Below are 57,671 nucleotides of genomic sequence, written 5' to 3'. Positions count from 1 at the left end.
AGCGCCGCGGGGGAAGGATTGACCGCTTCTTCGGCCGGGCGGTAAGCGAAGGCAAGGGTTTGCCCTGTTTCAGCAGCCACTTGTAAGCGCCGCATGGAGCGATCATCTGCACGCTGCGGCCAGCACAGCACTGCCCCGTTGCATCCTGATCGCAGGCACTGCTCAGCTGCCCAAAGCGCTTCGGCGCCCTGCGCATTGACGAGCATCAGATGGCGAAGATTTATTCCCGCGGCGTGCCATGCCGGCGCAAAAGGCACATGGGGTGGCGCCACAAGCACCACTTTTTCCCCTGCCTGGGTCAATCGCGCCAGGGTGGGCCATATCAGCCTCAACTCACCGCTTCCCTCGGCCTGAAAGAGGATTTCACTTAACGCAGCCAGGGGCCAGCCGCCTGAGGGCAACAGCGCATCCAGCCCGGCATTACCGGTTGGATAGCCGATACGCTGCGTGCTGGTCTGCCGGCCTTTCCATATCCGGCGCTGATCCAGCAACCTGTCCAGAGCTACAACCGCGCCCATCACACTCTCCTGAACACGTGGTCAGGCGGAACGCCAAGAGTGAAAAAAGAAATACTGCGATGCATACAGGCCACCCGTTTACTGTATAGATATACAGCTTATTCAGGCGGCGACAGCGGGTCAATCTGAAAAATCACAACTAGATGAGCGGCCAGGATTACTGATCACTGATAAATGGATGAGGGCTTTGGGACAGTGCGCGGTAGAGCTGCCACGCGTTCACGAGCTTCAACCCGTGGTTAGCTGGATGTGTTCGTACGCCTGAGCAATGTATCTGTCTATCAACGCGCGAGTTGTGACGAACCATTGTCGTCGGGGCCCGGCCCCGAAGCGCTTGAAAACCTGGCTTGATCAATCGGCGCCGGACATGCTTCCGGCAAGCCAATCCAGATCTTCGGGACGAGTAACCTTGATGTTGTCAGCACGCCCTTCGACCAGAAGTGGCGCATGACCTGCCCATTCCATGGCTGATGCCTCATCAGTGATGGCGACGCCAGCCGCGAGCGCGCCAGACAATGCCTTGTGCAAGGTTTCGAGTCGGAACATCTGTGGCGTGTACGCCTGCCAGAACATACTGCGGTCCGGGGTTGCGGTGACTCTGCGATCTGCGCCAGCTTGTTTGAGGGTATCGCGCACCGGGACCGCCAACAGTCCACCGACAGGATCATCGGCAAGCGTTTCCAGTAATCTGTGCAGATCACTCGCGGCCAGATTGGGACGCGCCGCATCATGCACCAGCACCCAGTCTCCGGGTTTCGCACCTTGCCCAAGCAGCGCATCCAGACCATTGAGAACTGAATCCGCCCGTTCACGCCCGCCTGGAGCGGTAGAAATCCGTGCGTTGCGCGCACATGAAAGACCAGCCCAGTAAGGGTCTTTTTCAGCCAGGCAGACGACGAGACCCTGCAGGCTGGGGTGGTTCAGGAAGCAGTCAAGGGTATGTTCAATAAGGCTGCGACCAGCCAGGGGGAGATATTGCTTGGGACGGTCCGCCTGCATGCGCGAGCCGATACCGGCGGCAGGGATGACTACCCAGAAGGGTAAAACATTCATTTATTCCGAACTCAGCTGATATAGCGTCTCGCCATCGCGGATCATGCCAAGCTCCTTCCTGGCGCGTTCTTCGATAGTTTCCAGACCTTGTTTGAGTTCGATTACCTCAGCGGTCAGTACGCGGTTGCGCTCCAGCAGCTGTTCGTTTTCACGCTTCTGCTCGGCGATCTGTTGGCTGAGCTGAGTCACATGCGCCAGACTGCCCTCGCCTACCCACAAGCGATATTGCAGGCCAGCCAGTATTACCAGTGCAATTACCCAGAGCCACTTCACGTGTTTATCGCCTCCAATGGCGTTACCTATCCGCACCGCTTGCCAGCCTATCAACCGGCCAGCACCTGCACCAGTCCCCGCTTCGTGAACCAGAGCCAGAAACGACAAGGCGCTGAACAATGCCAGCGCCTGTCAGGTTTCGTCAATAATCAGCGATCAGCCACGAAACTCGGCACGGCCCTTATACGGAGCAGAACCGTCCAGCTGCTCTTCAATACGCAGCAACTGGTTGTACTTGGAAACGCGGTCCGAACGGCACAGCGAACCGGTCTTGATCTGGCCTGCGGCGGTACCCACTGCCAGGTCGGCAATGGTGTGGTCTTCAGTCTCGCCGCTACGGTGAGAGATGACGGCGGTGTAACCGGCAGCCTTGGCCATCTGAATGGCTTCCAGCGTTTCGGTCAGCGATCCGATCTGATTGAACTTGATGAGGATCGAGTTACCGATGCTCTTGTCGATCCCTTCCTTGAGGATCTTGGTATTGGTAACGAACAGATCGTCACCGACCAGCTGAACCTTGGCGCCGATCTTGTCGGTCAGGACTTGCCAGCCGTCCCAATCGGACTCATCCATACCGTCTTCGATGGAGATGATGGGATAACGCTCGGAGAGGCCTGCCAGATAATCAGCAAAACCAGCGGCATCAAACACCTGGCCTTCACCAGCCAGATCGTATTTGCCGTCCTTGTAGAATTCGCTCGAGGCGCAATCCAGCGCCAGGGTCACGTCATCACCCAGCGTATATCCGGCATTCGCCACCGCCTCGGCGATTGCGCCAAGCGCGTCTTCGTTGGAGCTCAGGTTCGGTGCAAAACCGCCCTCATCACCGACCGACGTGCTCAGGCCGCGCGCCTTCAGAACAGCCTTGAGGTGATGGAAAATCTCGGCACCCATACGCAGGGCATCAGCAAAGGTCTTGGCGCCAACCGGCTGGACCATGAACTCCTGAATGTCCACATTGTTATCAGCGTGCTCGCCACCGTTGATGATGTTCATCATGGGTACCGGCATGCTGTATTGGCCAGGTGTTCCGTTCAGGTCGGCGATATGCGCATACAAGGGCACACCCTTGGACTGCGCGGCCGCCTTGGCTGCAGCGAGGGATACGGCGAGGATCGCGTTAGCGCCCAGATTGGCCTTGTTCTCGGTTCCATCTAGGTCGATCATGGCGCGGTCCAGACCCGCTTGATCTTCTACATCACGACCGACCAGCAATTCACGGATGGGGCCATTGATATTGGCAACTGCCTTGAGCACGCCCTTGCCCAGATAACGGCTCTTATCGCCATCACGCAGTTCCAGTGCTTCACGGGAACCTGTCGAGGCACCAGAGGGTGCACAGGCGCTGCCGATGATGTTTCCGTCAAGGATGACGTCTGCTTCAACGGTCGGATTGCCGCGCGAATCCAGAACTTCACGACCCTTGATATCAATGATTTTCGCCATGTTTGCTACGTGCTCCATTTAATCGTCCGAGAATAGATCAGCTACTACGCGACAAGTTCAAGCGGTCTCCAGTACCGCAAAGCTTTTGACCAGATCATCAAGCTGTTTGAGTTGCGAAAGGAAAGGTTCGAGCTTGTCCAGGCGCAGGGCGCAAGGGCCATCGCACTTGGCATTGTCGGGATCCGGATGCGCTTCCAGAAACAGGCCGGCCAGCCCTTGGCTCATGCCGGCCTTGGCCAGATCGGTAACCTGACCACGCCGGCCGCCGGCTGAATCACTGCGCCCGCCTGGCATCTGCAAGGCGTGGGTCACGTCGAAGAACACCGGATAGCCCATCTGTTTCATGATGCCGAAGCCGAGCATATCCACGACCAGATTGTTGTAACCGAAGCTGGAGCCACGCTCGCACAGAATCAAGCGATCGTTACCGGCTTCCTCACATTTGGTAAGGATGTGCTTCATTTCTGCCGGAGCAAGAAACTGCGCCTTCTTGATGTTGATAACGGCCTTGGTCTCTGCCATCGCCACTACCAAATCAGTTTGTCGGGAGAGGAAAGCCGGCAACTGGATGATGTCGCAGACCTCAGCCACGGGTGCAGCCTGATGTGGCTCATGCACGTCAGTAATGACCGGCACGTTAAAGGTCCGCTTGATCTCCTCGAATATCTTCAGCCCCTCTTCCATGCCCGGACCGCGGAATGAATTGATCGAGGAACGGTTGGCCTTGTCGAAACTGGCCTTGAATACGTAGGGAATGCCCAGCTTGCTGGTGACTTCCACATAGGTCTCGCAGATGCGCATCGCCAGATCGCGGGACTCTAGTACGTTCATACCGCCGAACAGCACAAAGGGCTTGTCGTTGGCGATGTCGATGTTACCGACCTGGACTGTCTTCTGGGTCATCGCTGTTCCTTGTTCGCCTTCTGTGCTAGGGCTGCATTGACGAAGCCACTGAACAAGGGATGGCCGTAACGCGGCGTAGAGGTAAATTCGGGGTGGAACTGACAGGCCACGAACCACGGGTGGTCGCCTACCTCGACAACTTCTACCAGCGCGCCATCCACTGACCGGCCAGTAACCTTCAACCCACCTGCCTGCAAATCAGGCAACAGGTTGTTGTTGACCTCGTAGCGATGACGATGACGCTCGACAATAACGTCCTTGCCATAGCACTCATGCGCACGTGAACCGGGCTCCAGCGCACAATCCTGACCGCCGAGACGCATGGTGCCGCCCAGATCAGAGCCTTCATCACGCAATTGCTTGTCGCCGCTGGCGGTCTGCCATTCGGTGATCAAACCGACCACCGGGTGGGTGCTGGTCTTGTCAAATTCAGTAGAGTTGGCATCCTTCCAGCCGAGGATATGCCGCGCATACTCAATCACGGCAACCTGCATGCCGAGGCAGATACCCAAATAAGGGATCTTGTTCTCGCGGGCGTAGCGTACGGTGGCGATCTTGCCTTCCACGCCGCGCTGACCGAAACCGCCAGGAACCAGAATGGCGTCGACATCCTCGAGCAGCGAAGTGCCCTTCAGCTCGATGTCCTCGGAATCGATATAGCGCAGGTTGACCTTGGTGCGGCTCTGGATGCCCGCGTGGCTGATGGCTTCGATCAGCGACTTGTAGGCTTCCAGCAGATCCATGTATTTTCCGACCATGGCGATGGTTACTTCCTGGTCAGGATACAGTTTGGCATCGACGACGCGTTCCCATTCGGACAGGTCCGCTGGTCCGCATTCGAGACCGAAGCGTTCCACCACGATGTCATCCAACCCTTGCGCATGTAATGCAGAGGGAATCCGGTAAATGCTGTCCAGATCCTCAAGCCCGATGACCGCACGCTCTTCCACGTTGGTGAACAGCGCGATCTTGCGGCGCGAGGACAAATCGATCGGGTGATCGGAGCGGCAGATCAGAATATCAGGCTGCAGACCGATGGAGCGGAGCTCCTTGACCGAATGCTGAGTCGGCTTGGTTTTGGTCTCACCGGCTGTTGCGATATAAGGAACCAGCGTCAGGTGCATGAGCATGGCGCGCTTGGCACCCACTTCAATGCGCAACTGACGGATTGCCTCAAGGAACGGCTGGGATTCGATATCGCCTACGGTACCGCCAATTTCCACCATGGCGACATCGGCATCGCCGGCGCCCTTGATGATACGGTCCTTGATCTCGTCGGTGATATGCGGAATGACCTGAATAGTCGCTCCAAGATAGTCACCGCGACGCTCCTTGCGCAGTACGTGCTCATAGACACGACCAGCGGTGAAATTGTTGGCGCGGGACATGGTCGCGTTGATGAAACGCTCGTAGTGGCCCAGGTCAAGGTCAGTCTCGGCGCCATCATGGGTGACGAAAACTTCACCGTGCTGGAAGGGGCTCATGGTGCCCGGATCCACGTTGATATAGGGATCGAGCTTGAGCATGGTGACCTTGAGTCCCCGCGCTTCAAGGATCGCCGCCAGAGAAGCCGAGGCGATGCCCTTACCCAATGAAGATACAACACCACCCGTGACGAAGATGTAGCGCGTCATGAAAAACCCGTAGATTGAACAGTTTAGGCGGCCGCGACCGCAGGGAATCGAAGGGAGACCAAAGTCTCGTCAAGATGGGAAGTCAGGATACCAGACGCCCCCGGTTTGCTCAATCCGAAAGCGCCTTCCCCGGCCAGCCACAGACCTCCGAAAAGCTGTACTTCAAGGTAGCAAAGATTGCGCACCCGGCTGCCACTCGATCTGCCAGCCAGGCTGGGCATTCCCGACGCTGAACGCCTCGGCATTCCAGCGCCCCGCCACCGATACCAGCTCACCATCACAGAACAAAAGCGGCACCGCCGGGCGCAACCAGCCGGGAATGCCAGCCTCCTGGAACAATTGCTTGAGCGGCCGATGAGGTCGCCCCGCCAGCTTGAGCCGCTCCCCTCCCTGACGGTAACCGATGTGCCAGTTGCCCGGGCGATAGCAGATCCCGCTCTGGGCCTGTTGCATGCACAACACGCCGTTACCCCCGGTTAACAACGTATCGCCGAACTCGACCAGAGGCTCCGGCACGCCCGCAGCGACACCTCCGAGCGGTTGAAGCCACAAACGCCCGGCGGAGCGACTCAGTTGGTAATCATCGATCTGCACGACTGGTTGGCTATCCTCTGCTGCGCTCAGCTGACTCAACACCACCTCAGACTGGCGGTGATCAGGCATGCGCTTGTCATGCTGGTGCAACCAATACCGCAACAAATTGTTTTGCCGTGCGGCGGAGAGTGTCAGCAGACCTTCAAGCTCCAACGCCGGCCAGGGCTGTAACCACGGGTCCTGGCTGATTACCTGTACACGATCAAGATCCTGCTCGGCCCGCTCATCAAGCAGGCTGGTGGCCTCTTCAACATGTCTGACCAAACGCAGCAGACTGCTGTCCACCATCGGCCAATGTTGACGCAGCACGGGCAGTACCTGGTGACGCAAGGTGGTACGGGCAAACCGCGCATCGGCATTGGCGGGGTCTTCTATCCAGCGTAGCCCTTGCTCCCCGCCCCATAACTCAAGCTCACTCCGGCGCCAGCCCAGCAACGGTCTGTAAAGCTGGCCGCTGCCTAACCGACGACTGGCGGGCATACCCGTGAGCCCGCGCAACCCGGTGCCACGCACGAGACGGAACAGAAGGGTTTCCAGCTGGTCGTCGAGATGATGCGCAAGCAGGAGCACATCTTCCGGCCCGATAAGTGAAGCGAAAGCCTCGTAACGTGCATCCCGAGCGGCCGCCTCGATGCTGGCGCCCGCCTCCAGCTGGACCCGTTTGATATGCAGCGGAACCTTGCGCAATGCGCATTGCTGTTCGCAATGCTCGGCCCATGTGTCTGCAAGCGGATGCAAACCGTGGTGAACATGGATGGCGACAACGGGAGGCAGTGGGCAGGTTTTGCCGAGCTGCGTCAGCGCCTCAAGCAACACCATCGAATCCAGACCGCCAGAAAGCCCCAGCCACCAGACCGGAGCTTCCACGCAGTGCGCCAGTTGTTCGTGCAGCGCCTGCGGGGTGAACATGATTATTTGATGCCGAAAGCCATCAGACGATCATAACGGCTATCCAGCAAGGCCTCGGCAGAATAGTTGTCGAGTGCAGCCAACTCGGCGAGCAATTGTGCCTTGATCCGTGCCGCCATTTCTTCCGGCTGACGATGCGCGCCACCCAGCGGCTCGGGGATGAGATTATCAACCAGACCCAGCTCCTTCAGACGCGCAGCGGTGATACCCATGGCTTCTGCGGCTTCAGCCGCCTTCTCGGACTTCTTCCACAGAATCGACGCGCAACCCTCGGGCGAGATCACCGAATAGGTCGAATACTGCAACATCATCAGCCGATCACAGACACCAATTGCCAGCGCTCCGCCCGAGCCGCCTTCGCCGATCACCGTGGAGATGATCGGGGTTTTCAGGCGAGACATGATCTGCAGATTCCAGGCAATCGCTTCACTTTGACCGCGCTCTTCGGCATCGATACCGGGATAGGCACCGGGCGTGTCGATGAAGGTGAGAATCGGCATCTTGAAGCGCTCAGCCAGCTGCATCAGACGGCACGCCTTGCGATAGCCCTCGGGCTTGGGCATGCCGAAGTTGCGTCGAACCTTCTCTTTCACCGCGCGGCCCTTCTGGTGACCGATAACCATGACCGGCCGGCCTTCCAGGCGCGCCATACCACCGACAATCGCTGCATCATCAGCGAAATGGCGGTCGCCATGCATTTCTTCGAAATCGGTGAAGATGTGCTGTATATAGTCCAGCGTATAGGGACGTTGCGGGTGCCGCGCCATCTGCGCGACCTGCCAGCTGGATAGATTGGAGAAGATGCTCTCGGTGAGAGACTTGCTCTTGTCCTGAAGCCGGGTGATTTCATCGGTAATATTCAGCGAATTATCGCTACCCACCAGCCTCAACTCTTCGATCTTGGCCTGCAGATCGGCGATGGGATGTTCAAATTCGAGGTAATTCTGACTTTTGCTCATAGGCGTACATCATCCGCGTGGCCCATGCTGGGCATTCGATTTTTTGCGTTACCTTACGGGAATGCCTGACCTGCGTCGAGCAGGCCGGCGGCCGAGGTCGCGGTTATCTGTAGTGCAAAGAGACGCTGTCTTTCCCTAGCTGGTCACGCAGGCTCTGGACTAACTCATCTGCAGGTTCGACTTTCCACTCGTCCCCGAGCTTGAGCAGCGCCGCAGCGTCGGGACGCTGAAAATCAATCGTGACCGCGCAACCGCCCTTGTGTTTTTGTAACAGCCCGGCCAGTTGCGATAAACAATCAGGGCCGTGCCGCTGCGTGTTCATTCTGATGCGTACGCTATCCAACAGGCTGGTTCGTGCCTCTTCAAGACTCATCACCCGCTTGGCGCGCATGCGCAGGCCACCGGAGAAATCATCCTGGGCAACCTCTCCTTCCACTACCAGCAAGGCGTCCTTTTGCAGAAGCGCTTGGGCCGCCTGGAAAGCGTCCGCAAACAGCGACACCTCGATACGGGCTGACCGGTCGTCCAGTGTCACAAAGCCGACCTTGTCACCGCGCTTGCTCTTCATTACCCGCAGGTCGAATACCAGACCTGCAATGGTCTGACCCTCACGGGAGGGCTTAAGGTCAATAATTCGCTGGCGAGCGAACCGCCGCACTTCCTTCTCGTATTCGTCGATCGGGTGCCCGGTCAGATATAGACCCAGTGTCTCCTTCTCTCCGCGCAGACGCTCCTTGAAGCTCCACTCGCGAACACGGCGATAATTCTCGAACACGTCACGCTCAGCAGAAGGCCCGAGCAATTCGCCAAACAGGTCGTCATGACCACTGTCCGCACTCTTGGCGGTCTGTTCCGCCGCAGCCATCGCCTCTTCCATGGCCGCGGACAGCGCGGCTCGGTTGCGATCCACCTGCTTGAGATAAGCAGCCTGCTCGGTATCGAAGAAAGGACCCATCGAATCCAGCGCGCCACTGCGCACCAGCGCTTCCATCACGCGCTTATTGATCCGCTTCAGATCCACCCGAGCACAGAAGTCGAACAGATCAGTGAACGGGCCACCAGCGCGGCGCGTCTGAACAATAGTTTCCACCGGCCCTTCGCCCACGCCCTTGATAGCGCCCAGCCCGTAGACGACAGCGCCGGACTCGTCGACCGTAAACTTGTAGTCGGACAGGTTCACATCCGGTGCTTTTACCTGAAGCCGCATACTGCGGCACTCTTCGATCAGCGTGACAACCTTGTCGGTGTTGTGCATATCCGCCGACAACACCGCGGCCATGAACGCCGCCGGATGGTGGGCCTTGAGCCAGGCGGTCTGGTAGGACACCAGACCGTACGCCGCCGAGTGCGACTTGTTGAACCCGTAGCCGGCGAACTTTTCCACCAGATCAAAGATATTGCCCGCAAGGTCCGCATCGATACCGTTGTTCTGGCAGCCTTCCAGGAAGATCGCCCGCTGCTTGGCCATCTCTTCAGGCTTTTTCTTACCCATCGCACGCCGCAGCATGTCCGCGCCGCCAAGGGTGTAACCCGCCATCACCTGGGCAATCTGCATCACCTGTTCCTGATACAGGATGATGCCGTAGGTGGGCTTGAGCACTGGTTCCAGGCCCGGGTACTGATAATTCGGGTGTGGGTAGGAGACGATCTCGCGTCCGTGCTTACGGTTGATGAAGTCATCAACCATGCCCGATTGCAGCGGACCGGGGCGGAACAATGCCACCAGTGCGATCAGATCTTCCAGACAGTCCGGCTTGAGCTTTTTGATCAGCTCCTTCATACCACGGGATTCAAGCTGGAAAACCGCCGTTGTCTCGGCCTTCTGCAGCATGTGGTAAGTCGGCGCGTCATCCAGCGGGATGAAGTCGATATTGAGCGGCTCCAGGCCGTTCTTGGCCTGCTCGCGGTTGATCGTCTCCATCGCCCAATCGATGATCGTCAGCGTCCGCAGGCCGAGGAAGTCGAACTTCACCAGACCGGCTGCCTCCACATCGTCCTTATCGAACTGGGTCACCAGGCCCGCACCGGCTTCATCGCAATACAGCGGCGCGAAATCAGTCAGTTTGGTGGGCGCGATTACCACGCCCCCGGCGTGCTTGCCGACGTTACGGGTGATGCCTTCCAGCTTGCGCGCCATGTCCCAGATTTCCTGGGCTTCCTCGTCCGCCGCAAGAAATTCCCGCAGAATTTCTTCCTGCTCGAAGGCCTTGGCCAGCGTCATGCCGACTTCGAAGGGAATCATCTTCGATAGCTTATCGGCCAGTCCGTAGGACTTGCCCTGCACACGCGCTACGTCCCGCACCACGGCTTTGGCGGCCATGGTGCCAAAGGTGATGATCTGCGATACCGCGTTCCTGCCGTAGGTTTCTGCTACGTAGTCGATGACGCGGTCGCGCCCTTCCATGCAGAAGTCGATATCAAAGTCGGGCATGGAAACCCGCTCGGGATTCAGGAAGCGTTCAAACAGAAGATCATAGGCCAGCGGGTCAAGATCGGTAATCAACAGCGCATAGGCCACCAGCGAGCCTGCCCCGGACCCACGGCCAGGCCCAACCGGCACGCCATTGCCCTTGGCCCATTTGATGAAGTCCATCACGATCAGGAAGTAACCGGGAAAGCCCATCTGATTGATGATGTCGAGCTCGAAGTTCAAGCGGTCAACATACACTTGCCGGCGTGCATCATAATCCGGGGTGTCAGGCGGCAGGATGACCTTGAGGCGTTCTTCCAGCCCTTCGAAGGACACCTGGCGGAAGTATTCTTCGATGGTCATGCCTTCGGGAATCGGGAATTCCGGAAGGAAATAGGTGCCCAGTTGCACGTCGATGTTGCAACGCTTGGCGATCTCGACACTGTTTTCCAGGGCTTCCGGAATATCCGAGAACAACTCCGCCATCTCTTCAGGCGACTTCAGATACTGCTCTTCGCTGTACTGACGAACCCGGCGGGGATCATCCAGCGCCCGCCCTTCCCCGATACACACGCGCGTTTCGTGGGCTTCGTAGTCCTCGCGCTTGAGAAAGCGCACGTCGTTGGTGGCAACGACCGGGCAGTCCAGCCGCGTAGCCAGCGCAACGGCTGCATGCACGTGTTCCTCATCATTACGGCGACTGGTGCGCTGCAGCTCAAGATAGAAACGGCCCGGAAATACATCCATCCAGTAGCTGAGCAACTCGTCAGCTTCGTGCGGATTGTTGGATAACAATGCCTGGCCTATCTCGCCTTCCTTCGCTCCGGATAGCGCAATCACACCTTCACTGGCTTCGGCGATCCATTCCCGGCGGATGGTTACCAAACCGTTTTTCTGCCCTTCGGTATAACCACGAGAAATCAGCTCGGTAAGGTTGCGGTAGCCGGGCCGGTCCATCGACAGCAGCGTCATGCGCGTCAGACTGCTTTCGTCATCCCGGCCCACCAGCCAGATATCGACGCCCGAGATGGGCTTGATACCCGCGCCCATGGAGGCCTTGTAGAACTTCACCAGGCTGCACATATTGTTCTGGTCAGTGACCGCCACAGCAGGCATACCACCCTCACCCACCGCCTTAATTAACGGTTTGATCTTGACCAGACCGTCCACGAGGGAATATTCACTGTGGACACGCAGGTGGACGAAGGAGAAGCTCATTGAAGATCCTGTTTCAGATGCGAACGGCAAGGGAGCGATTGTAACGGCGGGGGGCGAATCGAGCCAGCGACCACGGGTCTGGTTTGTCGGTCGAGATTTTACTGAGTGTCTTGTGCAGGTTGGTTTCGGCGAGGCTGCGGTTAATCGCTCCACCTCCGCGCCGGATTCCGCAAGACGCCGTAAACCCTTCCCTGGGGGCTTGGTGAAAACATCCCTGTTTTCAACACTTGCTCCATCCGGCTCGGACGCGGGCTTGATCGGGCAGCGGTACGGGCGGCAGGCTCGCTTCCCAAAAAACTTTCCGGCAATTCAGAGCTCTCCTGCGTAGCGAGGCGACAGGGTTGAGTCGACCGTGCGATGGCAAGGATGCCATCGACGAGCTTACAAGGACGTACTTGCAGCGTGTCGGCGCGGCCCTGTCGCCTCGCGAAAGCTGGCTCCGAACATCCGTTTATCAGTGCTTTGGTTGTAATGCTGGATCCGAGCGAGTCGCCCGTCGGATGGCAGGGATGCCATCGACAAGCTTACAGGGACGTACTTGCAGCGTGTCGGCGCGGCCTATCGCCTCGCGCAAGCTCACTCGGTGAATCAGCGAACCAATTCGACAGCTTCAAATTCCGAGTCTTGCAATGAAGACGGCAATACCAAACCCAGCGCCTCACGCACCGGCGCAAATGAGCGGCGATGTATCACGGTCGCGCCCAGTTCTTTCAACGCTGCCAGATGCTGCACTGTCGGATAGCCCTTGTTCTGAGCGAGGCCGTAGCCGGGATAGAGCAGATCCATTTCAACCAGCTCGCGGTCGCGGGCGACCTTCGCCAGGATGGATGCAGCCGCGATCGCCGGCACACGGCTATCACCTTTGATGACCGGCTCACTGGGCATGGGCAGGATCGGACAACGGTTACCGTCTACCAGCACGCGATCCGGGCGTACCGATAATCCTTCTACAGCGCGCTGCATGGCCAACATGGTCGCGTGGAGAATGTTGAGTTTGTCTATTTCCTCAACATCCGCGCGGGCTATACACCAGGCCAGCGCGCGCTCCTGGATAAGCGGGAAAAGTTCTTCGCGGCGCGCTTCAGTGAGTTTCTTTGAATCGTTCAAGCCTTCGATCGGATTGAGCGGATCGAGAATGACCGCAGCCGTTACGACTGCGCCGCAGAGTGGGCCGCGGCCAACCTCATCGACACCTGCGACGATTTCACCCTCAGGAACAATCCAGTCCATTACGATCTGATTCATACCAACCTGCCCTTTTCCTTCAGCAGCTCGATGACCGCGTCGGCCGCAGAACGGTCTGCGTCACGGCGCAGCATCTGATGCAGCTTCATGAATTCTGCCTGGGTGGCTTCCCGCTCGGGTGTGGGCCCGAGCCGTTCCAACAGTGCAGCGCCCATAGCGTCAGGCGTCGCGTCATCCTGCAGGAATTCGGGGACCACTTCCCTTTTTGCCAACAAGTTGGGAAGCGACACATGCCCGACCCTGACCAGCCGTTTGAGTATACGAAAGGTTAATCCGGCCATGCGGTAAGCCACAACCATCGGCCGCTTGAAGAGCATGGCTTCGAGCGTTGCGGTCCCCGACGCGATCAACACCGCATCGCAGGCGGCAAGTACCTCATGCGCCTGGCCGTCGAGCAGCGTCAACGGCAGGTCCAGGCCGCTCTCGGCGATGATGCTCTGCATCTGGCTTTTACGCTCAGGACTCGCGCACGGCATGATAAAACGTAACTGGGGCTGGCGTTCAAGACACCAGGCTGCCGTCTGCAGAAACAACAGGCCCAGTTTGCGCAATTCGCCGTTACGACTGCCCGGCATCAGCGCAACGACTCGCATGTCTTCGTCCAGACTCAATGTGCCACGCGCAGCCACTCTATCCGGCTGCAACGGAATCTGATCCGCCAGCGTATGACCTACGCAGCAGACCGCTACGCCATGACGTCTGTAAACCTCCTCCTCGAAGGGAAACAGAGTCAGCATCAGATCAGTAGATTTCTGGATACCCAGGACACGTTTTTCACGCCAGGCCCACACAGAAGGACTGACGTAGTGCACCGTGGGAATGCCCGCTTCGCGCAGGCGAAGCTCGACGCCCAACGCAAAATCAGGTGCGTCTATGCCTATAAACACATCGGGTTGCTGCTGCTTGAGCCATTCGACAAGATCCTTGCGGATACGCAGCAACTCCCGAAGCCTGCCCAGCACCTCAACCAGCCCCATGACGGAAAGCCGCTCCATGGGCACCCTGCTATGCATGCCTTCAGCAAGCATGCGCGGCCCGCCGATGCCAATGAACTGCGCGTCAGGGTATTGCTCCTTAAGCGCGCGGATCAACCCTGCGCCCAGCGTATCGCCGGACGCCTCACCGGCGACCAAAGCAATACGTAAAGGTGTCTGTTCAGAAGCGGCTGAGCCAACCATGATCAGCGGGTAATGCCGCGGGTCGACGCCAGAATGGAGTCGCGGTAGAGGGCGACTTCGGGAAAATTGTTTGCGCTTGGTTCGATATTCTTCAACGCTTCCTGCAAGGTCAGCCCCTGGCGGTATACCTGCTTGTAGGCGCGGCGCAACGCCGTAACCACTTCCGGCTGATAGCCGCGCCGACGCATCCCTTCGAAATTCATGCCGTGCGCACTCGCCGGATTGCCACCCACCATTACGAAGGCAGGGATATCCTTGAAAACGGCACTGTTGGCCGCGCTCATCGACCAGGCGCCGATCTGACAGAACTGGTGCACGGTGGTGTAGCCGCCGAGTATCACCCCGTCGCCCACGTGCACATGGCCAGCAATGGTCGCATTGTTGGCCATGATGACGTTATTACCGACCACGCAGTCATGTGCGACGTGTACATAGGCCATCAAAAGATTATGGCTGCCGATGCTGGTGATGCCGCGATCCTGCACGGTACCGCGATGCAGGGTACAACCTTCCCGGATGACGTTATGATCGCCTATCTCCAGGCGGGTTGGTTCGCCGTTGTATTTCTTGTCCTGACAGTCTTCACCCACAGAGGCGAACTGGAATATCCGGTTCCCCTTGCCGATCGTGGTCGGCCCCTTGATAACAACATGCGGACCGATAACGGTCCCGGCGCCAATCTCGACGTCCGGTCCGATATAGGTCCAGGGGCCAACTTCGACGTCGTCGGCCAGCTTCGCAGCCGGGTCAACGATAGCCTGAGGGTGAATACCAGTCATACCTTGTGTTCCGCACAGATGATTTCGCCGGAGCAGGCTTCCTTGCCGTCTACCGTTGCACGGCAGGCAAACTTCCAGATGCCGCGCCGATTACTGAGGTGCTGCGCTTCGAGCACCAACTGATCACCCGGCACCACGGGCTGACGGAAGCGGAGTTTGTCAGAACCGACGAAGTAATAAAGCGTTCCCTCATCGCTTTTTACATCCATCATTTTGAACCCGAGCAGACCTGCTGCCTGAGCCATTGCCTCGATAATCAGCACGCCGGGCATGATCGGATGCTGAGGAAAATGACCATTGAAGAAGGGTTCATTGACCGAGACATTCTTGTACGCACGGATCTTTTTCGCCTCGAGATCCAGCTCCACCACCCGATCTACCAGCAGAAAGGGATAGCGGTGGGGCAGGTATTCTCGTATTTCTTTGATATCCATTGGTTTGCATGCCTTGCAATAAATTGAGCGCGTCCGCGCTGATCAGGATTCAGATGAACCCGAAGCCCCTGAGGTCACCGACGAAAGCTCTTTTTCAAGCTGCTGCATCCGCTTGAACATGGTATCCAGCTGACGGAAGCGTGCGGCGCACTTTCTCCATTCTGCGGCCGGCTGGATTGCTGTACCGGAGGAATAAGCGCCCGGCTCGGTTACGGAACGGGTCACCATCGTCATGCCACTGATGAAAACGTTGTCACATATCTCGATGTGACCAACCATTCCTACCCCTCCAGCGATGGTGCAGTATTTGCCTATGCGCGTACTGCCGGAGATCCCGACACAGGCGGCAATCGCCGTGTGATCGCCGACCTGCACGTTATGCGCTATCTGAATCTGATTATCCAGCTTCACCCCGTTACCGATGGTGGTGCTGGATATCGCGCCACGATCGATGGTGGTGTTGGCACCGACCTCCACATCATCCCCAATGACTACGCCGCCTATCTGGGCGATTTTCTGCCACTGCCCTTTCTCATTGGCAAAGCCGAAGCCCTCAGAGCCAATCACCGCGCCGCCCTGGATCGATACGCGTTCGCCAATCATTACATCGTGATAAAGCGTAACCCGCGGTCCCAGCCAACCGCCCTGCCCGACTGTGCTACGGGCACCGACATAGCACAGCGCCTCAACGGTCACCCCTGCACCAATCACCGCGCCGGACTCAATAACTGCCCCGGGACCGATCGACGCGCCCGGATCGACCTGCGCATCCTCCGCCACAAAGGCAGACGGATGAACGCCGGGCGTCCGTCGCGGCTTGGGATCGAAGTGATGGGATATACGCGCGTAGGCAAGGTACGGGTCGTCAACGATCAGTGCGTTGCCGGAGTAGCCCGCCGCGTCAGCTTCCTTCAATAACACGGCCTCGGCCCCGGTTGTGCCGAGCATCTTGCGGTAACGGCTATTGGCGAGAAAACTCAGCTGCCCGGGACCGGCGTCCTGCAGTGTCGCCAGGCCGTGGATAACCTTTTCGCCATTTCCTACCAGGCGCGCGCCAAGCTTTTCAGCCAGACGCGCGAGGGTTACATCAGTCATGATTGCCTCAGCGGTTCAGGCGTTCAATCACCTGACGGGTGATGTCAAATTCGGGCTTGACGTCTACAACAGCGCTACGGTCGATGACCAGGTCGTAGTTACCGGAGTTCAGAACATTTTCAACGGCCTTGTCCAGCTTGGGCTTGAGCGAATCGAGCATTTCCCGATCAGCCGCGGCCTTGGATTCGTTCAACTCCTTGGACTGGGTCTGGAATTCACGGGCCTTCTGGCGAAACTCCAGCTCAAGCTTTTCCAGCTCGGTCTGGCTGAGCTTTTCACCGTCACGCTGCATCCGTTCCTGCAGACGCTTGGCCTCGGCTTCGAGGTTACGCAAACGCTGAAGCTGCGTACCGAATTTTTTTTCTGCATCCGCTGAATACTTCTTGGCATCATCCGATTCGAGCAACGCCATCTGGTAATCCAGCACAGCTATTTTCATTTCTGCCATGGCCGGAAAACAGGCAAGCGCCATGACTGACATTACTGCAACACTGATTAACTTACGCACTTGACCTACTCCTGATTAAGCTTGGTTCGAGCCGGCTTAGAATGTCTGGCCCAAGGTGAATTGGAAGAACTGGGTGTCATCTTCGGATTCATCGTTAAGCGCCGTACCCAGACTGAATCCGAGCGGACCCAGCGCGGTCAGCCACGAAAGGCCCACGCCGGCGCTGTATCGAATCTCGCCTGCATCGATATCGCCGCAACCCGGGTTTTCAGCCCCACCTTCGTATTGCAGGCTTGTAGTCGAACAGTTGGTATCGAATACGTTACCCGCGTCGAGGAATAGCACAGTGCGCAGTGAGCGTTGATCTTCCACAAAAGGCACCGGGAAGATCAGTTCCGCCCCCCCGGTAATTTTCACGTTACCACCGAAGGGCAAGTGGTCCTTGTCCGGGTCAGCGCTATTGGGCGTACTACGCGGGCCGAGCGAGTTATCGCGGAAGCCCCGCACCGAACCGATGCCCCCTGCATAATAATGCTCGTAGAAAGGCACGAAGGTGGTGGAGCCGTAGCTCTCGGCATAGCCCAGATTGGTGTGCAGGCGCAGCGTCAGACTATCTGACATCGGGAAGAATTTCTGGCCCCGATAGTCAATTTTATAGAACGACAGATCACTCCCCGGAATGGTCGTCTCAAGTCCCAGCGACTGGGACGAACCGCGATCCGGGAAGACACCACGGTTCAGCGTGGACTGCGACCACGAGGCATTGAATTTGAAGTTGGTGAACGAGTTACCTTCGGTATCGAGGAAACGACTTATCTCCTCTACCGTGTAGATGCCTTCCTTGATGTCGTCCTTCTGCGCGCTCAGACCAAAGGACAGACGCGAGGTGTCGCTGATCGGATAACCGATATTGAACCCGCCCCCATAGGAGTCCACCGCATAGCTGGTGAAGTCATAGTTCAGCTCGTCATAGTCGGTGGTCCGGTAGAAGGCGTTGTAGCCAAGGCTCACACCGTCAGCGGTGAAGTACGGGTTCATGAAACCAAACGACAACGCAGACTGGTATTCGGAGCGATTAGCGCTGAAGCTGACGCGGTTACCCGAGCCGAAGAAGTTGTTCTGACTGATCGAGCCACCGAGGATCAGACCAGTACCCTGGGCGAAACCGACACTCGCAGTAATCGAGCCGGAGGGCTGCTCTTCGACCGAGTAATTCACGTCGATCAGATCTTCTGCACCCGGTACCGGAACGGTCTCAACGTCGACTTCCTTGAAGAAGCCCAGACGCTCCAAGCGTACCTTGGATTGGTCAATCAAATGCGTAGAAGCCCAGCCACCTTCCATCTGGCGCATCTCACGACGCAGCACTTCATCGTCGGTCTTGGTGTTGCCGCGGAAGTTGATGCGGTTTACATAGGCGCGATTACCCGGGTCCACGACAAAGGTAACCGATACGGTCTGGTCCTCTTCGTTGATCTCGGGAATGCCGTTGACGTTGGCGAAGGTATAACCCTCGTTACCCAGCCGGCGGCTGATCAGGTCGGAACTGGCGGTCATCACCTGACGGGAGAATACCTGCCCCGGCTCTACCAGCAACAACTTGCGCACTTCCTCTTCATCAACAACCAGATCGCCTGACAACTTGACCTCGTCGACGGTGTAGCGGTCGCCCTCGTCAATATTGACGGTGATGTAAACGTTCTGCTTGTCCGGAGTGATAGATACCTGGGTCGAGGCTACATTCATGTTGATGTAGCCGCGATCCAGATAGTAAGAGCGAAGCCGCTCCAGATCACCGGAGAGTTTTTCCCGGGAATACTTGTCGTCGTTGCGGAAGAACGAAAACCAGCCTGTCGCGCTCAGCTCGAACAGATTTACCAGCTCGTCGGTGGGAAAAACGCTGTTACCGACGATATTGACATGCTTGATCGATGCCACCGAACCTTCATCGACGATGATCTTCAGAGCAACACGGTTGCGCGGCTCGGCTATCACTTCGGTTTCAATATCGGCTGAATAGCGACCCTGGGCGACGTACTGACGCAACAGTTCATTGCGTACCCCCTCAAGCGTTGCCTGCTGGAAAATCTCGCCTTCAGCGAGTCCGGCCATGGTCAAACCATTGAGAAGATCTTCGCTCTTGATCGCCTTGTTACCTTCCAGCTCGATGGATGAGATAGAGGGGCGCTCGACAAGCGTAATAACCAGAACATCACCATCGCGGCCGAGCCGGATGTCTTCGAAGAAGCCAGTACGGAACAGCGAGCGCGAGGCATCGACCAGCTCCGGGTCATCGACCTCATCGCCGATGTTGAGGGGCAGCGCAGCGAAAACGCTGCCAGCAGACACCCGCTGCAACCCATTGACGCGAATATCGGAGATCCGGAAAGCATCGGCAAAAACTTCCGGCGCCAGGAGTGTCATCAGTAGCGCAGGCAATAGGTAACGTTTCATGAAATCCGTTCTGACTAACTGTTTATATAATATCTGCCGCGTACGACAGCTCGGGTAGCTGTACTAAAAACTACGGTGCCAGGCCATCTTGCGCGTCACCCGCCCAGTCGGCTGATGTCGTTATAAATGGCGAACACCATTACACCCACGATCAGCGTCAGGCCGACCTGCAACCCCCAGGCCTGAATTCGCTCGGACAGCGGCTTGCCCCTGATCCATTCGGCTGTGTAATAAACCAGATGCCCACCATCCAACACGGGGATAGGCAGCAAGTTCAACACCCCCAGACTGATGCTCAGATAAGCGATGAAACTCAGAAAGCTTTCCGGACCGGACTTGGCTGAAGCGCCCGCCACTTTAGCAATGGTTATCGGGCCACTCAAGTTTTTTGCCGAGACCAGCCCGGTAACCATTTTCTTCAACGAATCCAGGGTCAGTACGGTCATATCCCAGGTTTTATTGACCGCGACAGGAATGGCCATCAGGGGATTGTATTCAATGGTGCGGATCATATGCTCGGGCCATTCGAAAGCATCCACCCCTGCGCCAATGAACCCGACCTGTCGGTCTTCGGCAGAGCGAACGGCTGGCACCACCTCGATCGACAGCCGCTCAGACTCTCGCTGGACATCAAAAGACAGCGTCTCACCAGCATTGGACTGAATAGCCGGAACGACCTCGCGCACCCAGTCGGTCACGGGCTCGCCATTGATCGCCAGAATCAGATCGCCTTTACGCAGCCCGCCCGCGTAGGCTGCGCCATCTTCGCTCACTTCGCCCAGGCGCGGAGCGATTTGGGGTTGCCAGCTGGTCAACCCCAGCGCACTGATCGGGTCGGGCTGATCAGCACCGCGCAGCCAGTCCTGTAGCTCGAGCGTATAACGCTGGGGAACACTGCTGCCCTCTTCTTTCCCGAGTAGCTGCAGTTGTCCACTTTCTCCCAGACGACGAATGAGCTGCAGATTGACGTCATGCCAGCTCCGGGTTTCAACCCCGTCTATCTCGATGACTTCCAGGCCTTCATTCAAACCAGCGCGCTCGGCCACGCTGCCCGGCGTGACAGGGCCCAGCACCGGCGCAACGGTCGTCACCCCGAATACCGCGATAAGCCAGAAGGCAACCATGGCCAGAAGGAAGTTGGCGATTGGTCCAGCGGCCACCACTGCAATACGCTGTTTCACATCCTTGCGGTTGAAAGCCTGATCCATTTCAGCAGGATCAACCGGCCCTTCACGCTCATCCAGCATCTTCACGTAGCCGCCGAGCGGTATGGCGGCAATCACATACTCGGTACCGCGTTTATCGTGCCAGCGGAACAGCGCGCTACCGAAACCGACTGAAAACCGCAGCACTTTTACGCCGCAACGTCTGGCGACCCAGAAATGACCAAATTCGTGGATAGTGACCAGAAGACCGAGGGCTACGATGGTAGCAAGGAGAGTGAAAAGCAGATCCATTTAACGCCTCTTTCGGAGGTTCCGCTCGCGCGGACAACTCCGGTTCAATCTTGGAGGGCCAACCAGTCAGCGGCGTGTTGTCTCGCCAGACGATCGGCCTGTAGAACGTGCTCGAGATCCCGTACAGGCTCGCAAGCCTGACGACTCAGGGTGTGCTCGATAATAACAGGGATCGAGGTAAAGCCAATGCGCCGCGCCAGAAAGGCTTCTACCGCCACTTCATTGGCCGCATTGAGAATGGCGCAGGCGGTACCGCCGGCTTCGGCAGCCTGCCTGGCCAGACGAAGGCAAGGGAAGCGCTCTGGATCCGGCGCTTCGAAATCAAGACGGGCAACACTGAGCAGATCAAGCGGGCTGACACCCGAATCAATCCGCTCAGGCCACGCCAGCGCATGGGCAATGGGCGTGCGCATATCCGGGTTTCCCATCTGAGCCAAAACCGATCCATCGACATAATCGACCAGCGAGTGCACAACACTCTGCGGGTGCACCACTATTTCAACCTGCGCCGGATGGGCATCGAACAACCAACAGGCCTCGATCAGCTCCAGGCCCTTGTTCATCATGCTCGCCGAGTCCACTGAAATCTTCTGGCCCATTGACCAGTTTGGATGAGCGCAAGCCTGTTCCGGGCTTACGCTTTCCAGCTGTTCACGACTGAACCCACGAAAAGGCCCGCCGGAAGCAGTCAGCAGAATACGCCGCACGCCCACACGCTGAAGCCCGTCCGCATAGCGCTCGGGCATGCACTGGAATATGGCGTTGTGTTCGCTATCAATAGGCAACAACCGCGCACCGGACGTCTTCACCGCGTCCATCAACAAGGCGCCGGCCATAACCAGGGCTTCCTTGTTTGCCAGCAGAACCTTTTTACCGGCATGCGCCGCTGCCATGGTCGGTTGCAAACCGGCCGCCCCGACGATGGCAGCCATTACGACATCGGTCTGTTCGTGCGCTGCGACCCAGGCCAGCGACTCTGGCCCATACAGCACTTCAGTCAACGATGCCGCGGCGGACAACGTGGCCTGCAACGCCTTAGCCTGGGATTCATCGGCCACGACGGCATAACGCGGCTGGTGCGTCATGCATTGCTCGGCCAATTCCCGCATACGGCTGTGCCCGGTGAGGGCAAACACTCTGTAGCGATCGGAATGCCGGGCTATAACGTCGAGAGTACTGACACCGATCGAGCCGGTGGCACCCAATACGCTGATCCAGGTAGGCGTCACCCCAGCGTACTCCCGATAAACAACCAATACAGGGCGAAGACCGGTATGGCTGCAGTCAGACTGTCGACCCTGTCCATTACGCCGCCATGTCCGGGAAGCAGATTACTGCTGTCCTTGAGGCCCTGCTCACGCTTGAACAGGCTTTCGGTCAGATCCCCTACGACTGAGAACAACACAACAAGCAGCGCGCCGAGGAGCCCCAGAACCACCGAGCCTGCACTCCAACCCAGATAGATCAGAGCGATCAGCGTCAACAGCTGGGTGAAGAGCACGCCACCCAACAATCCCTCAAGGGTTTTGCCAGGGCTCACCGCGGGGCGCAGCTTGCGGCGACCCCAGGTCTTACCCGCGAAATAGGCACCGATATCAGCGCCCCAGACCAGGACCATGGTCGCCAGAATCAACCATAGGCCATTGTCCTGTGCCTTGAGCCAGACCAGGCCATACCAGGCTGGAAGCAATACCAGCAAACCGAATAACTGGCAGATCATTGATCCGGCCCACAAACCGCGCCCCTTGGGATAGCGCATGATCAGTAGCGTAGCGACGATCCACCAGGCGAGCGCCGGAAACAGGACATATTGCGCAGGCCAGCTGTCCCGGTACAGCCCCACCAGCAGCAATGCGACCGCAACCGCGTAGATGATCCGACCTTTCTGCGTTGTTTCGCCGCCCAGCCTCGCCCATTCCCAGGCCGCCAGCGTCACGATCGCGCCGACAAACAATGCAAACCAGGCACCATCCAGCAAAACAAAGCCGGCGACGGCCAGCGGCGCGAGGACCACCGCGGTTATCACTCGCTGCATCAACATCAGGATTCCGCCGCTATTTGTTCGCTGGTTTTACCGAAACGACGCTGACGACCGGCAAAATCGGCCAACGCGCCGCGCATGGCTTCATGCTTGAAATCCGGCCAGTACAGATCGGAAAAATACAGCTCGGCGTACGCGAGCTGCCACAACAGGAAGTTGCTGATGCGTCGCTCACCACCGGTACGGATACACAGGTCAGGCAAAGGCCATTCTGCCGTGCTCAAGCGAGCCTGAAAGTCGTCTTCCGCGATGTTCGCCGGATCAATCCGGCCAGCCGCCGCGTCACTGGCGAGCGCTCTGGCAGCCTGAGCCATGTCCCATTTACCGCCATAGTTCGCTGCGACGACCAGAGTCATACGGCGACCCTTCGCTGTCACCGCCTCGGCATCTGCCATGGCCTTCTGAAGTTCAGCCGAGAATCTGGAACGGTCACCGATAATGCGCAGGCGAATGCCATTCTCACTCAACTTGCGTACTTCGCGCCGTAACGCGCGCAGGAACAACTCCATCAGCGCGCCGACTTCCTCTTCAGGACGACTCCAGTTCTCACTGGAGAAGGCGAACAAGGTAAGCACCTCAACGCCTTCTTCGGCGCACACCTCGATCACCGCGCGGACGGCGTCGACACCTGCCTTGTGACCTGCCACCCCAGGCATGAAGCGTTTGCGTGCCCAGCGGTTGTTACCATCCATGATGATCGCAACATGCCGCGGATTGTCGGGTGATGAAGGGCTGATTACTGTCTGTTGTTTCATATCATCACTTGGGATGAGGACCGCAGGATGACCCTGAATAACGACTGCACGCAGTCATGCTGTGTTGAAACCCACTCAAATGCGCATTTGCAACCCGTACGCTGGTACCCCAGCCGGTGCGCGTTTTGTCGGATTTCGCCTTGCCTGACGCTCGCTACGTTCTTCAGAGGCTTCCTTAGATGGCCATCAGATCCGCTTCCTTGGCTTCCAATGCCTTGTCGACCTCGGCGATGAATTTGTCTGTCAGCTTCTGCACTTCGTCAGCGGCACGACGTTCTTCGTCCTCGCTGATCTCTTTCTCTTTCTGCAGATCCTTCAACTGACCCAAAGCATCACGACGGATATTCCGCACCGCTACGCGGGCGTTCTCGGCTTCGGAGCGAGCCTGCTTGGTGTAGCCCTTGCGGGTTTCTTCAGTCAGAGCCGGCATCGGCACGCGGATGGTCGTACCGGCGGTGGACGGATTAAGGCCCAGATCAGACGTCATGATTGCCTTTTCAACGGCCTGAATCATGCTCCGGTCAAAAACGGTAAGCGCCAACGTTCTGGAATCTTCAACGTTCACGTTGGCGACCTGCCGTAGCGGCGTATCGGCTCCGTAGTAGGAGACCATGACCGTGTCGAGAATGCTCGGATGAGCGCGACCAGTGCGAATCTTGGCAAAGGCATGCTCCAGCGATTCCACCGACTTCTTCATGCGCTCCTGCGCGTCTTTCTTGATTTCGTTGATCATTACTAGTCCTCGATCAGAGTTCCCTCGGCGCTTCCTACTACTGCATTCAGCAGCGCGCCGGGCTTGTTCATGTTAAATACCCGTAACGGCATCTTGTGATCGCGGATCAGGCAAATGGCAGTCAGATCCATCACACCCAGCTTGAGATCCAGGACCTGGTCGTAGGTCAGCTTATCGAAACGTTCGGCGTTCGGGTCTTTCATCGGATCAGCGTTGTACACCCCGTCGACCTTGGTGGCCTTGAGGACCACATCGGCGTCCACTTCGATGCCGCGCAAGCAGGCAGCAGTATCAGTGGTAAAGAAGGGGTTGCCGGTCCCGGCGGAAAATATTACCACGTCGCCCCCGGCAAGGTAGCGCATGGCCTTGCGCCGGTCGTAATGTTCGGTAACGCCTTCCATGGTAATGGCGGACATCACCCGGGTCTGGATATTGGAGCGTTCGAGCGCGTCGCGCATGGCCAGGCCGTTCATGACAGTGGCCAGCATGCCCATGTGGTCGCCTGTGACACGGTCCATGCCAACGGCGTGCAGCGCAGCGCCACGGAACAGGTTACCGCCACCGATCACCAGACCAACCTGGACACCGATACCTACCAGCTGCCCCACTTCCAAGGCCATACGATCCAGAACCTTTGGATCAATACCGAACTCTTCAGTGCCCATCAGCGCTTCACCGCTGAGCTTTAGAAGGATCCTTTTATATTTGGGCTGGCGACTGCTGGGTACCTGGGCCATGCTTGACTCTCCTGCTGTGGGAATGGAGAAAAAACTCAACAAGTCTCACCATGGGAGCGCTGTTCAGCGCATCCCTAGACACTCCTGATGATTACTTGTTCAGTGTTTCCTAAAAAAGAGGCCTCCCGCCTACGCGGGAAGCCTCTGATCAACCTTATTACAGACGCTCTTTCAGAGCGACCGCTGTGCGCTGGTTAAACGGCACGGATCTTACTTCTTGGACGCTTCGAGCTGAGCCGCAACCTCTGCAGCGAAGTCAACTTCAGCGCGCTCGATCCCTTCACCCACTTCGAAACGAACGAAGGAAACGATCTCGGCACCGGCCTTCTTGGCCAGTTCGCCGACCTTGACTTCAGGATCCTTGACGAACTGCTGGTCAACCAGGCTGGCTTCGGACAGGAACTTGTTGATCCGGCCCTTGACCATGTTCTCGACGATATTATCCGGCTTGCCGGCAATCTTCTCGGCATTCAGCGCCAGGAAAATTTCCTTTTCCTTGGCAATCGCTTCCTCGGACACCTGGGAAGGATCAAGGAACTGCGGATTGCTTGCCGCTACGTGCATGGCGATATCACGCGCCAGCTCGACAGTGCCGCCATTCAGGGTAACGACAACACCGATACGGTGACCGTGCAGGTAGGCGCCGATCACGTCGCCCTCGATGCGGGTCAGACGACGGATATTGACGTTCTCGCCAGTCTTGGCCACCAGCGCTTCACGGGCGCTTTCCTGATCAGCGATCAGCGGCGCGGCGTCGGTATAACCGGCAGCGAAGGCCTTATCCAGAGTCTCATTAACAAAACCCTTGAAGTCGTCCTGCAGCGCCAGGAAGTCGGTCTGAGAATTGACTTCGATGATCACAGCAGTCTTGTTGTCATCAGCAACCTTGACCGCGATAGCGCCTTCAGCAGCAATGTTGCCTGCTTTTTTGGCAGCCTTGATCGAACCCGCAGCACGCATGTCGTCAATCGCTTTTTCGATATCGCCGCCGGCAGCGTTGAGCGCCTTTTTGCAATCCATCATGCCCTGGCCAGTGCGCTCGCGCAGTTCTTTAACCATGGCTGCAGTAATCTGTGTCATAGAGATATTCCTCTGAATTGCTTGATTTTGAGCTGCCCGGGAAATTCGCAGACAGCCGTATCAGTGTTGCAAAAAGATATGGCAAAAAAGGGGGCATAGCCCCCTTTTCAATACGGCTTGAACCTCGCCGCGAGCCCTTAGCCCTGAGGTGCCTCAGCAGCCGGTGCGGACTCTTCAACGAACTCGTCGGCGCCGCCGGTGTTGTTCTTGCCGCTCAGCACAGCATCAGCCATGGCTGCTGCGTACAGACGGATCGCGCGGATAGCGTCGTCGTTACCCGGGATGACGTAATCGATGCCGTCCGGGCTGCTGTTGGTATCAACGATACCGATAACCGGGATGCCCAGCTTGTTGGCTTCGGTGATAGCAATGCGCTCGTGCTCAACGTCGATAACGAACATTGCGTCAGGCAGGCCGCCCATATCCTTGATACCGCCCAGACCACGATCCAGCTTTTCCAGATCGCGAGTACGCATCAGCGCCTCTTTCTTGGTCAGCTTGGAGAAAGTGCCGTCCTGGGACTGAGTTTCAAGGTCACGCAGACGCTTGATGGAAGCACGGATGGTCTTGTAGTTGGTGAGCATGCCGCCCAACCAGCGGTGATCGACATACGGCATGCCGGCACGGGTGGCTTCTTCAGCAATGATCTTGCTGGCAGCGCGCTTGGTGCCAACAAACAATACCTTGTTCTTACCGGAAGCCAGCTTTTCAACGAAGCTCAGAGCGTCGTGGAACAGGGGCATGGTCTTTTCAAGGTTGATGATGTGGATCTTGTTGCGAGCGCCGAAGATGTACTTGCCCATCTTCGGGTTCCAGTAACGGGTCTGGTGGCCGAAGTGCGCACCGGCCTTCAGCATATCGCGCATTGATACTTGAGTCATGACAGCTCCAAATATATATCGGGTTGAGCCTCCACGTATCCCAGAGTCCAACCCCGAAGGGCACCCAGGACAATGTGTCGATACGTGTGCGGTTTCAGTTTTCGCCTGAGTGCAGATAGTTGAGTTCTCCCAGGCGCGGCGCTTTATACCATATCGAGAGAGCTGCGGAAATAAGAAGTTGCCGGACGGTCATCACACCTACCTCCCGCATGGCTGGTGAACACCCCCCTGCATGTCTGATAAACTGCGGAGCTTGTTTAGCCCCCACGCCAGTTCAGGCGTCGTAATCGAGAGAGCCCAACCAATGACAGTTACCATCAAGACTCCGGAAGATATCGCCGGTATGCGCATCGCTGGTCGGCTGGCCGCTGAAGTCCTGGAGATGATCGGTGAGCATGTCAGACCGGGCGTTACAACGGAAGAGCTGGACCGTATCTGCCACGACTACATCGTCAACGTGCAGAAGGCCATCCCCGCCCCTCTGAACTACGGTGGCGCGCCCGACCGGATCCCTTTCCCCAAGTCCATATGCACCTCGATCAACCACGTCGTCTGCCATGGTATCCCCAACGAGAAACCACTGAAGAGCGGTGACGCACTCAACATCGACGTTACCGTTATCAAGGATGGCTACCACGGCGACACCAGCAAGATGTTTCTGGTGGGTGATGTGCCCGAGTGGATGGAGCGGCTCGCCCGGGTCACGCAGGAATGTATGTATAAAGGTATCTCGGTGGTCCGTCCCGGCGCTCGCCTCGGAGACATCGGCCACGTGATCCAGACCCACGCTCACGCCAATCATTACAGTGTCGTGCGCGAATATTGCGGTCACGGCATCGGCAAGGTATTCCACGAAGAGCCCCAGGTGCTGCATTATGGCCGCGCCGGCACTGGAATCGAACTGAAAGAAGGCATGACCTTCACCATCGAGCCAATGATCAACCAGGGCCGCGCCGAAACCCGCCTGCTGGGCGATGGCTGGACCGCCATCACCAAGGACCGCAAGATGTCCATGCAGTGGGAACACACTGTACTGGTCACCGCCGATGGCTATGAAGTACTTACCCTGCGTAAGGAAGAGAGCTTCAGGTAAGCGGCGCACGCCATACCGAGGGCATTACCGTGGATCACGAACTTTTCGACCGGGGCCAGTTTCAAGCTGAGCTGGCCCTGAAGAGCAGCCCTGTCGCCGCCTTCAAGAAAGCTATCAAGCATGCCGACCACGTCCTCAAAGTGCGCTTCAATGGCGGCCGCGACATACGCAAGCTGGTGCACGACCGGGCCTGGTTTACCGATCAGATACTCACCCAGGCCTGGAGCCGGCTGGCCTGCGCGCAGGATCCGAATATCGCCCTGCTGGCCGTCGGCGGTTATGGTCGCGGTGAGCTGCACCCCCATTCCGATATCGACCTTCTGATTCTGTTGCGTGACGACAACGCAGACGCCTACCGCGACTCCATCGAAGAATTTCTGATGTTGCTCTGGGACATAGGGCTGGAAGTGGGACAGAGTGTGCGTTCGGTTGCCCAGTGTCAGGAAGAGGCACGCGCCGACATTACCGTCATCACCAATCTGATGGAGTCGCGCACCCTGGCCGGCGACGAAGACCTGCGCCAGGCAATGATCGCCAACATCGGCACCGATAAGATGTGGAGTGACGCTGAGTTCTTCCGCGCCAAGCGGGCGGAACAGCAGGCGCGCCACGCCAAGTTCAACGACACCGAATACAACCTGGAACCCAACGTCAAAGGCTCCCCGGGTGGCCTGCGTGACATCCAGACCATTGGCTGGGTGGCACTCCGTCATTTCGGTACCAGCGACCTGCGTCAGCTGGTTGACCGTGGCTTCGTCAACGAGCCCGAGTATCAGATCCTCGCATCCGGCCAGGCTTTTCTGTGGAAGGTACGCTTCGCGCTGCACCATCTGGCGGGCCGCGCTGAAGATCGCCTGCTGTTCGACCATCAGCGCGCCCTCGCCCAGTTGCTCGGCTATGAAGACAACGACACCAAGCTCGGCGTCGAAAGCTTCATGCAGCGTTACTTCCGGGTGGTGATGTCTCTGTCGCAGCTGAATGATCTGCTGATGCAGCACTTCGAGGAGATTCTGCTGCGCGATGCCGAAGCTGCGGACATCACCCCGCTCAATGACCGTTTTCGCATCCGCGATCATTACATTGAGGTAACGGACGAGCAGGTTTTCAAACGCACCCCCTCCGCGCTGCTTGAGATTTTCCTGCTGATGGCCCAGCACGTTGAGATACGTGGCGTGCGCGCGGGGACTATCCGGCTATTACGCGACCATCGGCATCTCATTGACGATGATTTTCGCAGCGATATCCAGAACACCAGCCTGTTCATCGAGTTGCTGCGTTGCCGGCAGGGCATCCATCGCAATCTGCGACGAATGAATCGCTACGGGATTCTGGGACGCTACCTGCCTGAGTTCGGCAAGATCGTCGGACAGATGCAGCACGACCTCTTTCACATCTATACCGTCGACGCGCATACGCTCAACCTGATCAAGCACCTGCGCAAGCTGGGATACGCTGATTACCAGGAGAAGTACCCGCTGGCATGGCGCATATTCAATCGCCTGCCCAAGCCGGATCTGCTGTACATGGCCGGGCTATATCACGATATCGCCAAGGGCCGGGGCGGAGACCACTCCGAGCTGGGCGCCGTGGATGCCGAAATTTTCTGCAAACGCCATAAGCTGCCCGCGTGGGATACCCATCTGGTCAGCTGGTTGGTGGGCAATCATCTGCTGATGTCCACTACAGCGCAGCGCAAGGACATTTCCGATCCACAGATCATTCATGATTTCGCGCTGCGCGTGGGCAATCAGGTACGCCTGGATTACTTGTACGTGCTGACCATCGCCGATATCAACGCCACCAACCCGACCCTGTGGAATTCGTGGCGCGCCTCCCTGCTGCGTCAGCTGTATACCGAAACCAAGCGAGCGCTGCGCCGCGGACTGGAAAATCCGCCCAACCGGGACGAGCATATCCATCAGACCCAGCAGGCGGCGCTGGACATTCTGGTGCGTAGCGGCATAGACGAAGAAGACGTCGAGGCGCTCTGGGAGCACCTGGGAGAAGACTATTTCCTTCGGCATACCGCCAACGATATCGCCTGGCACACCGAAGCTATCGCGCAGCATGCCGACAAGCACGTACCGCTAGTGCTGATCAAGGAGACCGCTCAGCGCGAGTTTGAAGGAGCGACGCAGATCTTCATCTATACCCCCGAGCAGAACGACCTGTTTGCCGTGACAGTTGCCGCGATGGATCAGCTCAACCTGAGCATTCAGGATGCCCGCGTCATTACCTCGACGGGGCGGTTCAGCCTGGACAACTACATCGTTCTGGACGCCGACGGCGAATCCATTGGCGACAATCCTGAGCGCATCAAGCAGATCAAACGGGGCCTGGTTGACGCACTGTCTGATCCTGACTCCTATCCGTCCATCATTCAGCGCCGCGTCGCGCGCCAGCTCAAGCATTTCGCCTTTCCGCCCGAGGTCACCATCTTCAACGATCACGGCGGTCAGCACACAATCCTCGAGCTCAGCGCACCTGACCGTCCGGGCTTGCTGGCGCGCATGGGCAAGATTTTCCTGGATTTCGATATCAGCGTGCAGAACGCCAAAATCGTCACGCTGGGCGAACGTGTAGACGACGTATTCGTCCTCACCGATGCCAACAATGAGCCGTTATCGGACCCGGATCTGTGCGCCAGCCTGCAGTCCACCATTGTCGAAACCCTGGGTTCCAACTATCAATCTGATCACAACCGCTCGCATGACATCGCGACCCGGCATTAAGGAAATCTTCGGATGAACACCGATCTGCAACGCCTGCAGCCCTACCCGTTCGAGAAACTGCGTGCGTTGATCGTCGACGTCGTAGCCAATCCGGCGCTGCGCCCGATCGCGCTATCCATCGGTGAGCCCAAGCATGCCTCGCCCGAGTTTGTGTTGGATGCGCTGAGCCAGAATCTCGCCAAGGCCGCGGTTTACCCGACCACCGCTGGCACCCCGGAGCTGCGCACTTCCATCGCCGACTGGCTTACCCGCCGCTTCGATCTGCCGGCCGGCAGTCTGAGTCCCGATGCCAATGTGATTCCGGTGAATGGCACCCGCGAAGCCTTGTTTTCTTTTACACAGGCCGCGGTCAGGCGTGATCCGCAGGGCCTGGTAGTCAGCCCGAATCCTTTTTATCAGATTTATGAAGGCGCAGCGTTTCTGGCCGGGGTAGAGCCGCACTATCTGGCGTGTGATGCTTCCAATCACTTCGTGCCTGATTTCTCGGCCGTTCCCGCAGACGTTTGGCAGCGCTGCCAGCTGCTGTTCATCTGCACGCCGGGCAACCCCACCGGAGCGGTGATAGACCTGGAAACACTACAGCAATTGATCCGCCTGGCTGATCAGCACGACTTCATCATCGCTTCGGATGAGTGCTACAGCGAAATCTACACGCCTGGCCAGCCGGCTCCGGTCGGTCTGCTGCAGGCGTGTGCCGACATGGGCCGGAATGACTTCGCCCGCTGCGTGGTATTTCATAGCCTGTCCAAACGCTCGAACCTGCCTGGCCTGCGTTCAGGATTCGTCGCCGGGGATGCCAATCTGCTGAAACCTTACCTGACCTATCGGACCTATCACGGCTGCGCCATGCCGGTGCAGACCCAGCTGGCGAGTATTGCTGCCTGGCAGGACGAGAAACACGTGGAGGATAACCGCGAGCAATACCAGGCCAAGTTCGACGCGGTGCTGGATATTCTCGGTGACGTGCTCGACGTACAACGTCCGGATGCAGGCTTCTATCTCTGGCCGAAAACACCGATAGATGATGAGAGCTTCACTCGCCGCTTGCTTGCCGAGCAAAACGTATCGGTGGTACCGGGGCGTTATCTGTCACGTGACGTGGACGGCTATAACCCGGGTGCCGGACGCGTGCGCATGGCGCTGGTCGCGCCGCTGGCCGACTGCATCGAGGCTGCGCAACGCATCCGGCGCTTCGTGGAAAGTCTCTGAATTGCACGCTGCCTGACAGCCGCAGCACCGACGTGGCATAATCCGGCCCTCGTTTTTTCGGCCCCGGCCTTTAGGGAGACGCCCGTGTCTGACGAACTATCCAGCCGTGACGCCAGCCCGATTTGCCTGTACGGCATCAAGGCTTGCGACACCATGAAGAAAGCCCGTACCTGGCTCGACGAGCAGGGCATTGCTTATCGCTTCCTTGATTACAAGAAGGAAGGCATCGACGCTGAGCGACTCAATGCCTGGTGCAACGAGCATGGCTGGGAAAAGATTCTCAATCGTCAAGGCACCACCTTCCGCAAGCTTGCCGACGCAGACAAGCAGGACATAGACACCGACAAGGCTGTTGCACTGATGCAAGCCAACCCTTCAATGATCAAGAGACCGGTACTCGATATCGGCTCGGAACGCCTGGTGGGCTTCAAGCCCGAGCTTTACGCACGCGCTTTCGATTGATCTCCACGAACCATGCAAAGGAATACCCCCATGAGCGAATGTTTCAGCCTGGCCTTCGGCATCGGAACCCAGAACAGTGCAGGTGACTGGCTGGAGGTGTTCTACCCCCAGCCCCTGCTCAACCCTGACAGCGCGCTGTTGAAGGTAGTGGCTGAGCACCTCGGCTACGAAGGCGGCAACCAGGCAATAGCCGTTTCTCCGAGCCAGTGCGAGACACTGGGCAAAGCCATCGAAGCAGCCGGCTTCGCCGAAACGGGTGCCCTTGTCGCTCAGCTGACCAGCAGCAACAAGCCGCTGGTAGCAACCGTTCTGGCAACTGACGAAGCGCCCTCGTCCACACCCGAGGCGTATCTGAAGCTGCATCTGCTGTCGCACCGCCTGGTCAAGCCCCACGGCGTGGTACTGGCGGGTATCTTCCCGTTGCTGCCGAACGTTGCCTGGACAAACCACGGCGCCATCGATGTGAATGAGCTACCCCAGCGCCAGCTGGCTGCACGCCTGAAAGGTGAGACCCTGAATGTACACAGCATCGACAAATTCCCGTCGATGACCGAGTACGTCGTTCCCAGCGGAGTACGCATTGCCGATACCGCACGGGTGCGCCTGGGCGCCTATGTCGGGGAAGGCACCACGGTCATGCATGAAGGCTTCATCAACTTCAACGGTGGGACAGCCGGCACCAGCATGGTCGAAGGACGAATCTCCGCTGGCGTGTTCGTTGGCAAGGGTTCGGACCTGGGCGGCGGCTGCTCCACCATGGGCACCCTGTCCGGTGGCGGCAACATCGTGATCTCTGTTGGCGAAGGCTGCCTGATCGGCGCCAATGCCGGTATCGGTATCCCGCTGGGCGACCGCTGCACTGTCGAGGCAGGCCTGTACATCACGGCGGGTATCAAGGTTGCGTTGCTGGACGATGCCGACAATCTGGTGGAAACGGTCAAGGCCCGTGACCTGGCGAACCAGACGGATCTGCTGTTCCGTCGCAACTCGCAGACCGGTGCCATTGAATGCAAAACCAACAAGAGCGCCATCCAGCTCAACGATATGCTGCACGCACATAACTGAGCCTGAACGCCAGACGCCCGGTTGAGCCGGGCGTCTGGTCATGCCTGAACGTCTCTGCCGCCTTAACTCCCCGCTATACGTCCAGCTTGACGCCGCGCAGCAACCTCTCAACGATCTTTGCCGAAACGTTCAATCCGAAGGCCCCGGTGACCATCGAAACGGCCCCAATCCCTCCCTCGCAATCGAGCTTTACCGTCTCGCCATTGAAGGTTTTCTGCCGGCACACCCCGCCGTCGGATGACGGGTAGCGCAACTGTTCGGTCGAATAGACACAGGGCACACCAAAGCTGCGTTTGCTCTCGGCCTTGGGGAAGTTATGGTTGCGTCGCAACTGCGAGCGCGCCTTGGCAGCGAGCGGGTCATTGGTGGTTTTCGACAGATCCGCCACCTTGATCTGGGTCGGGTCGATCTGCCCGGCGGCGCCGCCAGCCGTAACGATAGGAATACGTCTGCGTCGGCACCAGGCAATCAGCGCCACCTTGGAATTGACGCTATCGATGCAATCGGCCACTGCATCGAGCTCTTCAATAATGTACTGGGGCAAGGTGCTTTCCGTCACGAAATCCATGATCGCGCTAACCTGACAATCGGGGTTTATTGCCCGCAAGCGTTCCGCCATTACATCAACCTTGGGGCGGCCGATCTGCCCTTCCAATGCCGGCAGCTGCCGGTTGGTATTGGTCTGGCACACCTCATCGAGATCAATCAGCGTGATCTGTCCGATACCCGTGCGGGCCAGGGCTTCGGCTGCCCAGGAGCCCACACCACCGATGCCCACGACTGCAACATGACTGTCACGCAGACGCGCCAGCCCCTCGTTACCATACAGCCGGGCAATGCCACCGAAACGGGGATCATCTGTACTCATGCGCACCTCATCATCAACTCCGCGAAGTATAACGCAGCGACCTGGTTGCCAGGGCAGGGATCAGCCCGCGTTGACGCGGTGCATGAAAATGCAGAAGCATGATCGGGCTTGTCTGGCGAAGCTCGCTACACTGCCATGACACCGATTCTGCTTTGATCCCGCCGTCCTGTATCCTGTCGTTCTTTTCCGAGAGTTTTCCATGTCCAGCCAGTCCGCATCCCGTAAACCGACAGCCGCCCTGCATCCGCGCAACCGCCACCAGGGCCGCTACGACTTCAAGACGCTGGGCAAGTTGCGGCCTGAGCTGCTCGAATACCTCATACCGGGCAAGAAACACAACCTCACCCTGGACTTCACCAACCCCACGGCCGTCAAAGCGCTCAATCGAGCGCTGCTCCAGCACCACTACGGCGTTCAGGATTGGGACATTCCCCCTGGTTATTTGTGCCCGCCCGTGCCCGGCCGGGCCGATTACGTGCATGCCCTGGCCGATCTGATCGGGGAAAGTCACGACGGGCAGATTCCACGTGGCCCGACGTTACAGGGCCTGGACATCGGTACCGGTGCCAACCTCATCTATCCGTTGATCGGCAATCGTGATTATGGCTGGCGCTTTGTAGGGGTTGATATTGACGCACCAGCGCTGGCGAACGCGCGGCGCATTATAGATGGCAACCCATCGCTGGCGGATCAGATAGAGCTGCGTCTGCAGCCGGATAATGACAAGCTGTTGCACAACATTGTCGGCACCGGGGAGCGCTTCGACTTCACCCTGTGCAATCCTCCGTTTTATCCCGACGCTCAGACAGCCCGGCAGGCCAACAAGCGCAAATGGCGCAATCTTGAGGAACAACACGGCAAACAGCTCACGCCGCACCAAAGCTTTGGCGGTCAGGCCAGTGAGCTGTACTGCAGTGGCGGCGAAATTGGCTTTCTCGGTCGCCTGGTAAAAGAGAGCAGTGAATACGCCAGCTCGGTGTTCTGGTTCAGCAGCCTGGTTTCCAAGGGCGCCAACCTGGACGAACTGCAACAGCAATTGCGCGATCTGGGCGCGCGTGACATACGCGTGGTGCCGATGACACAAGGCCTCAAGCACAGCCGGATGCTGGCCTGGACGTTCCTCGACAAGAAACAACGTCGCGCCTGGCGCAAAGCACGCTGGAGCTAGAACGCCTCGCGTTTGATCACAGCCGCGATCAAACGGCAACAGAAGTGAGTCTGGTATCATGCCGCGGAATTCAATGACCTGCGAACCGAGCCCATGACCGACCTGTCCCCTACCCTTTCTCTGGCCTGCGACCTCATCTCCCGCGATTCGACAACGCCGGAGGACGCCGGTTGCCAAGCACTCATGGGCGAGCGCCTGGCGGCGGTCGGCTTCAGGCTGGAATCCATGCGCTTCGGCGACGTGAACAACCTGTGGGCGCGGCGTGGTACCGAAGGCCCCGTGCTGTGCTTCGCCGGGCACACCGATGTCGTGCCGACAGGGCCTGTGGAGCGCTGGGCGCAGCCTCCCTTCGAGCCGGTGATACGTGACGGCATGCTCTGGGGACGCGGCGCGGCGGATATGAAAGGTAGCCTGGCGGCGATGGTTGTTGCGGTTGAGCGCTTTGTAGCAGCGCACCCTGACCACAAGGGATCGATTGCCTTTCTGATCACCAGCGATGAAGAGGGGCCCGCTACAGAAGGGACCGTCAAGGTGGTTGAAACCCTGGTCGAGCGCGGCGAAAAAGTGGACTGGTGCATCGTCGGCGAGCCATCCAGCACCGAAGCGGTCGGCGACATCGTCAAGAATGGCCGGCGTGGCTCACTCAATGCCCGGCTGGTGATCAAGGGCAAGCAGGGGCACGTTGCTTATCCGCACCTGGCACGCAACCCGATCCATCTGGCCGCGCCGGCGCTGGCGACGCTGGCGCAGGAAACCTGGGATGCAGGTAATGAGTTCTTCCCGCCGACGAGCTTTCAGATATCCAATATCAATGCAGGAACAGGCGCGACCAACGTGGTGCCCGGCGAACTCGAAGCGCTGATCAATTTCCGTTTCTCCACCGAATCCACCGTCGAAGGTTTGCAGCTGCGGGTAACCGATATCCTCGATCAACACGGCCTGGATTATGATCTGGAATGGACGGTCTCCGGCCTGCCCTTTCTCACCGAACCCGGCGCCCTGCTCAATGGCGTCTCGGCGGCAATCCGTCAGGTCACCGGTCGCGATACCCAACCATCGACTTCTGGTGGCACCTCCGATGGACGCTTCATTGCCACCATGGGTACCCAGGTCGTCGAGCTAGGTCCCCTAAACGCCACCATCCATCAGCTCAACGAACACGTGTCCGCAGCGGATCTGGACACGCTGACCGATATCTATCAGGCCACCCTTGAACAGTTGCTGTGCTGATGCTTGAGCTGATCTGTCCACACTGCCGCGAGCCATTGACCGCCGTTGAGCGCAACTGGCGCTGTATCAACGGCCATAGCTATGACCAGGCCCGGCAGGGCTATCTGAACCTTTTACTGGTTCAGCACAAGAACAGTCGCCAACCAGGGGATACGCCCGGGATGCTGGCGTGCCGCCAGGCATTTCTGGATGCAGGGCATTACCAACCGGTGAGCGACGCGATCAATCGGCTGTTTGCCGAGCGGGCGCCAGGCACGCTGCTGGATATGGGCTGCGGCGAAGGCTATTACACACAACGTCTGGCCGCGGCCCTGCCCGAAACCGCCGTGGGCGGGCTGGACATCAGCAAGGACGCCGTCATCAAGGCCTGTCGCCGCAGCCGCTCGATCCGGTGGATGGTCGCCTCCAGCGCGCGCCTGCCGGTCGCCGATGGCAGTCTCGACGCCGCGCTCTGCGTGTTCAGCCCCTGGTCCTGGGATGAATGCTTGCGCAGCGTAAAGCCTGGCGGGCATATCCTGCTGGTTGGCCCTGACGCCAATCACCTGCTGAGCCTGCGCGAGAAACTCTACGACAGCATTCATCCGACGCCCGAGCTGATAAAACAACTCCCCGAAGGCCTGCGCATCGTCAATGACGAGGTCCTGCGCTATGCTCTTGATCTGAAGCCAGCTGATCTGGCCAGCCTGATCGGCATGACACCACATGGCTTCCGCAGCCGTCCCGAACGCCAGCAGACCCTGCTGGATTCAGGGCTCTCGGGGCTCGAGGTGGCCATGCGTATGGTTCTGCTGCAACGTTGCTGAGAGGAATATCCGTGCGACAACCTGATGTAGAGATTTACCTGCGTGAAGAGCATCTCGACGCACTGACCAGCTGGTTGGAACAGACTTTCGACGGCCTGGAACTCAAGGCATGGAACGGCCTTACCCGGCACGGCACCCTGAGGCTGAACGGTCAGGCGATTCCAGTGATGATCGTGCGCAAAGCGGCGGGGAAATGGGCCAGCGTCTGGTTCGATAGCGACGCTACCCCCTGGGAAACCGATCTCGACTGCGCGCGCGCCATTCAGGCGGCTACGGGTCACGAGGTTCGCTGTTCGGTGGGCGGCTGGTCAGAAGAACAGGGGGATGCCGATGCTGACCGCTGGCTGAAAGTGAACGAGGAAGGCGAAGCAGAATTCATCTGGGCACAGAAGCCCTGAACGTGGGGAGGATGTGATGAACCAACCGATAATCGTTGCCTGCGGCCACTGTCACCGGAAGAATCGCCTCGACCTCAGCCGGCTGGATGCCGACCCGCGCTGCGGGGTCTGCAAGCAGGCCCTGTTTACCGGCCAGCCGGTGTCGCTGAACGCAGCGCAGTTCCGCACCCATGCCTCCGCCGACCTGCCGCTGATAGTCGACTTCTGGGCGCCCTGGTGCGGGCCCTGTCTGCAGTTCGCTCCCGTGTTCGAACAGGCTGCGGCCTCGATTGAACCTCGTGCCAGACTGGTCAAGATCAATACCGAAGACGAGCAGGCGCTGGCTGGCCAGTACGGTATCCGCAGTATTCCGACCTTGATGCTGATTCGTGGGGGCAAGGAAGTCACGCGCATGGCGGGAGCATTGCCTGCAGCGCAATTCAAACAATGGGTCAGTCAACAGCTCGGCTGAGCGCAGCCCGACTGACCCACACGCGCTGCCGGGTGGCCCGGCAGCTTTTCTCACGTGTTACTCCTGCTCCGGCTCGTTGCGCACGATATCCGCGTGACGCTTGACCAGCTGCTCGACCTGACCGATCGCCAATTGATAGGCCCAGCGTTCATCGGCGTTGACTTCCAGCTCGACCTCCTCCGGGCTGACGAAGCGATCAATCACCAGCCAATAGCGTCCGTCGATATCGTGCAGGTCGGCATGCAGCTTTGCGCCCTGCCAGGTTTGCATCTGCATGCGCAGCAGCGGCTCTTTCAACGCCAGCTCTTCACGTAGCGCGACACTTTGCGCCCGCAGGTTGGCCAGCGCCAGCACCATGCTGTTGATCCAACGCTCATTACCTGCCTGAAGCGCCGGGTCCAGCCCGACCAGACGGAAGTTGTAATCCCCTTCCCTGGCCTTGTCGAGCTGCAGGATTTCGCCATCAGCATGTTCCCAGCGTGCCGAGGACAGTTGCTCCATAGGAATATCGATGACGTCGAGAGCCAACCACTCATTGCTATTGACCGTCATGTTCAGCGGACGGTTGACCAGCCATACCTGATCATCCTCGGCAAAGCGCACCAACTGACCGGTGCCGACTGTATTGCCGTACAGCAGGGTGGTTTCCGCGTCGCCCTTGAGCAGGTTCACAGCGAGTGTCTCGGCGTTCGCTGCATCCGGATCCAGACCAAGCCGGGCGTGATGCGCGGGATTGGCTGTCTGGTCCTCAAGAATGCGCGCACCGCGCAGGGCGTGCAGCAAGGCAGCCAGGCGCTCTCGCTGCGCCGGGAATTGGTGATGTTCGGCAACGCCCCAGTTCTTGCCCGAACGCACCAGTTCAACAGACGCATCGCCACGCGACAGTGTGATGCGTTCAACCTCGGCAAGCTGAGCGAGTTGTTCCTCGCTCAACAACGGGCGGCTTTCCAGATCAGCAACCCGGTCGCTACCCTGCATACGCAGGGCAATCACAACCAGAGCCACAGTCAGCAGCGCTAAGGCTACGATCAGCTTTTTCATCGCAGAATCTCCTCAGGCAGACCGCCGGCGCAGGCGGCCAACCAACAACCACAACAGCACGCCCAACGTGAGTAATGCCGGCACCAGCGCAATATTGATCACCTTAAGCTGAGTGCCGAGCTGCTCGATATCCTTGTTCAGCTGGAAGCGGACATCACGCAGTTGCTTGCGGATTTCCAGCTTCTGATCCAGATACCGCTGAATTTCCTGCTCCTGTTCAGCGGAGAGTTCGCTCAGCTGTGTCGGATCCTGGCTCTGCTGCATCTGCGCCAGGCGCTGCTCGGTTTCCGCCAGCTGTTGCTGCAATCGCTGTTCGCTGGCACGGAAGCGCTGCTCCGCGTTGCGCTGAAGCGCTTCCACCACGGTGAATGGCCGGCTGAAGTCGCCACGTGACCGCACGCTGATCAGCGCTTCGGAACCGGACAGGTTATCCAGCGCGTTGAACAACAACCCACCGTTGTCCGCCCAGGGCTGAGGTACGCGCTGCCCGAAGAAATCCTGCACCTGTACCCACATGCGATCGCTCAGCATATCGGTATCGGCAACCACCATGACGTTGATATTGTCCGCTTCGGTCAGGCCTGGCTCGCGCTCGGCAAGGCCATCGGGATATGCCGTCTTGGCCGGACCCTGCAGTCGCGCAGCGAAGTGATAGGTCTGCTCGTCTGCCTTGAAGCCGTCAAGCAATACCTCAGGATCACGCATCGCGGTGAAGCGCTCGCTGGACACCAGTGCGCTGTTGGCGGTACTGGAGAACAGCGGCGTGAACTCCGTTTCGCTGTTTGCTTGCGGAATCAGCGCACCACCGGTGCCCACTGTCAGCAAACTCAGGGGCGCGGTAACGGTGTCATCCGTATTCAGCTGCGCCGGCTCCAGCTCGAGCCACCCGATATGCCGCGCAGGCAGCTGACCCTGTCCACGGCCAACCGACATGCCGAGGCGTGCGTCGACTACGACCATGCCCGGATCGTAACGCACACCCCAGCGCTCCAGCAGCGGCCCCAGGTCCGACGCCTTGCCGTCGGCCATGACGTCAAGCATCGCCTCCTGGCTCTGGTCTGCCTCGGCGAGCGGGTCGATGAAAGCCAGCAAGCGGCCGCCACGGAGGACGAATTGATCGATGGCATATAGCGCCGACTCGCTCAATGCCTTGGGATGCACCAACCAAAGCACTTCGAGATCCTGCGGAATCTCGTCGATATCATGCTCCAGCTCGCGCAGCTCGAACATCTGCCGCACCTGCTCGAAGGCCATCCACGGCGGACTGGCCTGGCCAGTCATGGGATTCATGCCACCGGACATCGGCAGCCCGGAAATAACGCCGATTTCCGATTTGTCAGGCTGGGCCAGACTGTTGATCAGGCGGCTCAATTCATACTCCAGCAAGCCCTCCTGCTCCATGGCAAAGAACGGGATCACTTCGCGCTGGGCCAGCGAGTTGGTGCCGGCCAGCCCGAAATACAGTTGATCACCCGACTGCGACAGCGGAACGGCCTGCAATCCGAACTCGGCGGCGCGGTCCTCGGCCTCCGAGAACGGCTGCGGGTCGATGATCCGCAGGTCCAGCTTGCCATCGGCCACACGCTCGTATTCCTTGAGCATCTCCTCGACGCGGCGCGCGTAGTTGCGCAGCATCACCATGTCCTGGCTGGCGCGGTCCGAGAAAAAGAAATTGAGCGTAATCGGCTCTTCCAGGTCTTCAAGGATCTGGCGGGTACCATCAGAGATGGTAAAGAGCTTCTGATCGGTGAGATCCAGCCGGGCGCCTGGCAGCAGTACGCTGGACGCCATGTTGAATGCGATGAAGGCCAGCAGGAGCACCAGCAGGCCGGCACCTGAATACATTAAACGTTTCATTGTTCCGTCTCCTCGCCTCAATCGGCCTTTTTAAGGTCGATGACAATCGCTGTGGCGCATAACCAAGCGGCCATGAGCGATATGAAATACAACAGGTCGCGCAGATCCAGGACACCCTTGCTGATGGCGTCGAAGCGAATCAGGAAACTGAGCGAGGCGATGGCATCGACCAGCCATTGGGGAGCCCAACCGCTGAACAGATCCAGAACCAGCGGCAGACCGCTGACGATGAAGATGAAGCAGGCGACGACGCTGACGATGAAGGCGATCACCTGATTCTTGGTCAGCGCCGACATGCACGAACCAATCGCCAGATACCCGCCGGCCAACAGCCAGCTACCGATATACCCGGTAATGATCGCGCCGTTGTCCGGATTGCCCAGGTAATTCACGGTAATCACGATGGGAAAGGTCAGCAGCAAGGCGATGCCGATAAATACCCAGGCTGCCAGAAACTTACCGAGCACCATGTCAGTACGCGAGACCGGCAAGGTCATCAGCAATTCGATGGTGCCGGACTTGCGCTCCTCGGCCCACAGACGCATGGCCACTGCCGGTACCAGAAACAGGTACAACCAGGGATGAAAGTTGAAGAAGGCGTTCAGGTCGGCCTGGCCGCTTTCGTAGAAGCCGCCCAGATAAAAGGTGAATACGGCCGCCAGCACCAGAAAAATAACAATAAAGATGAACGCAAGCGGCGTAGCGAAGTAGCTGCCCAGCTCGCGCTTGAAGATCACACCCAGATTTTTCATGCAGCCTCCCCTGCTGTCAGGCGACGGAACACTTCATCCAGGCGTCCCCGCTCGACTGACAATTCCTTGACCGGCCAATTGTGCTCGCGGGCATACTGGCCCACTGCCGGAAACACCACCTCACCCGGTTTGGCCACCACGGTCAGCAGCTGGCCGTCGCGCTGGCGTTCAACATCAAGTACACCGGGCAACGCAAGCAATGCATCGCTATCAACCGGACGCTCGAGATCGACCGTGACCGCCTGATGATAGCGAGAGCGGGCTTCCAGCTCGTCCGGCGTACCGTCCGCCAACAGGCGGCCACGGCCGATGACCACAGCGCGCGAACACACGGCGCTGACTTCCTCGAGAATATGTGTGGAGATCACCACGATCTTGTTGCTGCCACTGGCCAGTTGCTGGATCAGGTTGCGCACCTGATGTTTCTGGTTCGGATCAAGCCCGTCGGTAGGCTCGTCGAGAATCAGCACCTGGGGATCGTGCAGAATGGCCTGGGCCAGGCCTACGCGGCGCTTGAAGCCCTTGGACAGCGTCTCGATGCTCTGACTGAGCACCCCATTGAGCTCCAGCTGCTCGGCGGCCGTCGCCACCCGCTTGTGCTTTTCGGCACCCGAGAATCCACGCACCTCGGCAATGAATTCGAGGAAGCGCTTGACCCGCATGTCGCCGTAACAGGGCGCACCCTCGGGCAAATAGCCCATGTGCTGCTGCGCCTGCAGAATCTGCGTCTGGATATCGAATCCGCAGACCGAGGCTGAACCACCGTCCGGCGTGAGGAACCCGGTGAGCATCTTCATGGTGGTGGATTTGCCGGCGCCGTTCGGCCCGAGAAATCCGAGTACTTCCCCCGGTTGTACTTCAAAGGACAAATTGTCCACGGCGACATGGTCGCCGAATCGTTTGGTCAGGCTGTTTATCTTTATCATGGCCTCTGTTCCATCTCCCCCGAGATTGGCATGCCGCAGGCACGCGGCTATCGCAAAGCGCAAGGATACATGGATTGCCGAACCGCAGGGTGATAGACGAAAACGGGGACGCGAACGTGGTAACACAGAGAACAACACGCTGAGCCGCATCCTGCAGACTCTGCGGCCCGGCATGGACGTAACCGAGCACGACGTGAATATGCGGCTATCAATCTTCGATTTCAAGGCTTGCCTGGAAACGGAGCAATGCACACTGTCACACGCAAGGAAAAACGTTAAGGTCTGTTTGCCGCCCTGGGTGTCGCGCGATCCACATGGATGTGGTGAATGCAGCAAGCCCGCCGGGAGCGGGCGCTGCCTTGCGCCACGACGTCCGGCCTGGCGCCATTTGCCCCAACGACGCGGCTCGCGCTGAAATGGCAACAGACCCTATAATTCGTCGTTTTCACTCCTGCCACAGCATGCAGCGAATGAAAGCCGCCACCAGACTCGCAGGGAGCACTATGTCAGCTGTTTATTCCTCTTTTTTCGGCCGCCTGCGTTTTGGTCTGCTTCGCCGGCTGCTCTATATGTGGTCCCGTTCCACAAGCATCGGTGATGCGGGCTTCAACGAACAGCTCGACCCGCAGCTGCCTGTCGTCTATGTACTGCCCTACCGTTCCCTCTCTGATTTGCTGGTGCTGGATCATGAGTGCGACCGCGCCGGCCTGCCGCGTCCGGTTCGCAACATCGAGACGCTGGATGACGAAGAGGCGCACGTATTTCTCAGCCATGAGCATGCCTGGACAGCACGGCCCGATCCGCGCCGCCAGTCCCCCCGCCTGCAGCGGGTACTGTCATCGGTGGATAACAACCCCCAGCTGGAAGTGCAGCTGGTGCCGGTCAGCGTGTTCTGGGGCCAGTCCCCTGACGTCGAGTCCTCGCCGATCAAGCTGCTGTTTGCCTATAACTGGACGGTGAGCGGACGCTTGCGCAAGTTGCTCGCCATTGTGCTGCACGGACGCAAGATCAGGGTTCGCTTCGGCGCGGCTATCTCCTTACGCGAACTGGCTGATCAACAGATTGGCCGTGAACGCAGCGTGCGGCGTATCAACCGTTTGCTACGCGTACATTTCCGCCAGCAACGCGGCGCCGTGGTCGGACCCGACCTTTCCCACCGGCGCTCGTTACTCAAGGGCCTGTTGCGGGCGCCAACGGTGCGCCAGGCCATTGAGCGCGAAGCGTTTGAAAGCGGAGAAGACCATACCAAGGTCAAGCGTGACGCGGCCCGTTACGCCAACGAAATCGCCTCGGATTTCACCTACACCATCATCCGCTTCATGGAGGTGGTGCTGTCCTGGTTCTGGAACAAGCTATATGAGGGCGTACGGGTAAATCATATCGAGCGGGTTCAGGAAATCGCGCGCGGCAACGAGATCGTCTACGTACCGTGCCACCGCAGCCATATCGATTACCTTTTGTTGTCTTACACATTATTGCAACACAGCCTGACCCCGCCGCATATTGCTGCCGGCATCAACCTCAACATGCCGGTCATCGGCGGCATTCTCCGGCGTGGCGGTGCGTTTTTCATGCGCCGTACCTTCCGCGGCAATGCGTTGTACACCGCCGTGTTCAACGAATACTTACACATGCTGTTCAGCCGCGGTTTCCCGGTCGAGTATTTCATCGAGGGCGGTCGATCCCGTACCGGACGCACCCTGAATCCCAAGACCGGTATGCTCGCCCTTACCCTGCGCAGCTTCCTGCGCTCATCGCGCCGACCCATCGTCTTTGTGCCGGTATATATCGGTTATGAACGGGTGCTCGAAGGGCGCACCTATCTGGGCGAGCTGCGCGGGCAGGAGAAAAAGAAGGAATCCTTTTTCGATATCTTCCGTGTGCTGTCTGCATTGAAACAGCGTTTCGGTCAGGTAGCGGTGAACTTTGGTGAACCGGTTTCCCTCTCTGCTTTCCTCGATGAGCAGCAGCCGGGCTGGCGCAAGATGGATCATGGCAGTGATTTCAAGCCGGCCTGGCTAGCGGAAACCACCAACCAGCTCGCCCGCACCCTGGCATCCTCGATCAACGCCGCCGCTGACGTTAACCCGGTCAACCTGGTTTCCCTGATCATGCTCTCCACCCCCCGGCTGGCACTGGATGAACGGGGATTGGAGCGCCTGCTGGACGCCTATCTGGCGCTGCTGAGCCGGGTGCCCTATAGCCGCAGCATTACGCTGCCTGATATGGGCGGGCAGGAGATCATTCGCTACGTCGAAGCGATGGAACTGATCGGCAGACAGTCCGATGCGCTGGGCGAGATCCTGTATCTGGATGAACCGCAAGCGGTACTGATGACCTATTACCGCAACAACGTGCTGCATCTGGTGGCGTTACCCGCGCTGATTGCCTGCCTGTTCCTGAACAACTCGAGAATGACCCGTGAACAGATCCAGCGCCTGGTCGTGGCACTATATCCCTTCCTGCAGGGCGAACTCTTCATGCATTGGCGCGAAGATCAGTTACCGGACGTCATTAATGACTGGATCGACGGCCTGATAGACCAGAACCTGCTGCGCGAGGAAAACCAGCAAATTCACCGACCGGACCCGAGTTCCGCCGAGTTCGTCCTGCTCAGCCTGCTGGCCCGCAGCATCCTGCAAATGCTTGAGCGGTTCTACATGGCCGCGGCCCTTTTGCTGAACAACCCGAACGGTAGCCTGAGTGCAGAATCACTCGAAGCGCTCTGTACAGTCATGGCCCAGCGACTTTCGATACTGCACGGGCTGAATGCGCCCGAATCCTTCGACAAGACGCTGTTCCGCCAGTTTATTCAGCGCCTGGTCGAAACGGAGGTATTGCAAGTGGACCCGGACGGGCAGCTGCACTACCAACCGGAACTGGAAGACATCGCCGAGAATGCCGCTAAACGTGTGTTGAGTGCCGAGATCAGGCTATCGATCAAGCAGGTCGCGCGAACGCCTAAAGCGACCGAAGAATGAAAATTGAGAAGCCACGGAGGAATCTGAAGAGCGGAAGTCGGGTAAGGTAAACCCTGTCGGAGAAGCACGCTACCTTAGCCTTCCAACCTCCGCTTGCCGTAAATATCGTAGCGGCTGGACTGACCGGTCAGCTGCGCACTCGGTGCCTGGCCCTCAATCGCCGGAGCCTTGCGCGCGCGCTTTACCGCGACACGGTGGCTGGCCAGCTGCAGCGCCGCTTCGAGTAGCGCCGGCGCGTCCGTATCATCGCCTGCCAACGGCCTGAACAGACGCATCTCCTTCTTTACCAGCGCCGACTTGTCACGGTGGGGAAACATCGGATCCAGATGTATGACCTGAGGGACGGGCCCTTCCCAGTCCCGCATGGCCTGGATGGCATCAGCCTGAATCAGACGCATGCGACTGGCGATTTCCGCGACCTTGCCGCCGCTTTGCTGCGCCCGCTCCAGACCATCAGCCAGCAGCGCCGCTATCACCGGCTGGCGCTCCAGCATGATGACATCGCAGCCGAGCGCGGCCAGCACGAAGGCATCGCGCCCAAGACCTGCGGTGGCATCCAGCAGACTTGGCCGAATCGATCCCTTGACGCCAACTGCCCGTGCCACCATCTGCCCCGCGCCGCCGCCGAATAGTCGACGATGCGCCAGCGCGCCTTCAACGAAATCAACGCGGACCGGTCCGGGTGCGTCCGGACCGTTCAAGCGCAGACTCAAGCCATCGGCGCCCACCTGCAACACCATATCCGGACGCGGATCGTCGCTTGCAATACAGGCATAGCCGAGACGTGAGGCAAGCTCGGCGGCGCGCGCTTCGAATTCGGGCGCGAGCCATGCGACACCCAGAGACACAGTCGGAGCGGTCGGGGTAGCAGCAGACATGGGCGGGAAAACGGAGGAATCCATCAAGCGTACAGGTCGATGCCGAAAACGCCTTCGACCTCATCGTGTACCGGCATGTTGGCCATGGCGCTGTAACTGGCCAACGCCTGACCGGCACGGCCGTGCACGGGCTCGGCATTGTCTCGACGCGCCGGAATATATTCCGCTACCGCGGTCGATGCGCTGACATGCCGGGCATCGGTAGTGCGTGTGAGATCGATCCTGGCCGACGAAGCGGACTGGTCCACACGCACCACTTCGTTACCCGGAGCCGGCGAGACTGGCCGTATGCCGCGGTTTGGTAACGTATTGAACGGGTTATAACCATCCAGACGCATAGAAACTCCGGGTAAATGAAAAGGCTGGCGTCCTCTGGACGAGCCCGGGATCAAGGAGGGTGGCCAACTTGTGACAGCAGATCAACAGCAAATATCCTCGTTCGCGGCATTCTGCCACAAATACGAAGCGGGTTTACCGGGTTGCTTTACCTGGGCGACTGTTTCGGCGTGGCGACCTGGTCGCGCAGATAGACAGGCTGCGCATCAGCCGTATCCAGCACATCGCGCGATTGCCAGCGTGGCAGGGCCAGGCTGAGGAGATCGCGCGCATCAGGTAATAGTTCAGGCCATGCGTGCTCGACTCCGACTGCCAGTCTGTCTGCGTACTGCCAACCGGTACCGGCACCGACCGGCTTGCTCATACCCTCAGGCAGGTTCACCGTCTCGGGCGCGCACACCACTTCGCTACCGACCAGCTGCATGACGCCATCCCTCAGCTGGTAGCCCCCCCAGTACACCTCATCCATGCGTGCATCGATTGCCGCACAAACCTGCTCGGCGCCGTGCTCACGCCAGGCACGCTGAGCCAGCGCTGCCAGATTGGATATATCGATAACCGGTTTGTCTGCCGCAAAGGCGAGTCCCTGAACCATGCCGGTCGCGATGCGCACCCCGGTAAAGGCACCGGGCCCCCGGCCAAATACCAGCGCATCGAGTCGCGTCAGAGTCACGCCGCTTTCCTGCAGCAGCTCGTCAATCATTGGCAACAGTCGCTTGGCATGCTGCCGCGGTATCACCTCGTGGCGAGCATAGACCTTACCGTCGTGCAGCAGCGCGGCGGAACAGGCTTCGGTGGCAGTGTCCAGGGCTAGCAAAGTGGCCATGCGTGTTGTGTCGTCCGATCGGAGGGGGCGAAATTGTACCCAAACGAAAAGGCCCGTGCGACTGTTGTCACACGGGCCTTTTGTACACGGCGATGCTCAGGTCAGAGCGTTGAGCACTTTAGAGGTAATATCGTCCACAGTACCGACACCTTCAACCCGCGAGCACTTCGGCGTGCCCTGGGCTTCGCTCAGCTGGCGATAGAACTCGACCAGCGGCTGGGTCTGAGTGTGATAGATCTCCAGACGCTTGCGGATGGTTTCTTCCTTGTCGTCATCACGCTGAATCAGTTCTTCACCGGTCAGATCGTCCACGCCGACAGTCTTCGGCGGGTTGTGCTCGATGTGATAGATACGGCCCGAACCGGCGTGAACCCGACGGCCCGACAGACGCTGAACGATTTCCTCGTCCTCGACAGCGATTTCAAGCACGTGATCGATGGTGATACCCGCATCGACCAGCGCCTCGGCTTGCGGAATGGTGCGAGGGAAGCCGTCGAACAGGAAGCCGTTGGTGCAGTCGTCCTGAGTAATACGCTCTTTGATCAGACCAATAATCAGGTCATCCGAGACCAGTCCACCGCTGTCCATGACTTCCTTGACCAACACACCCATTTCACTGCCGGCCTTAACCGCGGCCCGTAACATGTCGCCTGTGGAGATCTGGGGGATGCCGAAACGCTTGCAGATGAACTGGGCTTGAGTGCCCTTGCCCGCGCCTGGAGCGCCCAATAGGATTACACGCATTGCTGAACTCCTCGTTCTAACTGATAACCGGGGGGCCGCCTGGGGTGCATGACCGGAGGCTGGCAAACACCAGCCGGGGCTGGCGCGCAAGATTCGCGCACGGCAGATGCAGTGCGAAAAGGGCGTTCAACATACACTTACAAATCAGCACGCACAAGCCAGACGATAGTCCCGGTTATCAGACCAAAGCGACACCCGCCGCGGCCTCATCCGGTATTGCGCAAACCCGCAGCGATCCCCGCGACGGTCACCAGCAGCGCCCGTTCGAGATCCTCATCATGTTCGCCTGCCTGAGTGCGGGTACGCGCCAGCAACTCTGCCTGTAACAGATGCAGTGGATCGATATAGGGGTTACGTACCGCCACCGACTCAGCCAGAACGGGATCATGTGCCAGAAGCTGGTCAGCGTCGCGCAATCGCAATACGGTGTCGGTGGCCCGTTGCAACGCGGTTCGCAGGATTTCGCCCAGCCGCCACAAATCAGGTTCCGCCAGCCGCTGTTCGTAAAAGCGCGCAATATTACCGTCCGCTTTGGACAGCACCATTTCCAGCATTTCGACCCGCGCCCGGAAGAAGGGCCACTGTGACATCATGTCGCGCAGTAAAGGTTCTTCGCCCTGCTCTATCGATTCGGCCAGCGCCTGGCCCGCACCCAGCCATGCCGGCAACATCAGACGGGTCTGCGACCAGGCGAATATCCACGGGATCGCCCTTAGCGTTTCGATGCCACCCTGGGTGCGCCGCTTGGCAGGTCGACTGCCCAGCGGCAAACGCCCCAGCTCCTGTTCCGGCGTTGCCTGACGGAAGTATTCAACGAACTGCGGCTCGTCGCGCACCACGCCCCGGTAGATAGCCACGGATCGATCAGCCAGACGCTGCATTTTCTCCCGCCACTGCGGTTGCGGCGCTGGGGGCGGCAGCAGTGTCGCTTCCAGCACAGCGCTGGAATACAGATTCAGACTCTGCACCGCGATGCCTGGCAGACCAAACTTGAAGCGGATCATCTCGCCCTGCTCGGTCACCCGCAGCTGACCGTTTACCGAACCGGGCGGCTGCGAAAGGATCGCCATATGGGCCGGCGCACCGCCGCGTCCGACCGTCCCCCCGCGACCATGGAACAGGCGCAAACGCACGCCCAGCTCACGGCATACCTCAACCAGGGCTTCCTGGGCGCGGTATTGCGCCCAACCCGCGGCAAGCGCGCCGGCATCCTTGGCCGAATCGGAGTACCCGATCATCACCTCCTGCTCGTCACCGATAAGACTGCGGTAACCGTCCAGCTCCAGCAGCTGCCGTATCGCTGGCGCAGCGTTGTCAAGATCATCCAGCGTCTCGAACAACGGCACGACCCGCATGGGCCAGGAAACGCCGGCACATTTCAGCAACAACTTGACCGCCAGCACATCCGAGGCGCAGGACGCCATCGAGATCACGTACGACGCGAACAGGTCAGAAGACTGAGCGGCCACCACCCGACAGGTGGCCAACACCTCGGCCACCTCCGCTGAAGGCTGCCATTGAGGCGGCAGCAACGGACGCCGGTTGTGCAACTCGGTCAGCAAGAATTCGCAGCGCTGGGCTTCGTCCCACTCCTCATAACGGCCGAGACCCAGATATTCGGTCAATTCGGTCAGCGCATCGGCGTGTCGACCCGCTTCCTGACGGATATCGAGGCGCACCAGTGCCAGTCCAAACGCGTTGACCCGGCGCAGCGTATCGAGCAAAGGCCCGTCGGCGATCAACTCCATGCCCTGGTCAAGCAGGGACTGATAGCACAGCTCGAGCGGTTCACGGAGCTCGTCCACATGCTGCAGGACATCGGCGGAGTCGGCCTGCTCTCCCTTCAGAGCGGCCTGAGCCCAGCGGCGCGTCGCCAGCAATCGCTCCCGCAAGTCCTTCATGACTGCACGGTAGGGTTCATCCGCACCGCCTGCCCGCTCGATCAATTGCTCGCTGGCCCCCTGCATCGACAGCTCGTTACTCAAGGCGCTGATATCGCGCAGATAGAGATCCGCAGCCATCCAACGCCCCAACAGCAGTACTTCATTAGTGATCTCAGCGGTGACGTTCGGGTTACCGTCCCGGTCTCCACCCATCCATGAGGCGATGCGTACCGGCGCCGCACGTCTGTCCAGACGGTGCCCAGTGGCATCCTGCAACTGTTCGTCGAGCTGGCGAAGAAATCGCGGTAATGCCTGCCACAATGAATTCTCGATAACCGCAAAGCCCCACTTGGCTTCGTCCACCGGCGTGGGCCGGTTGCGGCGAATTTCATCGGTATGCCAGGCCTCGCTGATCAAGCGCGCCAGATCGCTACGAACCTGGGCGGTTTCGTCGGCCGACAGGTCATCATGATCGCCGCGCTCCAGCGCAGCGGCGATGGCATCGTATTTCTGAATGAGCGTGCGGCGCGCGACTTCAGTGGGGTGCGCGGTCAGGACCAGCTCGATGTCCAGCGCGGCCACATGATCACGCAGCTTGTCAGCATTCATACCTGAGCCGCGCAAGCGCTGCAGCAACTCCGTCAGACAGCGGTCCTCGAATAAAGGGCTCTCGTCATCGCGGCGACGGCGAATACGATGATACTGCTCGGCAATATTGGCCAGATTGAGAAACTGGTTGAAGGCACGACACACCGGTAGCAGCTGATCATCCGGAAGGTCGTGCATGGCGTTCAACAGGGCGTCATATTCGGCCTGGTTAGCCTGTCGACCCTGCTTGGCACCGAGCCGGATACGCTCGATACGCTGGAGGAATTCCTTACCCAGCTGTGCCTGGATAGTCTGTCCCAGCAACTCGCCCAGCTCATGTACTTCCTCGCGCAGACGCGCATCAATCTCGGTCATACCCAGCTCCTGTCGATTCACTTGTTACAGCATGGGTTCATGACCCCACGCTAGCAAGCGCCAGCCAAACGAACCAATCTAGGCTACGCTGAAAATATCGCCACAAGCGATACTTATTCGAAAGGGGGAAGCATGAAAATCCGTGAACTGACCGAGGAATGGGAACGCACCGCCAAAGGTCGCGTTACGCAGAACACCTACCAGGTGAAACTGCCATTGGAAGATGCAGCCCGATTGGCTGCGCTGCAGGAGATGTATCCAAAGCGCCGCATCGAAGACCTGATCACTGATCTGCTTTCGGCGGCACTGGAGGAATTCGAGGCTTCGTTACCCTATGAGCCGGGAGACGAAGTGGTCGCTGAAGACGAGATGGGCGATCCATTGTATGGCGATACCGGCCCAACACCGAGGTTTTTGACGCTAAGCCGCAAGCATCTGGCGGAACTGTCCGCCCAACAGCAGGAAACCGAACATTAGACAGAGCGGCGTTTCGCCGACATGACGAAACGCCGATTCGCTACAGTCCGTTACGCTTGGCCTGGTCCCAGAATCCATCCAACTGATCAAGCGTCGCTTGCTCAATGGTCGTGCCCGTTGCAGCCAGCTGCGCTTCGATATACCTGAAGCGCCGTTCGAATTTGCTGTTCCCGGCCCGCAATGCGGTCTCGGCATCGACCTGAAGGTGGCGCGCCAGGTTGACCATACAGAACAACAGGTCGCCCACTTCCTCCGCCACAGCCTGCTGGTCTCCCGCCGCAACGGCCTGGCGTATCTCATCGAGTTCTTCCTGCACCTTGTCGACGACCGGCCCTGTCTCGGACCAGTCAAAGCCGGCACGGCTAGCGCGCTTTTGCAGCTTCTGCGCGCGGCTGAGCGCAGGCAACGCCTGTGGCACATCATCCAGCAGTGAAAGCTGCTGCGGCGCGCTCGCCTTGGCAGCGCGTTCTTCAGCCTTGATTTCCTCCCAACGGTGCTTGATCTGACCGGCATCCAGGCTGCGCGTACCGGGCGCCGTGTGCAGATTGCCGTCGGGAAACACATGCGGATGTCGACGTATCAGTTTGCGGGTGATGCCATCGACGACGGCGTTCCAGTCAAAGTGTCCGGCTTCCCGTCCCAGCTGAGCGTAATACACCACCTGGAACAACAGATCGCCCAGCTCCCCGGTCAGCTGATCAAAGTCGCCCTGGGCAATCGCATCCGCGACCTCGTAAGCCTCTTCCAGGGTATGCGGAACGATGGTCTCGAACGACTGTTCGAGATCCCACGGACAGCCGTGCGCGGGATCTCGCAGCCGCTGCATCAGGTACAGCAGGTCATCAAGGGTGTGTTGCGTGCGGCTCACGCCCGGTTCTGCTGACGGTTGCGCCAGGCCTCGATCACGTTTGGCAGCTGACTGATACGCCCCAGCAGCCGGCCCAGCAGGCTGAGGTTCGGGATTTCAACAGTCAGCAACATGGCCGCGCAGTTGTCTTCCTTGTTGGTCCGGGTACTGACTTCCAGCACATTGATCTTCTCGTTGGCCAACAGTTGCGAGACATCACGCAGCAGACCGGCCCGATCATAGGCTTTGATATAGATCTCCACCGGATAAGTCTGCACCGGCTTGCCACCCCAGCTGACCTCGATCAGACGCTCCGACACACGATCCTGCAATTGCATGGCTGTCGCACAATCCGCGCGATGCACAGTCACCCCGCGGCCCAGCGTGATGTAACCGATGATCGGATCACCCGGCACCGGCTGACAGCAGCCGGCCAACTGGGTAAGCAGGTTACCGACACCCTGGATATACACATCCCCACGCCGGCCATTGCGGTTCGCACGACGTGGAACCAGCGTCAGCTGATCGGAATTGCGATCCGGCTCGACCAGCTGCTGGGCGACATTGACCACGTGTGCAAGGCGCACATCACCGGAACCCACAGCGGCAAACAGGTCCTCCTGGCTGTTGATACCCAGGCGGTCAATCAGCTGCGCATAGTCTGCCCCGTTGAGGGCAAGCCGGGTCAGCTCGCGCTCGAGCATCAGCTTGCCGGCGACCACATTCTGCTCGCGGGCCTGCTGCTTGAACCAGTGCTGGATCTTTGCACGGGCGCGGGAGGTGTTCACGTAGCCAAGATTGGAGTTCAGCCAGTCCCGGCTCGGACTGCTTTGCTTGCCGGTGATAATTTCCACCTGCTCGCCGGTTTGCAGCACATAATTCAACGGCACGATACGCCCGTTGACCTTGGCCCCGCGGCAGCTGTGGCCTATTTCGGTATGTACCCGGTAGGCAAAATCCAGTGGCGTTGCACCCTTGGGCACATCCAGCACGTGCCCGTCGGGGGTGAACAGGTAGATGCGGTCCGGTTCAAAATCAACGCGCAGCTGTTCAGCGAGCCCGCCGATGTCGCCCATTTCTTCATGCCATTCAAGCACCTGACGCAACCAGGCGATCTTGTCTTCATAGGCATCAGAGGTCTGTTTGAGATCAGTACCCTTGTAACGCCAGTGCGCGCAGACACCCAGCTCAGCCTCTTCATGCATGGCGTGGGTGCGTATCTGCACCTCGAGCACTTTCCCCTCGGGACCGACCACCGCTGTATGCAGCGAGCGGTAACCGTTTTCCTTGGGATTGGCGATGTAGTCATCGAACTCGTTGGGGATATGCCGCCACAGGCTGTGCACGATTCCCAGCGCGGTATAACAGTCCCGCACCTGGGGCACCAGAATACGTACCGCACGCACGTCATATATCTGGCTGAAGTCGATGCCCTTGCGGCTCATCTTCCGCCAGATCGAATAGATATGCTTGGCGCGACCGGTGATGTCCCCGTGGATATTCGCCTCATCCAGTTCGGCGCGCAGCCGCGCCATCACGCCATCGATGTATTCCTGGCGATCGAGACGGCGTTCGTCCAGCAATTTAGCGATCTGCTTGTACTGCACCGGCTCGAGATAGCGGAACGACAGGTCCTCGAGCTCCCACTTGATGTGACCAATGCCCAGACGGTGAGCCAGCGGCGCGTAGATATCGAATATCTCGCGGGCAACGCGGTAACGCTTTTCTTCCGAGCTGTCTTTGGCCGCCCGGATGGCGCAGGTGCGCTCGGCCAGTTTGATCAACGCTACGCGGACATCATCGACCATGGTGATCAGCATCTTGCGCAGGTTTTCCACCTGCGACTGAGTGCCGAATGCGCTGGCCTTGCCCGGATTATGCGAGACACTGATTGCAGCCATACGCTGCACGCCATCTACCAGGGTAGCGACGCTGGGTCCGAGACGGCGCTCGACTTCGATCAGATCGGTTTTGTTCTCGCGTACAGCGCGGTAAATGACTGCCGCGACCAATGAATCCTGATCCAGCTTGAGATCAGCGAGGATGTCGGCCATTTCCAGGCCGGTCTGGTAGCTACTGTTGCCGTTGCCCCAGATATGCTCAGCGGCAATGGCCGCCTGTTCCAGTTCTTTCGCCCACTCGCATGATTCGCGCAGGCGGTCGGGTTGCGCCAGAGGGACGCGCTTTTCTATCCGAGCCATCCAGGCATCAAGGTCAACACTTCCATCAAGGTTGACTGGATAATCAGCTCTGACTTGTACCATTTTGGTTTTTTTCCTTGCCTGACACGAACAGTGCCATGGCTTCCACATGGGCTGTTTGCGGGAACATATCCATGACGCCCGCCTGAACCAGCCGATAACCCTTGCTTGCCAGAATACCCGCGTCGCGGGCCAGCGTGGCAGGGTTACAGGATACGTACAGAATCCTGCCGATACCTCGCTCGGCCAACGCGGCCACCAGTGTTTCGGCCCCGTCGCGCGGCGGATCCAGGAGAGCCGCCTGGTATTGCTGATCCAGCGTTTCGTTTGTGAACGGCTTCGACAAGTCGGCCTGATAAAAGTGCACCGCATTGAGGTGATTATTCTGCGCGTTCACCGTGGCGCGCTCGACCATCCTGGCGTCGCCTTCCACCCCTGTCACTTCAGCTCCCCGCTTCGCCAACGGGAGCGAAAAGTTACCCACTCCACAAAAAAGATCCAGTACCTTCTGTCCGGGTTTGGCATCCAGCCAGTCCATCGCCTGATTGACCATCTGCTGATTCATCACAGCATTGACCTGAGTAAAGTCGCCAGGTGCAAACGTGAAGCGCAAATCCTGCTCATCGAGCCGGTAAGCCAGCTCCGATGGAGCACCCTCCTGCCGACTGAAGCGCATCGCCTCTGTCTCACCCTGGAGCCACAGATCGATGTTGTGGCGGCTCGCCAGTTGTTCAAGAAGCGCCACGTCCTGTTCATCCAGAGGCCGAATGTGCCGCACCACCATTGCCGGCGCCTCGCCCCCAATCAGCTCAACGTGCCCCAAACCAGTACACGCCTTGAGCTGCTGCAAGGCGTTCGGCAGCTCCTTTACCAGCGCCTCAAGCGCCGGAATCAGGATCGGACACTCGTTGATTTCCACCAGCTCATTACTGGCGCTTTGCCGGTAACCGGTCTGCAGTCGCCCTGTGCGCTGATCCCAACGCACCGACAAACGGGTGCGTTGGCGATACCCATAGGCCGGCCCCCGTAGCGGCGGCATCCAGCGTTCCGGTGTTATACCTGCGAAATGTTGCAATTGCTGGACCAGAGCTTGTTGTTTCAGCTCTATCTGAGTGTGGTGAGCTATATGCTGCAGTGTGCAGCCGCCACAGATGTCCGCGTGCCGGCACCGCGGCGCCTGGCGCTCGGGGCTGGATTCCAGCAGTTTGTCGATTCGCGCCTCGATAAGCTTGCTGCGCGCACGGATAACCCGGCCAGTGACTCGTTCGCCTGGCAAGCCGCCTTCAACGAAGGTGGTCCTGCCCTGCCATCGACCGATACCGCGCCCGTCATGGCTGAGACGATCGAGCACCACCTCTATGCGCTGCCCGATCGCAGCCGGCGCATCAGTCGTGCGCCGCGCCCGCCCGTAGGAACGCTTCATGATTGTGCGTCAAACACACCGGTGGACAGGTAGCGGTCACCCCGATCACAGATGATGGCTACGATAACGGCGTTTTCGACTTCAGCCGACAAACGCAGCGCCGCAGCAACCGCACCACCCGAAGAAACGCCACAGAAAATGCCCTCTTCGCGAGCCAGCCGACGCATGGTGATTTCGGCTTCGTCCTGGCCCATGTCGATCACGCGATCAACCTGCGAGGCATCGAAGATGCTTGGCAAATAGGCTTCAGGCCAGCGGCGGATGCCGGGAATGGCGGCACCCTCCATAGGCTGCAGGCCAACAATCTGCACCGCCGGATTCTGCTCCTTGAAATAGCGCGATAAGCCCATGATGGTGCCGGTCGTGCCCATCGAGCTGACCAGATGCGTGATAGTGCCCTGGGTGTCGCGCCAGATCTCCGGCCCGGTGGTACTGTAATGCGCCTGCGGGTTGTCCTGATTGCCGAACTGGTCGAGCACCTTGCCTCGGCCTTCGCTCTGCATCCGCACGGCCAGATCGCGCGCCCCTTCCATACCCTCCTGCTGCGAGACAAGCACCAGCTCGGCACCGTAAGCCGCCATGGACGCCTTGCGCTCGCTGCTCATGTTGTCGGGCATGATCAGGATCATCCGATAACCCTTGATCGCGGCAGCCATTGCCAGCGCAATCCCGGTGTTCCCGGATGTGGCTTCGATCAGGGTATCGCCTGGCTGGATTTCACCGCGCTGCTCGGCACGCAGGATCATCGACAGCGCCGGCCGGTCCTTGACCGAACCGGCAGGATTGTTGCCTTCCAGCTTGACCAGGATGGTATTGCTGGTCT

50 protein-coding genes (2 of these 50 cut by a window edge) are annotated in these 57,671 nt (G+C 58.9%); 12 read left to right on the top strand and 38 right to left on the bottom strand.

What is annotated here, in order from left to right; genetic code table 11:
* The 24 genes from imuA to rpsB form a co-directional block, all read right to left on the bottom strand.
* A protein-coding gene (gene imuA, locus HG264_RS17840; RefSeq protein ID WP_169408856.1) for a translesion DNA synthesis-associated protein ImuA crosses the window boundary here: on the bottom strand, nt 1-518 show its 5' portion. The gene continues 100 nt to the left of window position 1, outside the view; 518 of the gene's 618 nt are visible here — the first part of the coding sequence; the start codon lies at nt 516-518; its stop codon lies beyond the left edge, outside the window.
* 351 nt (nt 519-869) lie between these two features.
* Nucleotides 870-1,571 (bottom strand): 2-C-methyl-D-erythritol 4-phosphate cytidylyltransferase, encoded by a 702-nt coding sequence (gene ispD, locus HG264_RS17835; protein WP_169408855.1) that lies wholly within the window; start codon nt 1,569-1,571, stop codon nt 870-872.
* A complete protein-coding gene (ftsB, locus tag HG264_RS17830; protein WP_169409203.1) occupies nt 1,572-1,844 on the bottom strand; it encodes a cell division protein FtsB in 273 nt (90 codons plus the stop codon).
* A 156-nt stretch (nt 1,845-2,000) separates the two neighbouring features.
* Nucleotides 2,001-3,290 carry a phosphopyruvate hydratase gene (eno, locus tag HG264_RS17825; protein WP_169408854.1) on the bottom strand — a complete coding sequence of 430 codons (1,290 nt, stop codon included), beginning with the start codon at nt 3,288-3,290 and terminating at the stop codon, nt 2,001-2,003.
* A 57-nt stretch (nt 3,291-3,347) separates the two neighbouring features.
* Complete coding sequence (gene kdsA, locus HG264_RS17820) at nt 3,348-4,193, bottom strand: 3-deoxy-8-phosphooctulonate synthase (protein ID WP_169408853.1); 846 nt, start codon at nt 4,191-4,193, stop codon at nt 3,348-3,350.
* Nucleotides 4,190-5,827, bottom strand: coding sequence for a CTP synthase (locus HG264_RS17815; protein WP_169408852.1), 1,638 nt, complete (start codon nt 5,825-5,827; stop codon nt 4,190-4,192). The genes kdsA and HG264_RS17815 overlap by 4 nt, the downstream gene beginning before the upstream one ends.
* A gap of 162 nt (nt 5,828-5,989) precedes the next feature.
* A complete protein-coding gene (gene tilS, locus HG264_RS17810) occupies nt 5,990-7,330 on the bottom strand; it encodes a tRNA lysidine(34) synthetase TilS (protein ID WP_169408851.1) in 1,341 nt (446 codons plus the stop codon).
* A gap of 2 nt (nt 7,331-7,332) precedes the next feature.
* Nucleotides 7,333-8,289 carry an acetyl-CoA carboxylase carboxyl transferase subunit alpha gene (gene accA / locus HG264_RS17805; RefSeq protein WP_169408850.1) on the bottom strand — a complete coding sequence of 319 codons (957 nt, stop codon included), beginning with the start codon at nt 8,287-8,289 and terminating at the stop codon, nt 7,333-7,335.
* Nucleotides 8,290-8,392: 103 nt separating this feature from the next.
* Nucleotides 8,393-11,917 (bottom strand): DNA polymerase III subunit alpha, encoded by a 3,525-nt coding sequence (dnaE, locus tag HG264_RS17800; protein WP_169408849.1) that lies wholly within the window; start codon nt 11,915-11,917, stop codon nt 8,393-8,395.
* Nucleotides 11,918-12,505: 588 nt separating this feature from the next.
* Nucleotides 12,506-13,147 (bottom strand): ribonuclease HII, encoded by a 642-nt coding sequence (rnhB, locus tag HG264_RS17795; RefSeq protein WP_372240247.1) that lies wholly within the window; start codon nt 13,145-13,147, stop codon nt 12,506-12,508.
* 11 nt (nt 13,148-13,158) lie between these two features.
* Nucleotides 13,159-14,340, bottom strand: a complete 1,182-nt coding sequence (gene lpxB / locus HG264_RS17790; RefSeq protein ID WP_169408847.1) for a lipid-A-disaccharide synthase — start codon at nt 14,338-14,340, stop codon at nt 13,159-13,161.
* A gap of 2 nt (nt 14,341-14,342) precedes the next feature.
* Nucleotides 14,343-15,119 carry an acyl-ACP--UDP-N-acetylglucosamine O-acyltransferase gene (gene lpxA / locus HG264_RS17785; protein WP_169408846.1) on the bottom strand — a complete coding sequence of 259 codons (777 nt, stop codon included), beginning with the start codon at nt 15,117-15,119 and terminating at the stop codon, nt 14,343-14,345.
* On the bottom strand, nt 15,116-15,553 hold the full coding sequence (gene fabZ, locus HG264_RS17780; protein WP_169408845.1) for a 3-hydroxyacyl-ACP dehydratase FabZ: 438 nt from the start codon (nt 15,551-15,553) through the stop codon (nt 15,116-15,118). Before fabZ ends, lpxA begins: the two co-directional genes overlap by 4 nt.
* A gap of 42 nt (nt 15,554-15,595) precedes the next feature.
* Nucleotides 15,596-16,648, bottom strand: a complete 1,053-nt coding sequence (gene lpxD, locus HG264_RS17775; protein WP_372240182.1) for a UDP-3-O-(3-hydroxymyristoyl)glucosamine N-acyltransferase — start codon at nt 16,646-16,648, stop codon at nt 15,596-15,598.
* 7 nt (nt 16,649-16,655) lie between these two features.
* Complete coding sequence (locus tag HG264_RS17770; RefSeq protein ID WP_169408844.1) at nt 16,656-17,156, bottom strand: OmpH family outer membrane protein; 501 nt, start codon at nt 17,154-17,156, stop codon at nt 16,656-16,658.
* A 36-nt stretch (nt 17,157-17,192) separates the two neighbouring features.
* On the bottom strand, nt 17,193-19,550 hold the full coding sequence (gene bamA, locus HG264_RS17765; protein WP_169408843.1) for an outer membrane protein assembly factor BamA: 2,358 nt from the start codon (nt 19,548-19,550) through the stop codon (nt 17,193-17,195).
* A 95-nt stretch (nt 19,551-19,645) separates the two neighbouring features.
* Nucleotides 19,646-21,007 carry a sigma E protease regulator RseP gene (gene rseP, locus HG264_RS17760; RefSeq protein WP_169408842.1) on the bottom strand — a complete coding sequence of 454 codons (1,362 nt, stop codon included), beginning with the start codon at nt 21,005-21,007 and terminating at the stop codon, nt 19,646-19,648.
* Between the two features lie 44 nt (nt 21,008-21,051).
* Entirely contained in the window at nt 21,052-22,236 is a 1,185-nt protein-coding gene (gene ispC / locus HG264_RS17755) for a 1-deoxy-D-xylulose-5-phosphate reductoisomerase (protein ID WP_169408841.1), read from the bottom strand.
* Nucleotides 22,233-23,048, bottom strand: a complete 816-nt coding sequence (locus HG264_RS17750) for a phosphatidate cytidylyltransferase (protein ID WP_169408840.1) — start codon at nt 23,046-23,048, stop codon at nt 22,233-22,235. Before HG264_RS17750 ends, ispC begins: the two co-directional genes overlap by 4 nt.
* Nucleotides 23,048-23,803 carry a polyprenyl diphosphate synthase gene (gene uppS / locus HG264_RS17745; RefSeq protein WP_169408839.1) on the bottom strand — a complete coding sequence of 252 codons (756 nt, stop codon included), beginning with the start codon at nt 23,801-23,803 and terminating at the stop codon, nt 23,048-23,050. Before uppS ends, HG264_RS17750 begins: the two co-directional genes overlap by 1 nt.
* Before the next feature lie 175 nt (nt 23,804-23,978).
* On the bottom strand, nt 23,979-24,536 hold the full coding sequence (gene frr / locus HG264_RS17740; protein ID WP_169408838.1) for a ribosome recycling factor: 558 nt from the start codon (nt 24,534-24,536) through the stop codon (nt 23,979-23,981).
* 2 nt (nt 24,537-24,538) lie between these two features.
* Nucleotides 24,539-25,273: a UMP kinase gene (gene pyrH / locus HG264_RS17735; RefSeq protein ID WP_150300686.1), complete on the bottom strand. Its 735-nt coding sequence runs from the start codon at nt 25,271-25,273 to the stop codon at nt 24,539-24,541.
* 210 nt (nt 25,274-25,483) lie between these two features.
* Nucleotides 25,484-26,353 carry a translation elongation factor Ts gene (gene tsf, locus HG264_RS17730; RefSeq protein WP_169408837.1) on the bottom strand — a complete coding sequence of 290 codons (870 nt, stop codon included), beginning with the start codon at nt 26,351-26,353 and terminating at the stop codon, nt 25,484-25,486.
* Between the two features lie 137 nt (nt 26,354-26,490).
* Complete coding sequence (gene rpsB, locus HG264_RS17725; protein ID WP_169408836.1) at nt 26,491-27,234, bottom strand: 30S ribosomal protein S2; 744 nt, start codon at nt 27,232-27,234, stop codon at nt 26,491-26,493.
* Between the two features lie 304 nt (nt 27,235-27,538).
* Here rpsB and map point away from each other — a divergent pair, with 304 nt between their 5' ends.
* From map to dapD, 5 genes are all read left to right on the top strand, one after another.
* On the top strand, nt 27,539-28,327 hold the full coding sequence (gene map, locus HG264_RS17720) for a type I methionyl aminopeptidase (RefSeq protein ID WP_169408835.1): 789 nt from the start codon (nt 27,539-27,541) through the stop codon (nt 28,325-28,327).
* A gap of 29 nt (nt 28,328-28,356) precedes the next feature.
* On the top strand, nt 28,357-31,059 hold the full coding sequence (locus tag HG264_RS17715) for a [protein-PII] uridylyltransferase (protein ID WP_256663720.1): 2,703 nt from the start codon (nt 28,357-28,359) through the stop codon (nt 31,057-31,059).
* Nucleotides 31,060-31,071: 12 nt separating this feature from the next.
* Nucleotides 31,072-32,268, top strand: coding sequence for a succinyldiaminopimelate transaminase (gene dapC / locus HG264_RS17710; protein WP_169408834.1), 1,197 nt, complete (start codon nt 31,072-31,074; stop codon nt 32,266-32,268).
* 84 nt (nt 32,269-32,352) lie between these two features.
* Nucleotides 32,353-32,730, top strand: coding sequence for an ArsC family reductase (locus HG264_RS17705; RefSeq protein ID WP_256663719.1), 378 nt, complete (start codon nt 32,353-32,355; stop codon nt 32,728-32,730).
* Nucleotides 32,731-32,760: 30 nt separating this feature from the next.
* Entirely contained in the window at nt 32,761-33,795 is a 1,035-nt protein-coding gene (gene dapD / locus HG264_RS17700) for a 2,3,4,5-tetrahydropyridine-2,6-dicarboxylate N-succinyltransferase (RefSeq protein WP_169408833.1), read from the top strand.
* A gap of 73 nt (nt 33,796-33,868) precedes the next feature.
* Here the strand turns inward: dapD and tcdA are convergent, their stop codons facing one another.
* Nucleotides 33,869-34,663, bottom strand: a complete 795-nt coding sequence (gene tcdA, locus HG264_RS17695) for a tRNA cyclic N6-threonylcarbamoyladenosine(37) synthase TcdA (RefSeq protein ID WP_169408832.1) — start codon at nt 34,661-34,663, stop codon at nt 33,869-33,871.
* 199 nt (nt 34,664-34,862) lie between these two features.
* Here tcdA and rlmF point away from each other — a divergent pair, with 199 nt between their 5' ends.
* The 5 genes from rlmF to trxC all read left to right on the top strand — a co-directional run bounded on the left by rlmF (nt 34,863) and on the right by trxC (nt 38,713).
* Nucleotides 34,863-35,831, top strand: coding sequence for a 23S rRNA (adenine(1618)-N(6))-methyltransferase RlmF (rlmF, locus tag HG264_RS17690; protein ID WP_169408831.1), 969 nt, complete (start codon nt 34,863-34,865; stop codon nt 35,829-35,831).
* Nucleotides 35,832-35,924: 93 nt separating this feature from the next.
* Nucleotides 35,925-37,061 carry a succinyl-diaminopimelate desuccinylase gene (gene dapE / locus HG264_RS17685; RefSeq protein ID WP_169408830.1) on the top strand — a complete coding sequence of 379 codons (1,137 nt, stop codon included), beginning with the start codon at nt 35,925-35,927 and terminating at the stop codon, nt 37,059-37,061.
* Entirely contained in the window at nt 37,061-37,864 is an 804-nt protein-coding gene (locus HG264_RS17680; RefSeq protein ID WP_169408829.1) for a putative RNA methyltransferase, read from the top strand. The genes dapE and HG264_RS17680 overlap by 1 nt, the downstream gene beginning before the upstream one ends.
* 11 nt (nt 37,865-37,875) lie before the next feature.
* On the top strand, nt 37,876-38,262 hold the full coding sequence (locus HG264_RS17675; RefSeq protein ID WP_169408828.1) for a hypothetical protein: 387 nt from the start codon (nt 37,876-37,878) through the stop codon (nt 38,260-38,262).
* A 16-nt stretch (nt 38,263-38,278) separates the two neighbouring features.
* The gene (gene trxC / locus HG264_RS17670; protein ID WP_169408827.1) at nt 38,279-38,713 is read left to right on the top strand and encodes a thioredoxin TrxC; all 435 of its coding nucleotides are present in this window, start codon (nt 38,279-38,281) and stop codon (nt 38,711-38,713) included.
* A gap of 57 nt (nt 38,714-38,770) precedes the next feature.
* On the opposite strand, the gene HG264_RS17665 is transcribed toward trxC, so the two are convergent.
* From HG264_RS17665 to HG264_RS17650, 4 genes are read right to left on the bottom strand one after another with little or no spacing between them, the layout of a single operon-like run.
* Nucleotides 38,771-39,754, bottom strand: coding sequence for a DUF4340 domain-containing protein (locus tag HG264_RS17665; protein WP_169408826.1), 984 nt, complete (start codon nt 39,752-39,754; stop codon nt 38,771-38,773).
* Nucleotides 39,755-39,766: 12 nt separating this feature from the next.
* Nucleotides 39,767-41,611 (bottom strand): Gldg family protein, encoded by a 1,845-nt coding sequence (locus HG264_RS17660; protein WP_169408825.1) that lies wholly within the window; start codon nt 41,609-41,611, stop codon nt 39,767-39,769.
* Nucleotides 41,612-41,628: 17 nt separating this feature from the next.
* Nucleotides 41,629-42,363 carry an ABC transporter permease gene (locus HG264_RS17655; protein WP_169408824.1) on the bottom strand — a complete coding sequence of 245 codons (735 nt, stop codon included), beginning with the start codon at nt 42,361-42,363 and terminating at the stop codon, nt 41,629-41,631.
* Complete coding sequence (locus HG264_RS17650) at nt 42,360-43,289, bottom strand: ATP-binding cassette domain-containing protein (protein WP_169408823.1); 930 nt, start codon at nt 43,287-43,289, stop codon at nt 42,360-42,362. The genes HG264_RS17655 and HG264_RS17650 overlap by 4 nt, the downstream gene beginning before the upstream one ends.
* Nucleotides 43,290-43,792: 503 nt before the next feature.
* Here HG264_RS17650 and plsB point away from each other — a divergent pair.
* Nucleotides 43,793-46,270 carry a glycerol-3-phosphate 1-O-acyltransferase PlsB gene (plsB, locus tag HG264_RS17645; protein ID WP_169408822.1) on the top strand — a complete coding sequence of 826 codons (2,478 nt, stop codon included), beginning with the start codon at nt 43,793-43,795 and terminating at the stop codon, nt 46,268-46,270.
* A gap of 74 nt (nt 46,271-46,344) precedes the next feature.
* Here the strand turns inward: plsB and HG264_RS17640 are convergent, their stop codons facing one another.
* The 5 genes from HG264_RS17640 to ppc all read right to left on the bottom strand — a co-directional run bounded on the left by HG264_RS17640 (nt 46,345) and on the right by ppc (nt 51,900).
* On the bottom strand, nt 46,345-47,148 hold the full coding sequence (locus HG264_RS17640; RefSeq protein ID WP_169409199.1) for a class I SAM-dependent methyltransferase: 804 nt from the start codon (nt 47,146-47,148) through the stop codon (nt 46,345-46,347).
* 23 nt (nt 47,149-47,171) lie between these two features.
* On the bottom strand, nt 47,172-47,486 hold the full coding sequence (locus HG264_RS17635) for a hypothetical protein (RefSeq protein ID WP_169408821.1): 315 nt from the start codon (nt 47,484-47,486) through the stop codon (nt 47,172-47,174).
* A 146-nt stretch (nt 47,487-47,632) separates the two neighbouring features.
* Nucleotides 47,633-48,310, bottom strand: a complete 678-nt coding sequence (gene tsaB, locus HG264_RS17630) for a tRNA (adenosine(37)-N6)-threonylcarbamoyltransferase complex dimerization subunit type 1 TsaB (RefSeq protein ID WP_169408820.1) — start codon at nt 48,308-48,310, stop codon at nt 47,633-47,635.
* Nucleotides 48,311-48,406: 96 nt separating this feature from the next.
* Nucleotides 48,407-49,054 carry an adenylate kinase gene (adk, locus tag HG264_RS17625; protein WP_169408819.1) on the bottom strand — a complete coding sequence of 216 codons (648 nt, stop codon included), beginning with the start codon at nt 49,052-49,054 and terminating at the stop codon, nt 48,407-48,409.
* 206 nt (nt 49,055-49,260) lie between these two features.
* Nucleotides 49,261-51,900, bottom strand: a complete 2,640-nt coding sequence (ppc, locus tag HG264_RS17620) for a phosphoenolpyruvate carboxylase (protein ID WP_169408818.1) — start codon at nt 51,898-51,900, stop codon at nt 49,261-49,263.
* Between the two features lie 132 nt (nt 51,901-52,032).
* Between ppc and HG264_RS17615 the strand changes: the two genes are divergently transcribed.
* Nucleotides 52,033-52,377, top strand: coding sequence for a pilin assembly protein (locus HG264_RS17615; protein ID WP_169408817.1), 345 nt, complete (start codon nt 52,033-52,035; stop codon nt 52,375-52,377).
* A 40-nt stretch (nt 52,378-52,417) separates the two neighbouring features.
* On the opposite strand, the gene mazG is transcribed toward HG264_RS17615, so the two are convergent.
* The 4 genes in view from mazG to cysM are tightly spaced (each overlapping or abutting the next) and all read right to left on the bottom strand, a layout consistent with a single transcriptional unit that may run on beyond the window.
* Nucleotides 52,418-53,245, bottom strand: coding sequence for a nucleoside triphosphate pyrophosphohydrolase (gene mazG, locus HG264_RS17610; RefSeq protein WP_256663718.1), 828 nt, complete (start codon nt 53,243-53,245; stop codon nt 52,418-52,420).
* The gene (relA, locus tag HG264_RS17605) at nt 53,242-55,488 is read right to left on the bottom strand and encodes a GTP diphosphokinase (protein WP_169408816.1); all 2,247 of its coding nucleotides are present in this window, start codon (nt 55,486-55,488) and stop codon (nt 53,242-53,244) included. Before relA ends, mazG begins: the two co-directional genes overlap by 4 nt.
* Entirely contained in the window at nt 55,469-56,848 is a 1,380-nt protein-coding gene (gene rlmD, locus HG264_RS17600) for a 23S rRNA (uracil(1939)-C(5))-methyltransferase RlmD (RefSeq protein ID WP_169408815.1), read from the bottom strand. The genes relA and rlmD overlap by 20 nt, the downstream gene beginning before the upstream one ends.
* Nucleotides 56,845-57,671: the 3' portion of a cysteine synthase CysM gene (gene cysM, locus HG264_RS17595; protein ID WP_169408814.1), read on the bottom strand. 76 nt of this gene lie beyond the right edge of the window; only the last 827 of its 903 coding nucleotides appear in the window; the start codon falls outside the window, past its right edge — the gene reads right to left on this strand; it ends in the stop codon at nt 56,845-56,847. Before cysM ends, rlmD begins: the two co-directional genes overlap by 4 nt.

It is taken from the genome of Pseudomonas sp. gcc21, assembly GCF_012844345.1.
Lineage (GTDB): Bacteria > Pseudomonadota > Gammaproteobacteria > Pseudomonadales > Pseudomonadaceae > Halopseudomonas.
Note: the sequence above shows the minus strand (reverse complement) of the source record. Positions and strands in the feature narration are given on the sequence as shown.

Bases quoted from the DNA above. Each gene is read 5' to 3' on its own strand.
- ispD (WP_169408855.1), bottom strand. From the start codon at position 1,571: ATGAATGTTTTACCCTTCTGGGTAGTCATCCCTGCCGCCGGTATCGGC.
- eno (WP_169408854.1), bottom strand. From the start codon at position 3,290: ATGGCGAAAATCATTGATATCAAGGGTCGTGAAGTTCTGGATTCGCGC.
- kdsA (WP_169408853.1), bottom strand. From the start codon at position 4,193: ATGACCCAGAAGACAGTCCAGGTCGGTAACATCGACATCGCCAACGAC.
- HG264_RS17815 (WP_169408852.1), bottom strand. From the start codon at position 5,827: ATGACGCGCTACATCTTCGTCACGGGTGGTGTTGTATCTTCATTGGGT.
- tilS (WP_169408851.1), bottom strand. From the start codon at position 7,330: ATGTTCACCCCGCAGGCGCTGCACGAACAACTGGCGCACTGCGTGGAA.
- accA (WP_169408850.1), bottom strand. From the start codon at position 8,289: ATGAGCAAAAGTCAGAATTACCTCGAATTTGAACATCCCATCGCCGAT.
- dnaE (WP_169408849.1), bottom strand. From the start codon at position 11,917: ATGAGCTTCTCCTTCGTCCACCTGCGTGTCCACAGTGAATATTCCCTC.
- rnhB (WP_372240247.1), bottom strand. From the start codon at position 13,147: ATGGACTGGATTGTTCCTGAGGGTGAAATCGTCGCAGGTGTCGATGAG.
- lpxB (WP_169408847.1), bottom strand. From the start codon at position 14,340: ATGGTTGGCTCAGCCGCTTCTGAACAGACACCTTTACGTATTGCTTTG.
- lpxA (WP_169408846.1), bottom strand. From the start codon at position 15,119: ATGACTGGTATTCACCCTCAGGCTATCGTTGACCCGGCTGCGAAGCTG.
- fabZ (WP_169408845.1), bottom strand. From the start codon at position 15,553: ATGGATATCAAAGAAATACGAGAATACCTGCCCCACCGCTATCCCTTT.
- lpxD (WP_372240182.1), bottom strand. From the start codon at position 16,648: ATGACTGATGTAACCCTCGCGCGTCTGGCTGAAAAGCTTGGCGCGCGC.
- bamA (WP_169408843.1), bottom strand. From the start codon at position 19,550: ATGAAACGTTACCTATTGCCTGCGCTACTGATGACACTCCTGGCGCCG.
- rseP (WP_169408842.1), bottom strand. From the start codon at position 21,007: ATGGATCTGCTTTTCACTCTCCTTGCTACCATCGTAGCCCTCGGTCTT.
- HG264_RS17750 (WP_169408840.1), bottom strand. From the start codon at position 23,048: ATGTTGATGCAGCGAGTGATAACCGCGGTGGTCCTCGCGCCGCTGGCC.
- uppS (WP_169408839.1), bottom strand. From the start codon at position 23,803: ATGAAACAACAGACAGTAATCAGCCCTTCATCACCCGACAATCCGCGG.
- frr (WP_169408838.1), bottom strand. From the start codon at position 24,536: ATGATCAACGAAATCAAGAAAGACGCGCAGGAGCGCATGAAGAAGTCG.
- pyrH (WP_150300686.1), bottom strand. From the start codon at position 25,273: ATGGCCCAGGTACCCAGCAGTCGCCAGCCCAAATATAAAAGGATCCTT.
- tsf (WP_169408837.1), bottom strand. From the start codon at position 26,353: ATGACACAGATTACTGCAGCCATGGTTAAAGAACTGCGCGAGCGCACT.
- rpsB (WP_169408836.1), bottom strand. From the start codon at position 27,234: ATGACTCAAGTATCAATGCGCGATATGCTGAAGGCCGGTGCGCACTTC.
- map (WP_169408835.1), top strand. From the start codon at position 27,539: ATGACAGTTACCATCAAGACTCCGGAAGATATCGCCGGTATGCGCATC.
- dapC (WP_169408834.1), top strand. From the start codon at position 31,072: ATGAACACCGATCTGCAACGCCTGCAGCCCTACCCGTTCGAGAAACTG.
- dapD (WP_169408833.1), top strand. From the start codon at position 32,761: ATGAGCGAATGTTTCAGCCTGGCCTTCGGCATCGGAACCCAGAACAGT.
- tcdA (WP_169408832.1), bottom strand. From the start codon at position 34,663: ATGAGTACAGATGATCCCCGTTTCGGTGGCATTGCCCGGCTGTATGGT.
- rlmF (WP_169408831.1), top strand. From the start codon at position 34,863: ATGTCCAGCCAGTCCGCATCCCGTAAACCGACAGCCGCCCTGCATCCG.
- dapE (WP_169408830.1), top strand. From the start codon at position 35,925: ATGACCGACCTGTCCCCTACCCTTTCTCTGGCCTGCGACCTCATCTCC.
- HG264_RS17680 (WP_169408829.1), top strand. From the start codon at position 37,061: ATGCTTGAGCTGATCTGTCCACACTGCCGCGAGCCATTGACCGCCGTT.
- trxC (WP_169408827.1), top strand. From the start codon at position 38,279: ATGAACCAACCGATAATCGTTGCCTGCGGCCACTGTCACCGGAAGAAT.
- HG264_RS17665 (WP_169408826.1), bottom strand. From the start codon at position 39,754: ATGAAAAAGCTGATCGTAGCCTTAGCGCTGCTGACTGTGGCTCTGGTT.
- HG264_RS17660 (WP_169408825.1), bottom strand. From the start codon at position 41,611: ATGAAACGTTTAATGTATTCAGGTGCCGGCCTGCTGGTGCTCCTGCTG.
- HG264_RS17655 (WP_169408824.1), bottom strand. From the start codon at position 42,363: ATGAAAAATCTGGGTGTGATCTTCAAGCGCGAGCTGGGCAGCTACTTC.
- HG264_RS17650 (WP_169408823.1), bottom strand. From the start codon at position 43,289: ATGATAAAGATAAACAGCCTGACCAAACGATTCGGCGACCATGTCGCC.
- plsB (WP_169408822.1), top strand. From the start codon at position 43,793: ATGTCAGCTGTTTATTCCTCTTTTTTCGGCCGCCTGCGTTTTGGTCTG.
- HG264_RS17640 (WP_169409199.1), bottom strand. From the start codon at position 47,148: ATGTCTGCTGCTACCCCGACCGCTCCGACTGTGTCTCTGGGTGTCGCA.
- HG264_RS17635 (WP_169408821.1), bottom strand. From the start codon at position 47,486: ATGCGTCTGGATGGTTATAACCCGTTCAATACGTTACCAAACCGCGGC.
- tsaB (WP_169408820.1), bottom strand. From the start codon at position 48,310: ATGGCCACTTTGCTAGCCCTGGACACTGCCACCGAAGCCTGTTCCGCC.
- adk (WP_169408819.1), bottom strand. From the start codon at position 49,054: ATGCGTGTAATCCTATTGGGCGCTCCAGGCGCGGGCAAGGGCACTCAA.
- ppc (WP_169408818.1), bottom strand. From the start codon at position 51,900: ATGACCGAGATTGATGCGCGTCTGCGCGAGGAAGTACATGAGCTGGGC.
- HG264_RS17615 (WP_169408817.1), top strand. From the start codon at position 52,033: ATGAAAATCCGTGAACTGACCGAGGAATGGGAACGCACCGCCAAAGGT.
- relA (WP_169408816.1), bottom strand. From the start codon at position 55,488: ATGGTACAAGTCAGAGCTGATTATCCAGTCAACCTTGATGGAAGTGTT.
- rlmD (WP_169408815.1), bottom strand. From the start codon at position 56,848: ATGAAGCGTTCCTACGGGCGGGCGCGGCGCACGACTGATGCGCCGGCT.